Origin of the sequence: Salinicola lusitanus (assembly GCF_003206045.1) — a bacterium.
Taxonomy (GTDB): domain Bacteria; phylum Pseudomonadota; class Gammaproteobacteria; order Pseudomonadales; family Halomonadaceae; genus Salinicola; species Salinicola lusitanus.
On record NZ_PZJM01000002.1, the window covers coordinates 171,007 to 226,703 of the forward strand.

Consider the following 55,697-nt stretch of genomic DNA (forward strand, 5'->3'; position numbering starts at 1 on the left):
ATGATATCAACTTTGACCAAAGCGCGGCATCGTTTGTCGACAATCTTTGGTTTCAAACTGTCAGCAACACGTCACCGCTCACGCCGGCCCGGAAGGCTGCTACAGTCAATGAATCAGACGCAGTGCCAGCCCCTGCCATGGAGACCGACATGCTTCGAAATCTGGTGACCTTCCCCGGTGCCGCCCTGTTGTTGTCGCTTGGCGGTGAGGCCTTCGCCGCGGAGCCGGTACGGAGCGGTCCGCCCAATGCGCCGGAGCAGACCCCGGCCTTCGACGGCCAGACCCGCGCGCCGGCGCTCGACGGCGATGTCACCCTCACGGCAACGCCGGTAGCCGAGGGCCTGGCCCATCCATGGGGCCTGGCATTTGTCGACAACGACATGGCACTGGTGACCGAGCGCGCCGGGCGACTGCGTGCCGTCGACCTGCAGACCGGGACGCTGTCCGCGCCCATCGAGGGCCTGCCGGAGATCGATGCCCGCGGCCAGGGAGGTCTGCTCGACGTGGTGCTCGACCCCGACTTTTCCAGCAACCGGCGAATCTACTTCAGCTACGCCGAACCCAGGGGCGACGGCGAGAACGGCACCTCGGTCGCCCGTGGCGTCCTGAGCCAGGACCACGCCCGGCTGAGCGACGTCGAAGTCATCTTTCGCCAGACACCGGCGTGGAACTCCACCAAGCACTTCGGTGCCACGCTGACCTGGGACGACCAGAACCGACTCTACGTGACCCTGGGCGAGCGCTCGCTACCCGAACCCCGCCAACTGGCCCAGGATCTGGACACGCATCTGGGCAAGGTGGTGCGGATCCACGCCGACGGCTCGATTCCCGACGACAACCCGTTCGCCGGTGGCCAGAACGGAAGTGTCGAAAAAGGCGGCCTGCCCGAGATCTGGTCGTACGGCCATCGCAACGTCCAGGGCGCGGCGCTGAACCCCGCCAGCGGTGAACTCTGGACCATCGAACACGGGCCCAGGGGCGGCGACGAACTCAACGTTCCCGAGGCCGGCCACAACTACGGCTGGCCCGTCATCACCTACGGCGAGGACTACAGCGGTGCGCCGATCGGCGAAGGCGTGACCGCCAGGGAGGGAATGGAACAGCCGATCTACTACTGGGACCCGGTGATCGCGCCCGGCGACATGACGTTCTATCAGGGGGATCGCTTCCCTGGTTGGGAGGGCGATCTGATCATCGCGTCGCTGTCGCCGGGCGGACTGGTGAGGCTGACGCTCGACGGCAAGCGTGTCAGTGGCGAACAGCGTCTGCTGGAGAGACTGGGCCGCGTACGCGATGTCGCGGAGGGCCCCGACGGCGCACTGTGGGTGCTGACGGACTCCAGCAACGGCGCGCTGGTCCGGATCACCCCGGACGGCGAGTGATTTCCAAACTTACAGCGGCAAATGGATGATCGCACTGCGGATGCCGTCGGCGTCGATCCACAGCTTGCCCAGCGTGATCGGCAGGCTGAATCGGCGCTTGCCCGCTGCGCCGGGGTTGAACCATAGCCTCCGCTCGTCGCCCTCTCCCCGCCACTCGTTGCGCGGCTTGTGCGAGTGGCCGTGCAGCACGGCCTCGCACGCCATCCGCTCGTCGACGTCCGCCACATCATGGACCAGCTGCAGGGGCCGGCCGTTGATCACCAGCAGGCGGTGTGACGGCAGTGCCGAACACACCCCCTCCCGGTCGATGTTGCCGCGTACGCTGTAGACCGGCGCCAGCTCGGCCAGACGCTCGAGAATGGCCGGATCGCCGACGTCGCCCAGATGAATCAACGGGCGACAATCCGCCAGCAGCGCCAGGGCTTGGTCCCGCAGCAACCCGTGGGTATCCGAGATGACCCCGACCGGCGACGTCGTCTCGACAATGTCCGCGGTGATGCTCACCGATGATCTCCCGATGAAACGATCGAGGAGTGCAGACACAAACGGCCCCGAGGGGCCGTCTGGAACGTTGCACGAGTCCGCTTCATGATTTGACGCTGGTCGACTTGCCCATGCCCTCGTAGGTCATATTGCCATCGGCATCGATCTGGCAGGTCAGGTTGTATTTCGCATTGCCCTCGCCGAGCAGATCGACCCGCAGCTCGAAGGTGTCTCCCTGCTCGAGCTCATCGGCGTCGTAGTCCTTGGCGTTGTTCTCGTAGATCGAATTGCCTCGGAATTTCTCGCTACCTTCGTCTTTCTGCAGGGCGAGATCGAGACAATCCTTGGCGAGTTTGGGGGCTCCCTCCGCCTGCGTCTCGGTTTCATGGGCCGGCTCCTGCTCGTTGGTCTGCGCCCCCTCCTGCTTGTTCACGTTGGGCTGATCGCTCGTCTTATCCTGCGCCACGGCGCCACCGGCGAACATCGCCGTGCTCAGTACCAGGCCCAGCCCGGCATTCCTCATCCATTGGGTCGCCATTGCACCTCTCCCTGTTGTGCCATTTGCCCTCGCAGTATAGGAGAGCCTCGCGATCTGCAAAGTCATCGACGCCGAGACCGCGATGGGCAGGGCCCACTCACCCCCAGAGACGTCGGCTGGCGATCGCCGCGCCTTCGCTCAGCGCCTTGAGCTTGGCCCAGGCCACGTCCTGGGCGACGAACTCGTAGCTGGCGAAGGTGCCGAAACCACAGTCCGTGCCGGCCACGACACGCTCGCGATCGCCGACGGCATCGACCGAGGCGCAGATGCGATTGGCCACCACTTCGGGGTGTTCGAGATAGTTGGTGGTGACATCGATCACCCCCGGCATCAGCAGCATGTGATCCGGCAGCGGATGGGTCTTGAACGAGACCGTCTCGTGTTCGTGACGCGGATTGCCCAGCGGGATGCTGAGTGCCCCCACCTTGGCGCGGTAGAGGATCGGCAGCAGCTCGGCGACCGGCACGTCATCCTGATGCGGGCCCTGCCAGTTGCCCCAGCAGACGTGCAGGCGCACCTTGTCCGCCGGAATGTTCTCCAGCGCCAGGTTGATCGCCTCGATATGCAGCTCGACGCGCTCGAGGAAGGTCCCCAGATCGGCATCGCCGAACAGGATCACGCGCTCCATGGCCAGATCCGGGGCGTCCAGCTGCAGCACGTGGCCGGCCGCCACGATCGCCTCGTACTCCTGCTTCAGCTCGCGGGCTACCGCCAGCACGTAGTCGCGGTCGGTGGGATAGTCGGGGTTGTCCTGGGCGCGCAGCATGGTGGTGGTGACCACGCCGGGAGAGGCCGCGGTCATGAAAGTCTCCAGCGGTGCGGGCTTGCCGGCAAGCGCCGCCGAAAACGAGGCCAGCTCCGCCTTGACCCCGGCCAGTGTCGGATCGTAATGCACCGCACGCTGGGCCAGCGGCGTGTTCCACACCTTGGCCAGATCCTCGGAGACACCGATCTGGCGCGCCATGTGTTCGGCGTAGCCGGGGAACTTCTGGATATCCAGCGTCGGCTTGCGCCGACCCTCGCCGCCGAAGCCGCTCATGCGCTCGGTCACGTAGGTCGAGAAGCCCACTCGTGGCGCCTCGCCGTTGTTGATGCTGTCGAGCCCGGCATCGAGCTGGGCGCCGATCACGCCATCCAGGCAGCGCGCGACCTCTGCCTCGAACGCCGCACTGTCGACCGGCTTGCCCTGCTCCCGCAGCACCAGCATGCGCGACAGCGCCGGGGTGCGCGGCAGGCTGCCGGTATGAGTGGTGATGATGCGGTCGCGACTGGCTTGCATGGCAATTCCCTGGCGTCATGGAACGGTTCGGCGGTGGCGAGCGGATCGGCTAGCGTGGCGCCACCGAAGAGGCAGGCCGCCAGGATACCCAAGCCAGAGACGCAATAGACGTGCTGTCGCATGAAAGTTGTGCAGCTCGCTCATGAACTGGGCTCATGTTTCGCTTCAGCAGTCGCCTCACGACGAAAAACGCCCCGAGGACGAATCTCGGGGCGTTCATTCAGCGAAGGCGACCGCGTCGACCGCCTGGTGCCGACTCAGTCTTCCAGCGCTTCGGGCAGGTCGGTGACCGCGCCTTTCGATGCGGAACTGACCGTCTTGGCGTACTTGGCCAGCGTCCCGCGGGTGTATCGCGGTGCCGGACGCTGCCAGGCCGCGCGGCGCCGCTCCATCTCGGCATCGTCGATATGCACGGTCATCACGTCGTTCTCGGCGTCGATGGTGATCTCGTCGCCATCCTCGACCAGGCCGATCGGCCCGCCGACGAACGCTTCCGGCGTGATATGGCCGACCACGAAGCCGTGGCTGCCGCCGGAGAAGCGACCGTCGGTGATCAACGCCACCTTGTCGCCCAGGCCGCGGCCCATGATCGCGGAGGTGGGTGTGAGCATCTCGCGCATGCCCGGGCCACCCTTGGGTCCTTCGTAGCGGATGACGACGACATCGCCGGCGACCACGGTCAGGTCGTTGATGCGTGCCTGGGCCTCCTCCTCGGAATTGAAGACCCGCGCCCGACCGGTGAAGCGAGTCCCTTCCTTGCCGGTGATCTTGGCCACGGCCCCTTCCGGCGCCAGGTTGCCGTAGAGAATGCGCAGGTGGCTGCTCGCTTTCACCGGCGCATCCAGCGGCTTGATGATCTGCTGATCGACCGGATACGGCGCCACGTCCGCCAGGTTCTCCGCCAGTGTCTTGCCGGTGACGGTGATGCAATCGCCGTGGAGCATGCCCGCATCCAGCAGTACCTTCATCAGCGGCTGGATGCCGCCGATCGCCACCAGCTCGCTCATCATGTAGTGGCCGCTGGGGCGCACGTCGGCGAGCACCGGCACCCGCTTGCCGATCTCGGTGAAGTCATCCAGCGTGAGCTCGACGCCGACGGTGTTGGCGATCGCCAGCAGGTGCAGCACCGCATTGGTGGAGCCGCCGAGGGCGATGACCACGGTGATGGCGTTCTCGAACGCCTTGCGGGTCATGATGTCGGAAGGCTTGAGGTCCAGCTCGAGCAGCTTGAGCACGGCCTCGCCGGCGGCGCGGCTGTCGTCGTGCTTGGTCTGGGAGACCGCCTCCTGGGCCGAGGAGTTGGGCAGGCTCATGCCCAGCGCCTCGATCGCCGAGGCCATGGTGTTGGCGGTATACATGCCACCGCAGGAGCCCGGCCCCGGAATCGCGGTCTCCTCGATCTGCTTGACCTCGATCAGCGACTTGTTGCCCTGGGAGTAGGCCCCCATCGCCTCGAACACCGAAACGATATCGGTATGGCCCGCGCCGGGCTGGATGGTGCCGCCGTAGACGAAGATGCTGGGCCGATCGAGACGCGCCAGCCCGATCATGCAGCCCGGCATGTTCTTGTCGCAGCCGCCGATGGCGACCACCCCGTCGAAGCCTTCGCAGCCGGAGACGGCTTCGATGGAGTCGGCGATGATCTCCCGCGAGGCCATCGAGTACTTCATGCCCTCGGTGCCGTTGGCGATGCCGTCGGAGATGGTGATGGTATTGAAGATCACGCCCTTGCCGCCGGCGGCGTCGGCACCGTCACTGGCCGCTTCCGCCAGCACGTTGATATGACTGTTGCACGGCGTCACCCGGCTCCAGGTCGAGGCGATGCCCACCTGCGGCTTCTTGAAGTCCTCGTCGGTAAAGCCCACCGCGCGCAGCATGGCGCGACTGGCGGCCTTGCCGGGACCATCGACCACGTTGGCGGAGTGGCGGCGACGGTGGTCGGTATTTTCCGGGTAATCCTGACTCATCAAGCGCTCCTGTTTTCGGCTGTTCGCCTCGAGGGCGGTCTGGCTGCCTCGTCGGGCGAAGGTTGAGCGACGCATGCCGGCTGAAACGATGCCTCGAAAGATGACGGTCGGCAGGCGTCGAGGTGTCACGGTCACATGACAATGCTCGGACGCGATGGCTCTTGTGAAGCGGCTCTCGTGAAGCGAATCGGACGCGCCCGATGCAGAAAGGGTGGCCCATTGTAACGGCACCGAGCGCGCGCGGACATCCGACGATGGCGGAAATCGCGCGTCTCTCGAGGGCGGCCATCCATGCAATACTGGCCGCCATCACGTCTGCCGTCTTCACCGCACGCCGAGCGAGCCCGCCATGTTCGACTTCAAGGAAATCGAAGCCTTCGTCTGGATCGTACGCCTGGGATCGTTCCGCCTTGCCGCACAGCACCTGCACCTGACCCAGCCCTCCATCTCGGATCGTATTGCCCGGCTCGAGGAGTTCGTCGGCGGGCCGCTGCTGGATCGCGCCCAGCGCCCGATCCAGCCCACACCCAAGGGTCGACAGTTCTACCGCCACGCTCAGCACATGCTGGAGACACGCCAGGAAGCGATGGCGATGCTCGAGGCCAACAACCCGTTCCAGGGAGTGCTGCGTCTCGGCGTGGTCGAGACCATCGCCCACAGCTGGTTGCCGGCGTTCATCGCCGAACTCGCCAACCGCTTCCCCGACATGACGCTGCAGCTCGAGGTGGACGGCACGCCGGGACTCGCCAACCGGCTGCTCAATCGCCAGATCGACATGGCCTTCACGCTGGGACCGGTCGACGCCCAGGACATCCTCAGCCGGCCGCTATGCCACTATGCCACGGGCCTGATCGCCACCCCGCAGCTGGGCTTCTCGGCCCGGACGTTCACCCTGGAAGCGCTGGCGCGTACCGGCACGCCCTTGATCACCTTCGCCAGCGACAGCCGCCCCTACCGGGAGCTGCAGTCGCTGTTGCATCAGCAGCGCCTGGAGCGGATCAAGCTGCACTGCTCCGGCTCGGTCTGGACCATCGTGCGCCTGGCACTGGACGGTATCGGCGTCGGCGCCATCCCGCCCCGCATCGTCGAGCAGGAGATCGCCCGCGGCGAGCTCATCACCCTGCCCTGTGATCTGCCCCGGCTCGACTTCGCCGCCTCCTGGCCGCAGCACATCGACAAGGCGCTGGCCGATGGCGTCATCGACCTGGCGATCGAGCTCGGGCAACGGGACCAGCGCGAGCACGCCTGACGCCGAAAGCGGCGTTACCGAGGGGTCCCTTGTCGCAAGGCGTTGCCGATATACCTGACGTCGAAAGGTTTTGTCGAGAACGCTGGGATTGAAAGGTTTTACCGATGAAGAAGAATCATAAAAATCGATTGGATTGATGCGTCGTGAACCCATAGCGTGGGATGTCATAAGGCGGCGCCCGGTTCTGCCGGCCAAGACTGCCACGACAATGACAACCAGGATCGACGACATGACCTCTCTCGACGCCACCGTCTCTCCGGCCGAGGCGCGCGCCGCCATCCGCCGCGGCGACTGGCCCACCACCACCACCGGTATCGCCAACGGTTTCGCCCAGGCCAATCTGGTCATCATCCCCGACACCTACGCCGCCGACTTCCTGCGTTTCTGCATGGCCAATCGCGCCGCCTGTCCGGTGCTCGACGTCAGCGAACCGGGCAGCTTTCATCCGCAGGCCCTGGGAGAGTCGATCGACCTACGCACCGACGTGCCGCGCTATCGCGTCTACGAACATGGCGAACTGGTCGACGAGCCGGCCGACCTCGTCTCCCGCTGGCGCGACGACCTGGTCACCTTCTCGATCGGCTGCTCGTTCTCGTTCGAGGAGTCGCTGCTCGCCGAGGGCGTGCCGGTTCGCCACATGGCCGCGCGGACCATCGTGCCGATGTACCGGACCCGCATTCCGCTGATTCCCGCCGGCCCGTTCCACGGCAGCTACGTCGTGTCGATGCGCGCCATGTCGCCGGCCGATGCCATCCGCGCCGTGCAGATCACCACCGACATGCCCAGCGTTCACGGCGCGCCCCTGCATCTGGCGCGACCGGAGCTGATCGGCATCGACGATATCCACCGGCCGGACTTCGGCGATGCCCCGGTGATGGAAGCCGGCGACATCCCGGTGTTCTGGGCCTGCGGCGTGACACCGCAGATCGCGCTGATGAATGCGAAGCTACCCTTCGCCATGGCCCACGCCCCCGGTCATATGCTGATTACCGACATCCCCAACTATCGTCTGAAGTATCGGTAGCGGCGATATCGCGGCGGTCACGCCGCTCGCGCCTGCCGAAGACTCGTAAAACAACCTCAACAAGCGAGACTCCCATGAAGAAGACACTGTTTGGCCTCACGCTCTCCGCCCTGACTGTCGGCCTTGCCCAGGGCGCCGCCGCCGACACCAGCCTCAACGTCGTCGGTACCTGGAGCGCGGTCTCCCTGCACAAGAACTTCGAGAAGCCGTTCTGGACCGAGACCCTGCCCAAGGCGAGCGATGGCCAGATCCAGGTCCAGATGACGACCTTCGATCAGATGGGTATCGAAGGCAGCGATGTCTTCACCTACCTGAAGAACGGCCTGTTCAATGTCGGCATGACCTTCTCCGACTACGTCGGCGGCGAGGCGCCGGCACTGGAAGGTCTCGACCTGCCGATGATGACCACCGATCCCGAGAAGGCCCGCGAGGTCAGCGAGGCGTTCATGCCGATCGCCGAGAGAACGATGCAGTCTCACTACAATGCGCACGTGCTGGCGATCGCGCCCAACACGCCGCAGGTGGTGTTCTGCAACACGCCGATCAAGGGCCTCGGCGACCTGCAGGGCAAGAAGGTCCGCGCCAGCGGCCGCACCACGGCGGAGTTCCTCTCCGCCATCGGCGCCCAGAGCACGGTCATGGCCTTCAACGAAGTGCCCGGCGCGCTGGAGCGCGGGGTGATCGACTGTGCCGTCACCGGCTCGCTCTCCGGCTACAACTCCGGCTGGCAGGATGTCGCCGACTATTTGCTGCCTCTCCCCATCGGCGGCTGGGATACGGTCATCACGGCGGTCAGTGACGACACCTGGAACTCGCTCGACGACGAGACCAAGCAGACCATCGAGAGCCAGATCGTACCCGGCTTCATCGATCCGGTGTGGAACAACCTGGCCAAGGACGAGCAGCAGGGCATCGCCTGCCTGACCGGCAATGGCGAGTGCGAGCACGGCAAGCCGGGCGACATGACACTGGTCGAGGTGACCGACGCCGACCGCGAGCGCGCCCATCAGGCGCTGGTCAGTGCGGTCCTGCCGAGCTGGGCCTCGCGGATCGATGACGAAACGATCTCGCTGTGGAACGAGAACGTCGCTCCCCTCGTCGCCCTCCCCATCGTCAAGTAAATGGATCGCAGGGCCGGGCACGTCAGTGCTCGGCCCTTGCCCGTCGGCAGGTATCCAACATGCTCGCTCTCGTCTCTCTGTTCGACGCGCTCGTGCGCGTCGTCCGCCTCGTCTCGCGCTGGGCCGCTCGGCTCATCGGCCTGCTGCTGCTGGCCGTCGTCGCGATGGTCATCATGGAAGTGGTCAGCCGCAAACTGCTGGGCCGCTCCTTCGAAGGCGTCCAGGAGTATGCCGGTTATGTCCTCGCCGTTCTCTCGGCCTGGGGGCTCTCGCACACGCTGGTCGAACGTGCCCATATCCGCATCGATGTCGGCTACTCGAAGCTGCCGATCGCCGCCCGTGCGGCGCTCGACCTGCTCTCGATACTCGCCGTCAATCTGGTCGGCTGGATGATCGTCATCCACGCCTGGCCGGTGTTCTCGGGGTCACTCGCCAACCACACCACCGCCAATACGCCGCTGTCGACGCCGCTGTGGATACCGCAGCTGGTGTGGGTGTTGGGCTACACCTGGTTTGCCCTGGCGGCGGCGGTGCTGGCGATTCGCGCCCTGCTGGCGGCGGCCGGCGGCGATAGCGCCACGGTTCGCACGCTGATCGGCATGGGCCACGAGGCCGACCCGTTCGAGTCCAACGAGCTCGAAGCCCGCGCGCACGACAACGCCGCGACAGGAGGAAAACCCTGATGCTCGCCTATCTCTCCATCGGGATTCTGGCGCTGCTGCTGACCGGCATCCCGGTCGCCATCACGCTGTTCCTGCTCGCCTTCGGCGTCGATCAGTTCTTCTCGTTCTTCCCGCTGATGCGGGCGCTCGGCCAGAACCTGTGGTCGGCGGCGGACTCCTTTCTGCTGATCGCGATTCCGCTGTTCGTGCTGATGGGCGAGATCATCGTCCGCGCGGGGATCGCCGAGCGCGCCTATCGCGCCATGGATCACTGGCTCTCCTGGCTGCCCGGCGGCCTGCTGCATGCCAACGTGATGACCTCGATGCTGTTCTCCGCGACCTCGGGCTCCTCCGTGGCCACCGCGGCGACGATCTCCACCGTGGCGCTGCCGCAGGGCGACAAGCTCGGCTATCACCCGCGGCTCTTCTGCGGCAGTATCGCCGCCGGCGGCACGCTGGGCATCCTGATCCCGCCATCGATCAACCTGATCGTCTACGGCTTCCTGACCGAGACCTCGATCCCCAAGCTGTTCGTGGCCGGGCTGCTGCCGGGGCTGCTGCTGACCGGCCTGTTCATGCTGACGGCGATCCTGTTCTGCGCTTTCAAGCCGTCGCTGGGCGGGCCACGCCGTCGCTCGAGCTGGCCTGAGCGTTTGCGTCATCTGAAGTTCCTGCTGCCGCTGCTGATCCTGTTCGTCGCCATCGTCGGCTCGATCTACACCGGCTGGGCGACGCCCACCGAAGCCGCCGCCATCGGCGTGGTGGTCGCGCTGATTCTCGCCGCGTTCAACCGGCGGCTGGACTGGCGCATGCTGACCGAAGCGCTCGACAACACCGTGCGCACCACCTCGATGATCCTGTTCATCATGCTGGCGGCCTCGTTTCTCAACTTCGCGCTCGCCTCGGCGGGCCTCTCCGGCCAGCTGACGCAGCTGCTGACGCAACTGGACCTGTCGCCGATGGCGCTGCTGCTCTGCGTGCTGGCGCTGCTGGTGGTTCTCGGTTTCTTCATCGAGACGCTGTCGATGATGGTGATCACGCTGCCGATCATCGCGCCCCTGCTGTTCGCCGCGGGCTTCGACAAGGTGTGGTTCGGCGTGGTGATGATCCTGTTCGTCGAGATGGCGCTGATCACCCCTCCGGTCGGTCTCAACCTCTACATCGTGCAGGCAGCCCGGCGCGGCAAGCCGTTCTCCGACGTGATCGTCGGCACGCTGCCGTTCATTGCCGCCATGGTGGTGATGGCCGTGCTGCTGATCCTGTTCCCCGGCATCGCCCTGTGGCTGCCGAACTCGCTCTGATCCGCCGCGTCGTCGATGCATTGCGTCATCGATGACTCGCGGCACTCGACGCCGATGTCTGCTCCAACGACAACTCAGGAACCGCTCATGCTGACTTTCGATACCCCCGAGAACACGCTCACCGTCACGCCGCAACGACTGGCGATCGCCGGCTGGGCAGGCCGCGATCAGGCGAACGTGCAACATCACATCGACGAGCTGGCCGCCATCGGCGTCAAGCCGCCCTCCAGCGTACCGCTGTTCTATCGCGCCAGTGCGCAACTGCTGACCCAGGCGGAGAACGTCGAGATGCTCGGCGGCGACGGCTCCGGCGAAGCCGAGGTCTGCCTGGTCAGCGACGAAGATGGCCGACTGTGGGTGACGCTCGCCTCCGATCACACCGATCGTAAACTCGAGGCGGTCGGTGTCGCCGAGTCCAAGCAGCTCTGCGCCAAGCCGGTCGCCCGACAGGCCTGGCCGCTGGCGGCCATCCGCGAGCATTGGGATGCGCTGGAACTGGCCAGTGAGATCGAAGAGAACGGCCAGGTCGTCACCTATCAGCAGGGCACGCTGGCCGAGCTGCTGGACGTCGACACGCTGCTGGCCAAGCTGCCGGCCGCACTCAAGCAGGGCGAATCGCTGGCCCCCAACACGCTGCTGCTGTGCGGCACGGTACCGGCCATCGGCGGTATCCGACCCAGCCCGCGCTTCTCGATGACGCTCACCGACCCCGTGCTGAATCGCCGCCTGAGCCATAGCTATACCGTCATCGAGCTCGAGGTCGCGCAATGAGCTCGCCACAGACGCCACAGGATGCCGCTCGCGCATTCTGGGCGCGGCCTGCCGGCCAACGCCGCCTGCACGACTGGCAGGCGGCCATCGACAGCGGCGACTTCACCTCCGCCCAGGCGCTGGAGGCCCTGGTCGAGCGAGCCCGCTCACAGGCTGCGGTCACCGCTACGGCCTATCTCGAATTCGATGCCGACAAGCTGACGGACCGGTTGGCGCGGGTCGACCCCACCCAACCTCTGGCGGGTGTGCCGATCAGCATCAAGGATCTGTTCGACGTCCAGGGCGAGCTGACCCGGGCCGCCTCCCGCGTGCTGGGTGGCAATCCACCGGCCAGCCACGATGCGCCGGCGGTCCAGCGTCTGCGCCGTGCCGGGGCGCTGCTGACCGGGCGTACCAACATGAGCGAATTCGCATTCTCGGGGCTCGGCCTCAATCGACACTACGGCACGCCCCCCAATCCGTTCGATGACGAACGCATCACCGGCGGTTCGACCTCGGGCGGCGCGGCCTCGGTCGCCTTCGGCCTCGCCGCCGCCACGCTGGGCAGCGATACCGGCGGTTCGCTCAGGATCCCGGCGGCGTTCTGCGGCCTGACCGGCTTCAAGCCGAGCCAGGCCAGCGTGCCCGGTGAAGGGGCTTACCCGCTCGCGCCGAGCCTCGACTGCGTGGGTCCGATCGCGCCCAGCGTCGCGTGCTGCGCCAGCCTCTGGTCGATTCTGGCCGAGCGGCCGCTGCCGGCGCTGGATGCCACGCCGCGGCCGCTACGGTTGGCGATCGCCGAAGGCGGCCTGATGAGCGAGCTCGATGATGCGGTTCGCGACGGCTTCGCGGAGGCCGTCGCTGTCCTCGAAGCCAGTGGGTGTCACGTCGAACGCCTACCGTTCGCGGCCGTCGACGCGGCGCTGGCGATCAACCAGCAGGGTGGTCTGGTGGTGCCGGAAGCGGCCGCGCTGCACCGCGAGCAGCTCGCCCGCGCCGAGGCCGACTACGACCCCTTGATCGCCGAACGCCTGAAGGGCGGCCGGGACATCAGCGCCGCCGATTACCTGCAGCGCCTGTGGCCAAGAGCGGGCTGGCAGCAGCGCTTTGAACAGGAGATGGCCGGCTTCGATGCGGTGCTGCTGCCCACCGTCGCCACGCTGCCCCCGAGACGCGCTGCGCTCGAGAACGACGCCGCCGCCTTCCAGCGCGCCAACCGGCTGGCGCTGCGCAATACCAGCGTCTTCAACTATCTCGACGCGGCCTCGATCTCGCTGCCCTACCTCGCCACCGGCGCCGAGCTCCCCATCGGCCTGATGCTATCGCGCCCCCAGGGCGACGATGACGCTCTGCTGCAGCATGCCTGCGTGGTGGAAGCGATGCTGCAAGGCACCGATCGATCCCGTTGAGGACAGTGCATGAACGTCAGGACGCTGCCGATCGACGCACTCTCGCCGACGTCGTTCGCGCCATATGGCGATGTGATGGGGTGGCCCGCCGATCTTGCCGAAGGCGAGCCGGGATATCGCTCGACAGCCAGCGATTTCGTCCACCAGCTCAGCTTCGACACCGGCATCGATGGCGGCCCCGCTGAAGTGCTCTGGGTGCACTATCGCGATGACTCATCGCGCATCGACAAGCTGGAGATGCATCGGCTGACCCATCAGGCCGTCGTGCCGATCCATGGCGGCGATCTGGTGCAGATCGTCTGTCTCGATCACGACGGCGGTCCGGATATCGATTCGCTGAAGGCCTTTCGGCTGCCTCAGGGCCTGGGCGTATCGATGCATCCCGGCTGCTGGCATGCCACGAGGACACTCGACGGCGAGGTCACGGCGTTGATGCTGACCCGTCACTCCACCACTCGGGAGCTGGTCGCCATGCTGACCGAAGGTGCGGCCGGTAGCGAGAGCCGGTTGACACCGCTGCCGGCCGCGATCGAGCTGGATGTCTCACGGTGATGTGCCACGCGTCGAGATGCATCACGCGCCTGGGCCTCAAGCACCTCATCAGCGTCCCGACCCACGACGCGCGAGACGGCCGATCTTGTCGATCAGTCCCAGTGGCGGCATGGCGGGCAGATAGAAGTGTTGCAGCGGCGTGTCCGGTCGGCTCGATACCGTCGTTTTCGGCGCGGCATCGACCTGTCCCCCGCGGCCGGGCCGGTAGCCGATCAGCATCGTCGCCAATGCGATCGACGCGAAGACGATGAAACAGAAGGCGTAGCCGTGGTTGCCGATCAGATAGCCCGCGAGTGGCGAACCGACGATCTGGCCCGCCGCGATCATCAGGAACGGCAAGCCGAGCCCGATGGCGGGACGGTCACTGTAGAGGCGCACGCCCCAGACCAGATAGATCCCCGTCAGCATGATGTAGCTCGCCCCGAACAGGGCACCTGACCCCAGGGCGGCCGGCAGGCTCGAGGGCATCAGCGCGAGCAGCGACAGCGCAAGTGCCAGCGCGGCCAGCGTTGCCCGGTGCACCCCATTGATACCGAAGCGGTTGACGAGATCCCCGGCAAGGCCACCGACCAGACCGGCGACGCCAATCAGAATCCAGACGCTGTTGGCCAGCGCCTGGGAGAACTGCCCCCGCGTGAGCAGCGCCTCGCTCGAGAAGGTCCAGTAGGCGGCACTGGCAATGCCCATGCCCATCGCGGCCACCATCACGCGCCAGGCCGAGTCCCGTTGCACGCCTCCTCGGTTCGACCTGCCCGCTGCCTCCGAGGCAGTGTCGCCACGTGCTTCGCCTGTCCCGGAACGCGGCACGCTGACGAACAACAGCACGGCGTTGAGCAACGCGGTCACCGCAAAAGCGGCGTAGGCGATGCGCCACTGTCCCGTGGCGATAAACGCCACCGGGCCGGAGATGGCGACGCCGAGGCTGGTGCCGGCATTGATGACGGTATTGGCCCGGCCCTGGCGGTCGGTTGCGATCGAACTCGAGACGGCCTGGGCCATGGGTGGCGATGCCAGCCCGGTGCTGGCTCCCGCCAGCAGGATGGCGCCGGCCAGCCACAGCGCGCTGGTGCTGACGGAGATGACCGCCATTCCCGTCGCGGCGACCAGGGCCGCGGCAACGGCCATGGCTCGAGCGCCGAGCCGCTCCACCAGTAGCGCGCTGATCACGATGGCGAAACAGTAGCCCACGTAGGCACCGCTGCCGATGGCCCCCGCCATTGTCGAATTCAACCCGACATCCTCGCGCATGCTGGGCAGGAACAGGCCGTAGGCGAAGCGTGCCAGACCGTAGCTCACACCGATCAGTAGCGTCCCCGCGACGATCAGTCGACGTTCCTGGTGGGTCATGATGCTCTTCTCCCTGGCTACCGAATCCGGCTCGAGCGACGAGCCCAGACGACAGCCTCGATGTAAAATGATCGTTTTCCCTACACTCGTGACACAGCCGCCGGCATCGAGCCGGAGAGGACAATCTCCTGCGGTCAGACCATAGCGGCCTCGACCAGCCGCCGCGCCGCTCGCAGAGCCACGTCCACGGTCGCGCTACCCCGATAGGTCGCGGCGTGGGTCACACCTTCGACCAGCAGCAGAATCGATTCGGCCAGTTCGTCGTCGCGACGCCCGGTCTCCGCTTCGACGATCTCTTCGATGCGCTGCCGCAGCCGTGCCTTGTGACGCGTCATGGCCTCGACGATTTCCGGCACCTCGCCGCCGGTCTCGGCCCAACTGCGCAGAAACAGACAGCCCCGCGCGCCCTCGTCGGCGAACCACGCGCCCAGCGCCCCGAACAGGTCATCCACGCTGACAGCGCTCGCCAGCGAGCGCATGAAGCGACGATCGCGCTCGTCGAGGACGATCGCCAGCAGGCGGTTCTTGCTGCCGACATGCTTGTAGAGCGTGCGGCTGGAGATGCCGGCGCCGTGGGTCAGCCGGTCCATCCCCGTGGCGGTGAAGCCATGGCGATCGAAGAGCTGCTCGGCGGTGTCGATCAGTCGTGTGCGAATATCCATGGCTCCAATGTAAAACGATCACTTTACTTATGCAAGGCCCGATTCACCGGACTTCGGCCATCTCCGCGGGCCGCCTGTGCCGGGCGCTTCGCGCAAGGTCGGGTCCGCCCCTTGGCAGGAAAATGCTAAGATGCCGCCCCATTTAGCGAAGGCCGTCAACCGTGTCCCGACCCGTTCCCCCTGCTGCTCGATCGCTCCCCGCCTGGCTATGGCTCGTGGCCTTCGGCCTGGCGGCGATCAACTTGCGCGCGCCGATCGTGGTGATCGGGCCGGTGCTCGAACCGATCATGGGGACACTGGCCATCGGTGCCGGCACGGCGAGCCTGTTCACCACCGGAATGATTCTCTGCTTCGGCCTGCTGTCGCCGCTGGCGCCGGGGTTCGCCGACCGTGTCGGGCTCGATCGCGCCATCGCCTGCGCGATCACGCTGATCGCTCTCGGCGGCGTGATGCGCGGCGTCGAGAGCCTGACGGTCATGCTGCTCGGCACGCTGTGCGCGGGGATGGGTATCGCCTTCGGCAATGTGTTCATGCCGAGCCTGGTCAAGCGCGATCGCGGTGATCGCCTGGGCCGTACCATGGGTCTCTACACGGTGATGATGGGCGTTGGCGCCACGATCAGCGCCGGTAGCGCCATTCCGCTGATGAACGCTTCGGGAAGCTGGTCCACCCCGATCTGGCTGTGGGCCGCCTTCGGGATCGGATCCGCCATCGTGTGGTGGCGCATGGCACTCTCGCTGGGGCCCGAGCCACCGGCCGCCGCCCGTCGGCCGCCAATGTCGCGTCTGTTCCGCAGTCCGGTGGCGTGGACCCTGACCCTGTTCATGGGCGCCCAGTCACTGAGCTTCTATACGCTGCAGACCTGGGTGCCGGCGGTGGCGATCCAGGCCGGCGTCCCCGAGGCGACCGCCGGGATCATGCTGTCGCTGATCAACCTCACCAGCATTCCGGGCAGCTACATCGTCGCCCGCCTGGCCTCGCGGCTGACCCATCACAGCCTGCTGGTGCTCGGGCTCTGTTCGCTGGTGGCGTTGGCGCTGTTCGGCCTGCTGCTGGCACCGGCGGCCTCGCCACTACTGTGGGCGGTACTGCTGGGCGCCGGCCAGGGCGGCTGTTTCGCCTTCGCGCTGACCATGATCGTGCTGCGCACGCGCCAACCCCAGCATGCCGCGATGCTCTCGGGGATGTCCCAGAGCATTGGCTACCTGATGGGAGCCAGCGGCCCTCTGCTGTTCGGCGCCCTGCACGGCCTGAGCGGCGACTGGCAGCTGTCGTTGATCTTCCTGATCGTGCTGCTCGCCGGCCAGAGCGTCGCCGGCGTACTGATCGGCCGGCCCAGAATGGTCAAGCTGGGAGACGACTGACCTCCCCGGATGGACAGGCTGTCGGCAAACGCTCACCGCCCTTGTCGGCAATCTCTGATACGCTGGCCGGTCGAATGCGGGCAGACTTCGGGATCGTTCTGCCGCGATCGGTGACGGGAACCAGCCCATCGGGCTTCGATCGCCTATCGCAACCTCCTCTCTTCCATCACCGCGCGTCGGGAACCGATATGGATTGGAACGTGGCTTATGTCTGGCTGGCCGTCGCCCTGCTGCTGGGGTTGGCGGAGCTGGCCTCCGGTGCCCTGGTGCTGCTGGCGCTGGCGATCGCTGCCGCCACCGCGGCACTGCTGGCCTGGCTGGGTGCCTCGATGACCTGGCAGCTGCTCGGGCTGGGGTTTGCGGCCGGCGTGCTGCTGCCGCTGGTCGTCAAGGTGATCCGGCCGAGGTTCTCGCCGCCGGGCGTCGACTACGGCACCACCGGCACCGGCGTCGAGAAGGGCAACGAGTACCGCACCCTCAAGCGCGATTTCGACGGCGCGACCGGCCTCAAGATCAATGGCGACTTCTATCGATTGAGAGTCGCCGATACCGACACCACCGAACTGCCGCTCGGCAGTCCGGTCATCTTTCAGCGGTTCGACGGCACCGAAGCCATCGTCACGCTGAAGCGTCCTACGGAGTAACGCTCATGGATCTTCTCGCCAGCCCGGGCCTGATCATCAGTCTGATCATCGTCGCCATCGGCGTGCTGCTCATCGTCAAGGGACTGGTGATCGTTCGCCAGTCGGAGGTGATGGTGGTGGAGCGACTGGGCTCCTTCAACCGACTGCTCGAGAGCGGGATCAACATCATCATCCCGTTCATCGAACAGCCCCGCGCCATCAGCATGATCCGCTACCGCAAGCAGGGCGAAGAGTACTACCCCATCGCCACCGACGAGATCCGCATCGACCGCCGCGAGACGGTGATGGACTTCCCGGGCCAGCCGGTGGTGACTACCGACAACGTCACCGTCACCATCAACGGCGCGCTCTACTACCAGATCATCGACCCCAAGCGGGCGGTCTATGAAGTCGCCAACATGAGCCAGGCCGTCGAGGTGCTGGCCAAGACCACGCTGCGTTCGGTGGTGGGCAAGATGGAGCTCGACAAGCTGTTCGAATCCCGCGCCGAGGTCAACAACGCGATTCAATCCGCCATGGAAGAGCCCGCGTCCAAATGGGGCGTCAAGATCTCTCGCGTCGAGGTGCAGGACATCGCCATGCCGGAAGAGGTCGAGAGCGCCATGCGCCTGCAGATGGCCGCCGAGCGTAAACGCCGCGCCACGGTGACCGAAGCCGAGGGCGAGAAATCCGCCGCCATCGCCATGGCCCAGGGTCAGCGCGAATCGTCGATTCTCAATGCCGAAGGCGACAAGCAGTCCGCCATCCTGCGCGCCCAGGGCGAGCAGGAGTCGATCAAGCTGGTGCTCAATGCCATCGGCGAGACGGAAGAGAACAAGCGCACCGTGGTGGGTTATCTGCTCGGCCAGAGCTACATCAAGGCGCTGCCGACCATGGCCAAGGATGGCGAGCGCGTGTTCGTGCCTTACGAATCTTCCGCCCTGCTGGGCAGCATGGGGATGTTCCGGGAGATGGCTGGCTCACCGGAAGATGTGGTGAGCCAGCACGTCAGAAACCGCCAGAGTGGCGCCGACCTGCGCAGCGGCATGGTCGGTGGCGCCGCGGGACAAGGCTGAGCGGCCGGCTCACGGCGCCAGTTGAAACGGATAGACGTTGCCGATACCCAGCAGCCGGGTCAGCTCGTCGAGTGCAGTGAGCGTCTCGTCGGCCAACTGCGGGTCGGCAAGGTCGTCCGGGGTCAGGTTGTCGCGGTAGTGGCGCTCGACCCAGGCGACCAGATCCGAATACAGCGCGTCGTTCAACAGCACCCGACCGTTCAGGGCCCGGCGCTCCGCCGCGGAGAGTACCACCCGCAGACGCAGACACGCCGGCCCGCCGCCGTTGCGCATGCTCTGCTTGACGTCCTTGACCGTGACCTCGCCGATCGGGTTGTAGCCCGCCAGCAGCAGATCCTGGATCGTGCGCCACACCGCCTCGTTCTCCTGGCACTCCCCGGGCACCACCAGGGTCATGCTGCCATCCGGATTCGACAGTAGCTGCGAATTGAACAGATAGGTCGAGACCGCATCCTCGAGACTGATCGCCTCGCTCGGTACCCGCACCGGGATCAGCGGCGAGGCCATCCTGGCGCGCAGCGCGTCCAGTGTCCTCTCCTCGTCGAGAAACGCCATCTCGTGGTAGAGCAGCACCGGCCCGTTGCCCACCGCGATCACGTCGTTGTGGAAGACGCCGGCATCGATGGCGTCGGGATGCTGCTGGGCGAAGACCGCCTGGGCATCGCTCAGCCCGTGCTGACGCGCGATCGCCTGGCTCGCCTCGAGGGTCTGACGGGCGGGGTAACGCTGCGGCTCACGCCCGCCGCCGAAGGCCTGACGGCCATAGACGAACAGATGCACACCGGCCTCGCCGTACTCGCCACACAAACGGGTGTGATTGGCCGCCCCCTCGTCGGAGAAGGCGGGCGTCGCCGGCAGCTGGGCGTGGTGCACGAAATGACGCTCGTCGCGGAAGATGGCGGCCAGCACGCGGCCCGTGGTCTCCGGCTCGAGATAGCGATGAAAGCTCGACTGCAGGTTGGCCGGGGTGAAGTGCACCCGACCATCCGGCGCATCGGGACTCGGCGTGATCGTCGCCGCGTTGGCGGTCCACATCGACGAGGCCGAGCAGACCGCCCGCAGGATCTGCGGCGCTTCTCGCCCGGCCCGCGCCAGCACCTCGGCGTTGCTGCCGGCAAAGCCGAGCGAGCGCAGCGCGCCCAGATCCGGGCGCTGCTGGGGCGGCAGTACGCCCTGCGCGTAGCCGGCATCCATCAGCGACTTCATCTTGGCCAGACCCTGCAGTGCCGCCTCGCGGGGGCTGGAGGCGAGCCCGCCATGGCGCATCGAGGCCACGTTGCCGTGAGCCAGCCCGGCGTAGTTGTGGGTCGGTCCGACCAGGCCGTCGAAGTTGACCTCGCGCACGTCGTCCTTCACGCCGTCGCCGCTCATAGCGTGACCCCGGGCGGCAGCTCCGCGGGCATGGCCAGCGTATCCGCTTCCATCGAGGCGACCGGATAGGCGCAGTAATCCGCCGCGTAGTAGGCGCTGGGGCGATGGTTGCCGCTGTCGCCGATGCCGCCGAAGGGCGCGTCGCTGGAGGCCCCGGTGGTCTGGCGATTCCAGTTGACGATGCCGGCGCGAATCCGCAGCAGAAAGTCGTCCCAGTCGGTCTGATCGCCGCCGATCAGACCGGCGGAGAGCCCGTAGCGGGTGTCGTTGGCCAGTTCGATCGCCTCGTCCCAGCCCGTGTAGCGATGGATCTTGAGCAGCGGACCGAAATGCTCCTCGTCGGGCACGTCGCAGCCGGTGACATCCACCAAGCCCGGTGACAATAGGCTGGTCCCCGCCTGCAGCGACTGCATCCGCACCAGCACACGTCCGCCTCGGGCTTCGAGGTCACGCTGCGCTTCGAGCAACCCCTCCGCGGCCTGGGGACTGACCAGTCCGGCGTAGAACGGCGCCGGCTCGCTGAAAGGTTCCGCCACGCGCAGTTCGGCCATGGTTTTTGCCAGCTTTTCGACCAGTCGATCGCCGGCCTCGCCTGCCGGTACGATCAGGCGGCGGGCACAGGTGCAGCGCTGGCCACCGGAGAGGAATGCCGACTGCACGACGGTCAGCACCGCCGCATCGAGATCGCGCACGTCCTTGACCACCAGCGGGTTGTTGCCGCCCAGCTCCAGAGCCAGGATCTTGCCGACCTGGCCGCCGAACTGGCGGTGCAGCAGGCCGCCGACCTTGGCGCTGCCGGTGAACAGCAGGCCGTCGATAGCGGCGCTGCCCGCCAGCGCCTGTCCGACTTCCGCCGCCCCCTGGACCAGATCGATCACGCCGGGGGGCAGCCCCGCCCGCTCCCAGCACTGCAGGGTCAGGTCGGCGGTCATCGGCGTCTGCTCACTGGGCTTGAACACCACGCAGTTGCCCGCCAGCAACGCCGGCACGATATGCCCATTGGGCAGGTGGCCCGGAAAGTTGTAGGGTCCGAAGACCGCCAGCACCCCGTGAGGGCGATGGCGCAGCACGGCCCGCGTGCCACTGGCATCGCGGGCGCGTTCGCCGGTGCGCTCGTGGTAGGCGGTGAGCGAAATCGCGACCTTGCCGATCATTGCGCCCACTTCGGTGCGCGCCTCCCAGATCGGCTTGCCGGTCTCGCAGGCGATGCTCCGGGCCAGCGGTTCACGATTGGCCTCCAGCTCGTCCCGGAAGCGCTCGACGATGGCCTGGCGTTCGGCGAATGGCCGATGCCCCCAGCCGGGGAACGCACGCCGCGCCGCCGCGATCGCTTCATCGACCTGCTCGGGAGACGCCGCCGCGGCCTGCCACAGCAAGTCGCCCGACACGGGGTCACGCTTGTCGAAACACCTGGCGGCGCCGTCGACCCAACGGCCATCGATCAGCAGTTGTTGTTTGGCGTGCATATGTCGCTCCTGATGATTCATGGGTAAGGCGCGAGCCGTAAGCCGTAAGCCGCGAGCCGCGAGCCGCGAAANNCACCCGCAGCGCATCGCCACTGGTCACGCTCAGCCGCTCCGCTTCCGCGGCGGTGAGCGTGATCACCCGGTCCTCGCTGGGTCCGCGCCCGATCCAGCTGCAGCGGAAGTCGCTCATGCCGGTGGTCGCGGCCAGCCAACCGGGGCGTTCGGACTGGGCGAGAGAGTCACCGCCGACTTCCACCGTGACGCAGGAGGAGTGACGAATGGCACGAACGTCGTCGATATAGGCCTCGACCGTGGGGCCGCCGTCGAAGATGTCGATATAGCCTTCCCAGCGCAGCCCCTCCTTCTTGAGCATCTCCAGCGCGGGGCGGGTATGCTCGTGGACCTGGCCGATGCACTCTCGCGCTGCCTGTGGCAGAAACGGCGTGTAGATCGGGTACTTCGGCATCAGTTCGCCGATGAAGCTCTTCTGACCCAGGCCGGTGAGCTGGTCGGCCTGCTTGAACTCCATCGGGAAGAAGTGGCTGCCGAGGCTCTCCCAGAACGGGCTGACGCCGTCGGGGCTGAATACGCCGCGCATTTCCGCCAGCACCTTGGCCGGAAAACATTCTCGGAACTCCGCCATGAACAGCCAGCGCGCCTTGGAGAGCAGCGTGCCGTTGCGATCGCGGCGATAGGCCGGGCGCAGGAACAGCGATGCCACCTCGGCGTCGCCGGTATGATCCGAACTCAGAAACAGCGTGTCGATGGTGCGATGCAGGTCGAGCTGAACCGACGAGTGGGCCAGCTTGCCGACACGGTAGTGATAGAACGGTGTCTCGCGGCCAACCTCGGCCTCGATCGCGCAGCATCCGGCCAGCTCGCCGTTCTGCTCGTCCTCGAGTACGAAGAAATAGAGCCGCTCCGACTCGGGGACACGGCCCTCGAAAGCCGCCACCGCGTTGGCGATCTTGGCGGCCAGGAATTCTCGGCTGTTGGGCAGCGAGGTGAAACCGACCCCGGTCTCCTGGGCCAGTGCCTGCAGCTCGTCGATATCGTGGTGCCCAATGGGTCGCAGGCGCATTACAGTTCTCCCTCGTCCAACGCGTCTTCGACATCGGGTAACGCCAGCGGCGCGACCAGTACCGCACGCCCCTCCTCGACGCCAAGCAGGGCCGCCTGCTCCTCGGACAGCAGCAGTTGGCCGGTCGGGGTGAGCGCGTAGCGGGCCACGGTGCAGCGGAAGTCCGCCAGCTGCTGATTGGCCACCATCGCCGGCTCCGCGTCCGGCAGCGAGGCGGCCGGGCGGATCCGTACCGGGTGCCAGCCGCAGTGGGTCAGCGTATGCAGTCGCTGACGCTCTCCCCTCACCACCGGCCCGGCGTCGAAGATATCGACATGCCGCGACCGCACGAAGCCTTCGGCCAGCATCTCCTGCAACGCCTGCTCGTGGGCCGGGTGCTCGCGGCCGATCGCGGCCCGGGCCTGTGGCGTCAGCAGCGGCAGGTAGAGCGGAAACTGCGGCATCACCTCGGCAATGAAGCTCTTGGAGCGCACCCCCGCCAGCAGGTTGATCTCGTGGTAGCCCTGCTCGAAGAAGTGGCGGCCGACACTGTTCCAGAACGGCGAGCCGCCCTCCTCGTCCAGATAGCCCGGAAAGGCGACGCCCAGGGTTTCCGCGAAGCGTTCGGGGTACTGGGCGATGAACATCAGCCGGGCCCGTCGCAGCAGGGTTGCCGCGCTGGTGCCGCGGTAACGCGCGTCCAGCGACAGCGCACACAGCAGCGACACTTCCGACATCTCGTGGGAGAGCGACAGCGTCTGCACCTCATGGCGCAGGTTGAGCTGCTGCGAGGCGTGGATCAGGGTTTCCTGGCGGTAGGTGTAATAGGCGTCCTGCGCTCCCGCCTGGGCCCGAATGCTGGCGGTACCGACGATCTCGCCCAGATCCCGATCCTCCAGCACAAAGGTGTAGAGCTCGTCGCCGGGAAAATCGACGTTATGGGAGAGTGCGCGGGTCGAGCGGGCGATTCGCTCCTCCAGCCGGTCGCGATGGGCAGGCAGGTTGGTCAGCCTGGGGGTGGAGCCGCCGGCAAGCCGCTCGATCGCGGCCAGATCGCCCGGCCGGGCCGGACGCACCAGCAGGTGGCCGACGCCACGCGACGCGGCCTGCTCCATCGCACCTGAAACCACGTCGGCATCGATCATGACGGCTCGACGAGTTGCCCGATGGCAATCTCGAGACGCGCCATGCCCTCCTGGATATCCGCCTCCGGGATCACCAGCGACGGCGCCATGCGCAGCACGTTGGGGCCGGCGACCAGCACCATCAGGCCCTGTTCGATGGCCAGCGGCAGGATGTCCCGCGCGCGACCCTCGAAGTCGTCGCTCATCTCGGCACCGATCAGCAGCCCCATGCCGCGGATCTCCTTGAATACGCCGTACTTGCGATTGATCACCTCGAGATGCTCGCGGAAGAGCTGATGGCGACGTTCGACGCCAGCCAGCACCTCCGGCGTATCGATGGTGGTCAGCGCCGCCAGACCCACCGCGCAGGCCAGCGCGTTACCGCCGTAGGTGGAACCATGGGTGCCCACAGCCAGCGATGGCGCCACTCGATCGGTGGTCAGCATGGCGCCGATCGGGAAACCGCCGCCCAGCGCCTTGGCCGAGGTCAGGATGTCCGGCGTCACGCCGTAGTGCATGTAGGTGTAGAGCTTGCCGCTGCGGCCGACGCCGGACTGCACCTCGTCGAGGACCAGTAGCGCCTGGTGCTGGTCGCAGAGCTCGCGCAGACCGCGCATGAACTCAGGCGTCGCCGGCGTCACGCCGCCCTCGCCCTGGATCGGCTCGACCACGATGGCGCAGGTATCGTCGTCGATCAGCGCGCGCACGCTGTCGAGATCGTTGAATTCGGCATGCACGATGCCGCCCGGGATCGGACCGAAGCCCTCGGAGTACTTGGGCTGGCCGCCGACGCTGACGGTGAACAGCGTGCGACCGTGGAATGCCTGCTTGAACGAGATGATCTTGTGCTTGCGCTCGCCGAAGTTGTCGAACGCCCAGCGCCGCGCCAGCTTGAACGCCGCTTCGTTGGCTTCACCGCCGGAAGAGCAGAAGTACGCCTTGTCGGCGAAGGTCCGCTCGACCATCTGCCTGGCCAGCGCCAGGGCCGGCTCGTTGGTGTAGACGTTGGAGAGATGCCACAGCTTGTTGGCCTGCTCGGTCAGTGCGCCGACCAGCGCCGGATGGCAATGCCCCAGCGCATTGACCGCGATACCGCCGGCGAAATCGATGTACTCCTTGCCCGCCTGATCCCACAGTCGGCTACCTTCGCCGCGCACCGGAATCGCCTGCTGCGGCGAATAGTTGGGGGTCATGTAGTGGTCGAAATCGTCACGTGTCGGGCTCGCGGCCATGTCTCTCTCCCTGGAGGTTTGGGGCAGCACTGCATAAATGCCTGCGCAGGCGAATCGCTGCGTTGCGCGGTGCTCGGAATCCTCACCTATACCCCATAGGCTCCGGCTCCCGCACTCCGTGCGTCTTGCGCTTCATCCTGCTCGTCGATCTATTCAGCGTTTCCCTAGGGTTGTTTCAGTTGAGTATAAGGAGGCGGCAGCCAGGCGGCTTTCAGCAATGGGACGGCGAATTGCGAAAAGCGTCCTACGCTGAAAGACCCCACGGGGTTGTGTTCGCTGCCAATGCCCCGATCTCGAAGTGTACCCCCGCGACTTTCGTCGGAGCCATCACCCTCGCTCTCGAGACGGCGTGACTCGCGCGAAACGCAGACCACAGCGCAGGACAAAGGAGAGACCTGATGAAAATCGATCTGACAGGCAAGACCGCCATCGTCACCGGCTCTACCGCCGGCATCGGGCTGGCCATCGCCGAGGGGCTGGCCGGCGCCGGTGCGGCCGTCACCATCACCGGGCGAACCCAGGCGCGGGTCGACGACGCCATCGCCCAGCTCGAGCGCAAGCGCCCGGGCGCAACCGTGGACGGGGTCGCGGCGGACCTGGGGACGGCCGAGGGTTGCCGCACACTCATCGACCGGAAGCCCTCCTGCGACATCCTGATCAACAACGTCGGCATCTTCGGACCCAAGGATTTCTTCGAGATCCCGGATGAGGAGTGGCAGCAGTTCTTCGACGTCAACGTGATGAGCGCGGTGCGGCTGTCGCGCCACTACGCCCAGGGAATGAAAGAGCGCGACTGGGGGCGTATCCAGTTCCTGTCGAGCGAATCCGCACTCAACATCCCCGCCGAGATGGTCCACTACGGCATGACCAAGAGCGCGGTGCAGTCGATCTCCAGAGGCCTGGCCAAGGTGCTCGCCGGCACCCAGGTCACCGTCAACGCCGTGCTACCGGGGCCGACCAAATCGGAAGGCGTGGGCAAGATGATCGCCGATATCGCCCGCCAGCAGGGCATCAGCGAGGCCGAGGCGGAAGCCAACTTCGTCAAGGAGAACCGCCCGTCCTCGATCATCCAGCGCGTGGCCGAAGTCGAGGAAGTCGCCAACCTCAGTGTCTACCTCGCCTCGCCCCAGGCCAGCGCCACTACCGGCGCCGCAATGCGAGTGGAAGGCGGCATCGTCGATACCATGGCCTGAGGTTGAGGGTTGCGAAAAGCTTCCCCTGAAACGAACCGGGCCAGTGACTCGATCACTGGCCCGGTTCGTTTCAGGTCGGCGCGGCTGACCGTGACCCCAGGCGTTTTCTCAGATAGCCGGCCAACGGCGCCAGCAAGAAGAGTATCGCCAGGACCATGAAGACGCCGGCGATGGGCCGGGTGAAGAAGATCGTCCAGTCGCCCTCGTTGGCAATGAGCGCGCTGCGTAGATTGACCTCGGCAATCGGCGTCAGGATGAAGCCGATCACGAAGGGGGCGATCGGCAACTTCAAGCCGCGGAAGGCCAGCCCGACGAGCCCGAAAGCGAGCATGACCCAGACGTCGAAGAGCCGATTGTTGACGGCGTAGGTTCCCAGGATGCAGCACACCAGGAGGGTGGGGACGAGAACCGACTTGGGCACCGTCATCAGTCGGGCCAGCCAGCGCAGCGCCACCAGCATGAATACCACCATCACGATATTCGCCAGCAGCAGCGACGACATGAATCCGTAAACGACTTCGGGGTTGGACTGGAACAGCAGTGGTCCCGGACGGATGTCGTGTACCGTGAGCGCGGCGATCAATATGACATCGATGATGGAACCCGGGATGCCCATGGTGATCATCGGAATGATGGCGCCACCGATGGTGGCGTTATTGGCGGACTCCGATGCCAGAACCCCCTCTTCGCTGCCCTTGCCGAACTGTTCGGGTGTCCTGGACATCGAACGAGCGCTGGCGTAAGCCATGATGGAGCCCACCGACCCGCCGACGCCCGGCAGTATGCCGACCCAGGTGCCGATCAGCGACGAGCGCAAAAGATTCCATTTCTGACGCAAGAAATCGCTTATCCGAATGGATCTGGAGCCCTTCGCGAGAGTGATGATCTCGGCCGTTCTCTGAGGGCGCGCATCGCTGATCAGTTGAGACACGGCAAAAATACCGATCAAGACGGCCAGCAGTTCGAAACCTCCTGCCATTTGACCGAAACCGAAGGTCAGCCTTGTCTGGGCCGTCACCTGATCCAGCCCTGGCAACGCCGCAATCATCCCCAGCGCGCCTGCCAGAAGCCCCCGGGTCAAGGAACCGGCGCTCAGGGTGGCGATCAACGCCATCGCCGACAGGACCAGCGCAAAGTACTCGGGTGGCCCGAAACGCAAGGCGAACGTCGCCAGGGGCGGAGATAGAAACACCAGGGCCAGCCACGAGACCAGTCCGCCGAAGAACGAGGCGACGATACCCAGCTGTAACGCCCTGACCGCCTGCCCGCGACGAGCCATCGGCATGGCATCGAGCGTCGTCATCATGTTGGATGGGGAGCCGGGAATGTTGAGCAGCGTCGCCGATATGAGCCCGCCGGCAATCGATCCCACGTACTGGCCGATCAATAGCGCAATGGCGGTCAGCGGATGCCACCCGAACGTCAGTGGCAGGCTCAGCGCCACCAGCATGCCGCCGTTCAGGCCCGGTATGGCACCAAAGACGACGCCGAGCACCGTCCCCAGTACCAACAGTGCCAGCACGCCGGGACTCAGCATCGTACCGAAGGACGAAAGCAGTTCCGCTGTCATTGGATAATCACCATGAACAGTTGCGAGAAGACGATCCAGACCACCACCGTCGTCGCGAAAGCGACGCTCGACGCGATGACGAGCGCCTTCTTGCCAAGCCCTTCGAGCATCAGGATGACGGCAAAGATGAAAATCGCCACGGAGAGGTAGAACGGTATTAGCTGGTAATCGGCGTTGACCAACATCAGCACCAGCAGCAGCAGCAGTGCGCCAGGCTTCCAAGCGCCCCGCAGTCGTGGGGATGCCTCGTGGTCAGGTTCCGCTGGCGGTGCCGTTCGAGGGTCGGTCGCGCGGCGCCCCGCCGTCATCGTCTCCAGCAGAAGCAGGGCCGCCAGCAGGATCAGCACTCCACCGAGCCATTTCGGCAGTAGCCCTGCGCCAAATCCGGTATCCATGAACGAGGGAGGAATGACGTCTCCCGCATGCCAGACCACCACGCCGAGAATCATGAAGGCGACTGCGGCGAGCGCCTCGACTCGCCACTGCCACGACAGCGAGGCCATCACGGGCGCAGCTCCTCGGCCACGCTCTGCATCGTCTGCCAACGCGCGTCCAGATCCTGGCTCAGCGCCTCACCACGCTCGAAATCCGGTTCGATGGAACGATCGAGCATCCGCTGCTGGAACTGCTCGTCCCCGACGATGGCTTCGATGGCATCGGCGACGATGTCGATGCGGTCTGCCGGCGTGCCCTTGGGGGCGTACCAGACATAGTGAATACCGATATCCATCGGGTATCCCTGTTCGCCAGACGTTTCCACATCGGGAAGATCAGCGTGGCGTTGCGGCCCGAAGGTAGCGAGGGCACGAATATTGCCCGCCTCGATCTGGTCTCGGGCCTCCGAGACCACGAAGGTCCCCACATCGATGGTGCCCGACAGCAGCGCCTTCATGGATGGGCCGCCTCCACCGGTAGGGACGAAGGTGACCTCGGGGTCGGCAACGGGCTGCAGTATTCGCATGAAGGCGAAGTGATTGGCAGCGCCGGGACTGACCCCGAGCTTGGGTTTCACCCCACCGGCCGCGGCGGCAGCGTAGAAATCCTGAAGGTTCTGCATCGGGCTATCCTGGCGCACGGCGATGATCTGGCGTTCCAGGCCAACCTGCGCGATCGGTGTGACGCTGTCCGGCCCCATGGTATTGACCCCCATTGCCGAAGAGGTCAGCAGCGCCTCGTGGGTCGACAGCAGGGTATAGCCGTCCGCTCGGCTGCGCGCTGCCTCCTGGGCACCGATCGCCGTACCGCCGCCGGTCACGTTGGCGACTGCGAGACCTTGCCCGAGCCGTTCGGAGAGCGGCTCGACCAGTAGTCGGGTGGTGATATCCGTCGACCCACCGGCGCCATGAGGCACGATCACCTTGATCGGGCGGTCGGGGTAGTCGTCTGCCATCGCCGGCGACACGGTGACGGCGGTCAGAAGCGCAAGCATAAGACTGGTCGTTAATTTCATTCTGCCTCCTTTCGTCGGCTGACTAGCCGCGTTACGAACGTTGATATGCCGTCACGACTCGGTGGCCATGAGAGTCATGCCCAGCCCCGGGCTTTCGGAAGCCCGGGACATGGCATTGTCGAATACCGCCCCAGGAGTCGTGATGCTTTCGAACATCGGTGTTTCGCGCCACTGGATTTCGAGACGCTCATGACCGCCAATGGCGGTCGTGGCATGAACGCTGGCTTGGTGGCAGATCGGCCCGGAAGGGTTGTGAGGCGAAACGGCGACTCCGTGCTGCTCGGCACGCCTGGCGATTTCCAGCATCGAGCGGTAGCCGCCGCAATGCTTGATGTCCGGCATGACCACGTCGTAGCAGCCACCCGACACGAAGGGCTCGAAACGCTCCCATCCACAGAGGTTTTCCAGGCCCGCGAGCCGCATGCCTGCAGTGTTGGCCTGACGACGCAGGCGAGCCAGATCGTCGATGTTCGCGACCGTTTCGGGAAGCGGACACTCGAGCCAACGCACGCCGAGTTCGGCCAGTTCATCGATCAAGCGGGATGCCGCACGCGGCGAAAAACGCCAATGACAGTCGACCTGCAACGCCGTGCGGGGCGAAACGGCATTGGCCACGGCTGCGATACGTTCGATCCCGGCGGCGATCAGCGACTGCCCCTGCTCGGTCTCCGCCAGCTCGGGGGTAAGCGCATCGAACGGCGCCAGTTTCACGGCCTGGAACCCTTCCCTCTCGGCCTCCAGGGCGTTCGCGGCGAACTCTTCCGCCCGTCGGCTTCGCGTCTTGCGGTTGATGTTTGCATAGAGCGCTACGGGGAAAGCCTTCGCCTCGTCCCGTAGCAGAAGGAAACAGGGTTTTTCGGCCTGCTGTCCCCGCAGGTCCGTCAGCGCCTGATCGAGCGCCGAGAAGATGGTCGCATCGGCCATGTCCCCCTGTGTCAGGGAGGCCAACGCAGCCAGGGTCTCCTCATCCGACGTCTTCCCGACAAGCGCCTCTCCAGCACGCGACAGCCGCCTGTTCATGTCGGCCGGCGCAGCATCGAAGGTAGCCTCACCGATGCCCACGAGGCCTTCCCTGGTGGCGACAAGAACATGGCGCCACAGCGTCCGGGCAGTGACCCTGACCTCTCTGATTCGCACTTCGGTAATGATGTTTCCCTTGGTCATCCATGGACTCCGATGGCTTTCCGCAACGCACTCGATAAAAATGATAAACCTTTATCATTTTTTGGCAGGGTCTGTGTCAATACGACGAAAGTGGCTCAATCAGGGTGTGATATTCTCTATCGGTCCAGAACCGACGGCACTCGAAATGGTGAAGAGATGCACAAGCGCAAGCCCCGTATCGACGATGTAGCCAAGGCCGCCGGGGTCTCGTTCATTACTGCATGGCGCGCTCTCAACACCCCCGAAGTGGTGCGCGACGCGACCATCGAGCGTGTCAAGAAAGCGGCAGAGGAGATCGGTTATGTCGCCAACGCCATGGCTCGCAGCCTGGTGTCGAACCGCTCGGGCGTCATTGGCGTCATCGTCCCGACCCTCGAGGACTCGGTCTACTCGGATACCGTGCAGGGCATCTCCGACGAACTCGTCGCTTCGGGACTCGATTTACTGGTGGGATTGTCGAATTACGATCCGATCAGGGAGGAGGAGCTGGTTCGCGCCTTCCTGGGACGCCAGATCGACGGCCTGATCATTCCAGGGCCCATTACCAACCCCAAGACACGCGACCTATTGACGAGAAATCATATTCCCGTCGTGGAGACCTGGGATCTACCCTCCGATCCGCTCGATATGGTGGTCGGCTTCTCCAACCGGGCCATGGCGAAAGCGGCGACCGAGTTTCTGATCGCCAAAGGGAGGCGACACATCCTGTTCCTGTCGCCGCTGGATCGCCCTCGCGCCGAACAGCGGCGCGCCGGAGTCATCGAAACGTTGGCGGCACACCAGTTGCCCCATGCGGACGCTGCCGTACACATCGGTACGACGATGGACGATGGCCGCCACATCATGCCGACCCTGATGGCGCGCGATCCGCGCCCCGATGCGCTCTTCTTCAATGGCGACTCCATGGCACTCGGGGCGTTGACCTGGTGTCTCGAGCATCAGGTCGGCATTCCCGACCAGCTCGCCATCATCGGCTTGCACGATACGCCTATCGCGCGGCACATTCGGCCATCGCTGACCAGTATCCGTGTGCCTCGCTATGAGCTCGGCAAGCGGTCGGCCGTCGCGCTGATGGCACGCTTCGATGATCCCGACTTCACCACCTGCCAAAGCATCGAGTTCGAGATCATCGAGCGCGGTACCACGTAGCGAGACTCGCGATCAGCTCTCATAGCGCTTGAAGATCGCGCTGGCGTTGACCCCACCGAAGCCGAAACCGTTACAGATCGCATGCTCCATCGGCATCTGGCGCGACTCGCCGTGAACCACGTCCAGATCCGCCGCCATCGGATCGGGATCGGTGTAATTGCGGGTCAGCGGCGCCACCTGATCGTGGAGCGCCATCACGGTGAAGATCGCCTCCACCCCGCCGGCAGCACCCAGCAGGTGGCCCGTGGTCGCCTTGGTGGCGCTGATCGCCGGCGAGTGGTCGCCGAACAGCCCATGGATCGCCGCCAACTCCCCACGATCGCCCACCGGGGTCGAGGTGGCATGGGCATTGAGGTGCTGGATATCGCTCGCTTCCAGCCCGGCCTGGCGCAGCGCAATCTTCATCGCCCGTGCCGCGCCGGAGCCGTCCTCCGGACCGGCGGTCATGTGGTAGGCGTCGGACGTGGTGCCGTAGCCGACCAGCTCCGCGATGGGCGTGGCACCACGCGCCAGCGCGTGCTCGAGCGTCTCGATCACGATCAGACCGGCACCCTCGCCCATGACGAAGCCGTCCCGCGCCTGATCGAAGGGGCGGGAAGCCTGCTCCGGAGTGTCGTTAAAATGGCTCGACAGCGCCTTGGCGGCGGCGAAGCCACCGAGGCTGACACGATCGATACAGGCTTCACTGCCGCCGCAGAGAGCGACATCGGCTTCGCCTGCGTGAATCATCCGCGCAGCGTCGCCGATCGCCTGCAGGCCGGCGGCGCAGGCGGTCACCGGGGCCCCGAGCGGGCCCTTGAAGCCATGGCGAATCGACACCTGGCCACAAGCCAGGTTGGCCAGGAACGAGGGAATCGTGAACGGCGACAAGCGGCGTGGGCCGCGACTGTCGGTGGTACGCACGGCATCGGCAATCGCCGGGAAGCCGCCGATGCCCGAGCCGATCAGGGTCGCGGTGCGCTCCTGTTCCGCTTCCGTCTTCGGATACCAGTTGGCCTGGGCCAGTGCCTCTTCCGCCGCCGCGACGGCCATCTGGATGAAGCGGTCCATCTTGCGCCGCTCCTTCGGGTCCATGGTGGCGTCGGGGTCGAACCCCGCGCTGTCCTCGGCGATGGTCGGCACCGGCCCGCCGACGCCGGCCGCCAGCCCCTCGACGACTTCCGCCGGCAGCTTGCGCAGACCGGAAGCGCCCGACAGCAGACGCTGCCATACCGTTTCGACGCCACAACCCAGTGGCGTGAGAAGCCCCATACCGGTCACTACGATACGTCGCATGACGATGTCCTTTCATTCATTGATCGAGTCACTCGCCGCCATGGCGGCCCGGCAGTCGGCGCGCGCCGCCGCTGGCTGCGAGTCGGGAAAATCGCCTCGTTCGAAGGCGTTGCGCATACGTTCGACACGGGCATGGACCGCCGGATTGGCATCGGGCCCCGGGGCCAGACACACGTCCCCGGGGGACAGTGGTCGATCGTGGCATCGGTCGTAGAGGATTGGCTCGACAGGGCCCTGGGTCCGTCGATCGACGAGCCGAAAACCATCGGCTTCGATCGGCAGATGCTGCTCGCCCCAGCGGTAGAGTGTCAGGATGACCGGAGCGAGGTCGTGGCCCTTGGCCGTCAGATGATACTCGTAACGCGGCGGATGCCGCTGATAGCAGCGTTTCTCGAGCAGTTCGTTGGAGACCATGCGCTCCAGCCGTCGCGTCAGCATGCTGGAAGCGATACCCAGGCCGCGCTGGAACTCGTCGAAGCGACGCGCGCCCTGCATGGCGTCGCGCAGGATCAACAGGGTCCAGCTGTCGCCAACGCAGGTCAGCGCGCGGGCTACCGGGCAGAGGGGTGAGCTATCATCGGTCACTTTCATTATGGAAGCGACTCTACCGAATTTTCCGCGGCAAGGGAATCCCGACCGGGGCCGCCATCATGAAAACCCCGCTATTCACCGGACGACTCGGGCGGAAGACGCATTCGCACCCTCGCCAGCCGTTCGCCGCGGCGCTCGACCCACTCCTCGCCGAGGGTCTCCCAGCCGCGCCCGGAGAGCGAAGACGCCAGCATCAGGCTGGCTTCGATCGACACCTCCGCGACGCCCGATTCCCGCACCGCCTCGACGGACAGCGCCAGCAGGCGTGCGCCTACCCCCTGGCGGGCAACCGAGGGCCAGACGTAGAGCGTCTCGATGCGGCCAGCCGTGGCATCGCGCTCGCAAAAGCCGATGCAGTGGCCATCACACTCGGCGACCAGGGTCGGATAGAGGACCTGGCGTGCCGCCCACGCCTCCGCGGTACGCGGCAGCGAGCCGGCCCAGGCCTCGCGCTGGGCCAGCGTGTAGTGCCCCGCGGCCCCCTCCATGATCGCATGGTGAAAGACCTCGGCCTGATCCGAGGCGTCTCTGGGCAGGGCCTGGCGAAAGCGGGTTCGTTCGAGCATGGCGATCTCTCTCCTGCCATCGGGGACGGCATGGCTGCCGTCTCAAGCCGTTACAGCGTCGACCAACTTCTCGAAGCGCGGAAACCGGAGAGCGATATCACTCGCCGTCGCGATCACGTCATGGGACGGGACGTTGCACATCGTCAGCACCAGAAAGTCGGGTTCGGGGCCAATATCCAGCCAGTGCGGCAGCCCTGCCGGCACCGAAATCAGATCGCCCCGGTCGCAGCCGACGACATACACCCGGTGGTCGAGGTGAAAATAGAAGATCGCCTGCCCCCTCAGAAACAGATGCCAGGCCTCCTCATCGCTCGCCGACTCGGTGCACAACAACTCCCGCCTGAGTTCGAGATCGGGGTATTGCGGGCTCATGCCGCGCAGGTCGCAGTGACGGCGACCGCTGAGCTGCTGGATCTCCTCCGCCGCATCGTTGTTCAGCACCATGAGCTGGCGACGATCGACACCGACCGGTAGCTCCGTCAACTCGCGCCGATCGAAATAGACCTCGATGGAGCTGAGTTCGAGAGAGATACGATAGGCATCGTGGCTGCTCAACAGCGGCTGATCACCGTCCGCCTCGTGATATACATGCAAGAAACTCATCCAACACCTCTCCTTGGTATCATGGGAGCCTTAACTCTCGTGTCCGGCGAGCTTGGCGACTGTCGACGTTTCATCCACGGCCACACCACCGGCCAGGATGCGAGACCCGGCAGGCGGCGCCTGGTCTGGTGTGACCAACGGGCAACCCACGATGTTGCGTTGCAAGGTTCCAGATGACGCGGCCCTTGGCACGGCATCACGGGGTGTGACAGGCAACCGCCACCCTCGGCATCTCGCACCTTGCCTGCCACCTTCCGGCGCCGCAACGCGGCTCGTGCCGACACGTCGACAGCCCTGACGTCACTGCAGTATGGCACCAATACCCAATTTCACCTCGAGAAGCGTGATTCGATGACACAACCGCCCCGCCTCGGCCCCCCTTCGCCCGACGACACCTTCACGCTGGAGGCGATCGGTCACGTGGCCAGCGACTACCCCGACAAGTTCGGAGTCCCCCGGCAACCCGGGCTGGCGCCGTCGGCGCGGGCGATTCTCTATCTGGCGCCGCCTTTCGACGACCCGCTTGCCGTCGAGGGCGTCGAGGCGATGAGCCATCTCTGGCTGACGTTCCTGTTCGATCGCAGCCCGCTGACGTGGAAGCCACGGGTTCGGCCGCCGCGCCTGGGCGGCAATCGCCGTGTCGGCGTGTTCGCCAGTCGAAGCACTCACCGCCCCAATCGGCTTGGTCAGTCGCTGGTTGAACTGGTCGAGGTGGAGTGCAGCCCGCGCCCTTCGCGGGCTCGCGCGCCGATCGCCGGTTCGCGGCTTGCCGGGCACGAGAGCCGGGTCAAGCTGCACCTGCGCGGGCACGATCTATGCGACGCCACCCCGATCCTCGACATCAAGCCGTATCTCCCTTGGGCGGAGTCCCGCCCCGACGCCGACGCCGGTTTCGCGCCCGCCTCGCCGCCCCGCTGCCGCGTCGTCTTCGATGCTGCTGCCGGCGAAGCACTTCGTCGGCACGCCGACGGCGAGTCGCTGGCTCGGCTGATCGAGGAGGTACTGGCGCAGGATCCGCGCCCCGCCTACCACGGCAGCGCCACGGCCCGACAGGGCGCCTCGAAGCCCTATGGCGTCCTGCTGCGCGACGTCAACGTTCGCTTTCTGGTCGACGAGCGCGACGGCGACATCGAAATTCGGGTAGCGGCGATCGAGCCGCGCTGACTGGCTCAGCGCAGCAGTCGCTCGAGCACCAGGCTCGCCGGCTCGCCCGGCGTGTCTTCCAGCGTGCCGACGTCGCGGAAGCCCAGCTTGTGCAGGACCCGAACCGACTTCGCGTGTTGCGGACGAACCAGGCCGTGCACCCTGTCCGCCGCCAGTCGCTCGGCCGCGTAGTCGACCGCGCCCTGGCCCATCTCGGTGGCATACCCCTTGCCCCACGCGGCGGGGGAGAAGCGATATCCCAGGTTCAGCATCCAGCCCCAGCCCGCCTCTTTCGTCCAGCCCAGACCGCCAAAGCCGATGACGCCGCCCGGATTCGCCTTCTCCTCGATGGCCCATATCCCGAAGCCGTGGCGCTGCCAGTGGTCGAGCCACCCGCTCAGCACCGCCATCGATACCGCGGCGTCGGTATGGGGGCCGGCCGGATTGAAGCGGTGGGTCTCGGGATCGCCGTAGATCGCGAACAGCCGCGGTCCATCGGCGCTATCCGGCTTCCTCAGGACCAGTCGGTCGGTCTCAAGGCGTGTCATGTTTCACCTCGTCATTGGCCCGTTGGCGGTGTGGACGCCCCGGCCGGCGCTGGCAAGCCCGCCCGGATGCCGCTAGGCTGGCGAGCTTCGATGAAAGACTGGAGTGCCTTCGATGCGAAAGTCGCTGATCCCGCTGTGCCTGTCCGCCCTGACCCTGTTCTCGCTGCCGGCGCTCGCCGATGCCGACCATCCCCACGTGCGCCTGGAGACGAGCCAGGGCCCCATCGAGGTGGAGCTCGACGCCAAGGCAGCGCCCAAGACGGTGGAGAACTTCCTGCGCTACGTCGATGAGGACTTCTACGCCGGCACGGTCTTTCACCGTGTCATGCAGGATTTCATGATCCAGGGCGGCGGCATGACGGCAGACCTCGAGCCCAAGCAGACTCACCCGCCGATCCCGCTGGAGAAGAGCGGTCTCGACAACACCCGCGGCACCATCGCCATGGCGCGCACCGCCAATCCGGATTCCGCCACCAGCCAGTTCTTCATCAACCTGGTCGACAACAGTGCGCTGAATTATCGCGACCTCTACAACCCGGGCTACACGGTGTTCGGTCATGTCGTGTCGGGCATGGACGTGGTCGACAAGATCGCCGAAACGCCTACCGGACGCCAGGGACCGCACGCCGACGTGCCCAGGACCCCGATCACGATCACCGGCGCCGAGCGCCTGGACTGATCCCGGCGACGCCCCCCGAGACGCCGCTTTCCTGCCACGGCCCACCGGCATCTCGGGCCCGACACGAAGAAGCCCCGGCNNGCCGGGGCTTCTTCGCTCAAACGGCAGGCGAAGGCTCAATCGAAGGTCATGCCCAGACGGCGCCCCACCTCTTCGTAGGCCTCGATCACACCGCCAAGGCCCTGGCGGAAGCGATCCTTGTCCAGCTTCTCGCGCGTCTCGGCATCCCACAGTCGGCAACCGTCCGGCGAGAACTCGTCGCCCAGCACGATCTCGCCCTCGAAGAGACCGAACTCGAGCTTGTAGTCCACCAGCAGCATGCCACCGTCGAGAAACAGCTGTTTGAGCACATCGTTGACCCGGAACGTCAGCGACTTCATGGTCGCCAGCTGCTCGGGCGTCGCCCAGCCGAACGTCTCCGCCAGCGACTCGTTGATCATCGGATCGCCCTTCTCGTCGTTCTTGAGGAACAGCTCGAAGGTCGGCGGGTTCAGGGCGATACCCTCCTCGACGCCGAGACGGCGCACCAGACCGCCGGCGGCCAGGTTACGCACCACGCACTCCACCGGGATCATCTCCATCTTCTTGACCACGCACTCGGTGTCCGACAGCAGCTGCTCGAAATGCGTGGGGATGCCGGCCGCCTGGAGTTTCTCCATGATGAACGCGTTGAACTTGTTGTTGACCATTCCCTTGCGCTCGAGCGCCTCTTTCTTCTTGCCGTCGAAGGCGCTGGTATCGTCGCGGAAGTGCAGGACGAGCCGCTGCGGGTCGTCGCTCAGGTAGACCGACTTGGCCTTGCCGGCGTAGAGAAGATCGCGTTTTTGCATGGAGCTGTCTCCGTCGCGGCCCCGTAGGGCAGCAGGTTCATGAAGAGGGTGTGTAGCGTGATGTGGCGACGGGGTGGGCGGGAGCCAAGGTCACGCCACCTGCTGCCAGTCGATACCCCGATCCTGGGTCGAGACCAGCAGACGCGATTCATCGCCGTCGAGCAATGGCACCAGCGCCTCCAGTACCCGCTCGGGGTGGTTATTTTGCGCCGACAGGTGCGAGCAGACAATCCGCTGCAGCCGGTCGAGTCCCAGCCGCCGCAGCAGGTCCGACGCCTGAGCGTTGGCCAGATGCCCCCAGCGACCGGCGACCCGTCGCTTGAGATGCGGCGGGTAAGGCCCCTCGGCCAGCATCCGCGGATCGTGGTTGCACTCCAGGAACAGCGCATCGCAGCCGCTGAAGGCGTCGACCACGTGGGATGTCGGATGGCCGAGATCGGTCAGCACGCCGAGACGGCGACCGTGGGCGCGGAAGCAGAACTGGATCGGCTCGCGAGCATCGTGGGGCACGGTGACCGGGTCGATCTCCAGCCCGCCGATGGCGAAGCGCGCCTGCGGCACCAGAAGCTGATGGCGGGGTACGTCGCCGAGCTTGCCGGAGAGCCAGCTGCCGGCACTGAGATAGACCGGCAGCTGATGGCGACGCGCCAACGCGCCGACCCCGGTGATATGGTCGCTGTGCTCGTGCGTGACCAGTATGGCGGCCAGCTGGCGCGGGTGGACGCCGCAACGGGCGAGGCGTTTCTCCGCCTCGCGCACGCCGAATCCGCAGTCCACCAGTACCAGGGTCTCGCCGTCGCTGACCAGGGTCGCGTTGCCCTTGCTACCGCTGCCCAGCGAGGCGAAGCTGAGCCCCGGCTCGGAGCGCGCCCCGGGTAGAGCGCGCTGAGCGGGCATCGACGGCAGTGACATCACCGCAGCGTGGACGCGATGGCATCCAGCAGCTCCCGGGCCGCGGCGGGCTCGACCGGCTGTCCATCGGCACCGGCCACCGTCACCACGCTGTTGCCGGCGTTCGAGTCGAGCTGGAGACGATAGTGGCCGGGCTGGGGATCGCTGCGGAACCAGCTGAACCAGCCACCGTCATCGGCATCCTGCGGCAGGTAGTCGATGAAGAACTGGCCTGCGCTTCGGTTCTGGTCGGTCACCGTCAGGCGGTTGCTGTCGAAGCCATTCTGCAACTGATAGTAGAGTTCGGACCAGGCGCGCTCGCCATCCAGCGCCAGGTCGAGCTCCCAGTTGCCGCCGCGATTGCGCAGCTTCACGCGCTCGCTCTGATCGAGCGGCTGGGCGGCCAGCGAGACACCACTATCCGCGGTGTGGTTGCTGTCCAGATAGGCCTTGATCGAGCTCAGGCACTGGGCGCTGCCGCCGATGTCGCAGCGGACTTCACTGGTGCCGCTACGCAGGCCCTGGCGCAGACTCACACTACCCTGCGCCGTCTCGATGCGACCGCCAGCGGCATTGATCGCCGTCGGGTTGACGCCGTGATCGACGGCGAAGCCCTGCAGCCGTGGCCATACGCTGGCCGGCGCGGCATCGACCAGAAGCCAATGCTCGCTACCGGCCTGGCGCAGCTCGGCATAGGGCTGCTCGTCGCTCTGTCCCGATGCCAGCGGCTGCGGGCGAGGCGCATCGTCGACGGCGTCCGACGTGGAGAAGTCGCTGTCGGCCTGGGGCACGGGCATCGAATCCTGGTAACGCACCTGATTGCGCGAAGCCGGCAGCTCCAGCGGCTTGGCCATCTCCGCCGTCTGATACTCGGCATTGCGGTCGTAATAGTAACCGTCCTGGAAAAGTCCGCAGCCGGACAGGGCCAGCGACGAGCACAACATCAGAGGCATCCATTTGAGGATGGGCTTCATGCATCCACCTTTGTTTGAAGCAATGGGCTGGTTGGCGATTCGAACCACGTCGGCAGATTTCACGTCGTTTCGATATTGGCGAGTTGCAGCGCTTCGCCGACGTTGCCGTGATAGCGCTCGGAAAGCCAGGTCAGCGGCAGCCGGATGCCGGTCTCGGCATATCCCATGCGATTGAGTGCCCACTTGACCGGAATCGGATTGGATTCGATCCCCAGCGCCGTGTGCAGCGGCGCCAGGCGCGCATTGATCTGGTGCGCCTTTTCGCGCTGGCCGCTGGTCGCCGCGACGCAGAGATCGTGCATCGACTTCGGCGCGACGTTGGCGGTGACCGAAATATCGCCATGGCCGCCCATCAGCATGAAATCGCAGGCGGTGGCGTCGTCGCCGGAGTAGAGAGCGAAGCCGCTGCCCTCGAGGCGGTCGATCAACTCCTCGGCACGCTCCAGGTTGCCGGTGGCATCCTTCAGCCCGATGATCCGCTCGAGCTCCGCCAGCCGGAAAACCGTCTCGTTGTAGATATCCGAGCAGGTCCGTCCGGGAACGTTGTAGAGAATGATCGGCAGCTCGCTCGCCTCGGCGACCGCCTTGAAGTGCTGATACAAGCCTTCCTGGGTCGGCTTGTTGTAGTAGGGTGCCACCGAAAGACAGCAGTCGGCGCCCACTTCACTCGCGTAGCGGGCCAGCTCGACCGCCTCCGCGGTGTTGTTGGCTCCCGTGCCGGCGATGACGGGGATCCGGCCGTTGACCTCTTCGACCACCGTGCGGATGACGTCGAAATGCTCGGCAAACGACATCGTGGTCGGCTCGCCGGTGGTACCGGCGGCGACGATGGCGTCCGTGCCGTGTTCGAGATGGAAATTGACCAGGCGGCGCAGCGCCTCCCAATCGATCTCGCCACCGGCTTTCATCGGCGTCGCCATGGCAACGATACTGCCTGTGATCATCTTGCAGCTCTCTCTACTGTGACCGGATGGGCGGCCGGCCGCCTTGTCCAATCGATATCGAACGGCCGGAAACCGGATTGCCGGCCGGATGCACACCGACACCGGAATCGCTGGCGGGCCCGGTGAAGGCCGGGCCAACGCGTTCAGGTCTCGGGCTCCAGCACGTCAGACATGAAGTCGATGCGGTCGTGGCGCCTGCCCAGGCGCGATTTCACGCCCCCCAGATGGTACTCAGGCAGCCCCAGCGTGTACAGCCGCCAGGCCGGCTGTCGCCGCGATCGGCGCGACTGCCGGAGATCTGCGAGGCCTCGGCTTCCGAGCATTGACCGCCAGGATCGGCTATCGTTCGCCATTCACTTCCCGGTTTCGGAGCGCCTCATGACTCTCAGCGTTGGACAACCCGTAGAAGATTTCTCCGCCGAAGCGACCGGCGACACGCCTTTTCGGCTTGGCGACTATCGTGGCAAACAGGTGGTGATCTACTTCTATCCCAAGGACAGCACGCCCGGATGCACCACGGAGGGCGGCGACTTCCGCGACAGGATCGGCGAGTTCGAGGCCGCCAACACGGTCGTCTTCGGCGTCTCCCGCGACGGTCTCAAGTCCCACGAGAACTTCAAGGCCAAGCAGGGTTTCCCGTTCGAGCTGATCTCGGATCGCGACGAGGCGGTCTGCCGCCAGTTCGACGTGATCAAGCTCAAGAAGATGTACGGCAAGGAGCACCTGGGCGTCGAGCGCAGCACCTTCCTGATCGACGCCGACGGCAAGCTCGCCCGCGAGTGGCGCGGCGTCAAGGTCCCGGGCCACGTCGACGAGGTGCTGGAGGCGGCGCGGGAGCTGAACGGCTGAACACGCCCATGACGGCGGTCAGCTCTCCTCCGTGATCACGGCCTGGTCCGACTCCCCGCGCGGCCAGGCCTGGACCAGCGCCTTGATCAGGGTCGCCAGGGGGATGGCGAAGAAGATGCCCCAGAAGCCCCACAGCCCGCCGAAGAAGAGCACCGCCAGGATGATCGAGACCGGGTGCAGGTCGACCGCTTCCGAGAACAGGATCGGCACCAGCACGTTGCCGTCCAGCGCCTGCAGGATGGCGTAGGCCAGCAGTACGTAGAAGAACTGCTCGCCCATGCCGAAGTGAAAGCCCGCTACCGCGGCGACCGGCAGCGTGGCCACCGCGGCGCCGATGTAGGGCACCAGCACCGACAGCCCCACCATCAGCCCGAGCAGCGCCGCGTAGGGCAGCCCGAAGGCCCAGAAGGTGATGAAGGCGACGCTGCCGACGATGATGATCTCGATGGTCTTGCCGCGCACGTAGTTGGCGATCTGGTCGTCCATCTCCTGCCACACCCGGGTCATCAGGGTGCGCTGGCGCGGCAGCAGCGAGAGCAGGAAGGCGACCAGACGTTCGCGATCCTTGAGCATGAAGAAGATCAGGATCGGCACCAGCACCAGATAGATGATCAGCGCCATCAGGCTGCCCAGCGAGGCGAGCGAGAGGGTCAGCGCGCGCTGGCCCAGGGTAGACGCCTGGCGCCCGGCGGAGGCGATCCAGCCCTGGATCTGATCCGGCGTCACCACCGTGGGGTAGCGCGCCTGCAGCTCATCGAGCCAGAGCTGGCTGCTGGCGAACATGCGCGGCGCTTCCTGCACCAGCTCCACCAACTGATTCCACACCAGCGGCAGCACGATCAGCGCCAGCGCCAGCAGCGCGCCGAGGAACAGCAGAAAGACCAGCCCCACCGCCAGCAGCCGCGGCAGCCCGCGGCGTTCGAGCCAGGCCACCACGCCCTGCAGCAGGAAGGCGATCACCAGCGCGGTAAAGAACGGGGCCAGCGCGCCGCCGAACCAGATGACGATGGCGAAACCGCCGATCAGCAGCGCCAGCAGGACGATGGCCTCTTCGTCGGACAGATATCGCTCGAACCAGTTACGCAGGATGCCCTTCAAACTCATGCTCGCGCCTCTCCGTCGGCTTTACGCAGCCAGTAGTGGTACACACCCGAATTCTCTTCGCGCCCGACCAACGTATGTCGGCTATGCTCGACGAAACTTTCGAAATCCCGCCACGAACCGGCATCCGTCGCGATCACTTCGAGCAATTGCCCGGCCTGCATGTCCGCCAGCGCCTGCTTGGCTTTCAGCAACGGCAACGGGCAGTTCAGACCGGTGGCATCCAGTCGACGATCCGGCTGTTGAGACATGACATACCCCAGGTTGGTTGGAAAGAGGCCCGCTCGCGCGACAGACCCGCCATGACGGCTGTTGCAACGCCCGGATTTTCTAGGCAACGTCTGCCACAAGCCGCGGTCGAACGCATGATAGCGCAGACCACCATCGACCACCCCGGCTTCAGCCTGAATGAGGAACGAGATCGTCAGCATGAACCGTCAACGACTGACATCATTCCAGCGGCGCCTGCTGGCCGTTCCGCTGCTCGCCGCGGGGCTGGCCGGCACCATGCCGCCCGCGCACGCCCAGCAAGGCTATCAGCTCCCCGATCTCGGCAGTACCAGCGCCGCCGTCACGTCCAACGACGAATATCGTCTGGGTCGGGCCTGGCTGCGTCAATTTCGCGCCCAGACCGACCCGTGGCAGGACCCGATCACGCAGACCTACGTGCGATCGATGCTGGCCAAGCTGGTGCCCTACAGCGGGGTCAACGAGAATCTCGTCGTAACGATGGTCGACAGCCGCCTGCTGAACGCCTTCGCCGTGCCGGGCGGCGTGGTCGGGGTCAATGCCGGTCTGTTCGCCACCGCGCCCGACGAGGATGAGTTCGCCTCGGTGCTGGCGCACGAACTGGGCCACCTGGCCCAGCGCCACTACGCCCGGCGCATGGAGCGGGTCAAGGAGACGCAGTTGCCGACCATGGCGGCCATGCTGGCCGGGATGATCTTCGCGGCTGGCGGCGGTGGTGGCGCGGGTATCGCCGCGATGATGGGCTCTCAGGCGGCGTTCATGCAGGATCAGCTCGCCTACTCCCGCCGGTTCGAACAGGAGGCCGATCGCGTCGGCCTCAGCGCCATGGCCAAGGCCGGATACGACCCGCAGGCGATGCCGGAGATGTTCCGCACGCTGCAGAAACTCGCTGCGCTCCAGGGCGGCAATCCCCCCGAATTCCTGCTGACCCACCCGGTCACCGAATCGCGGATCAGCGACACCCAGGCCCGTGCCGACCAGTTGCCCTCTCCGCCCCACCGGGACGACCCGACCTACGCCATGATCCGCGGGCGAGCCCTGCTGATGCTCAACCGGGATAACCCGACCCAGGCAATGACGATACTCGAGCAGGACGATCCGCCAGCGGCTGCCGTACGTTACCTGCAAGCGCTCACCGATGCGCAGCAGACGCGCCCCGACGCGGCGCTGAAGACGCTCGACGAGCTTGCCCAAGATTATCCCGACCTTTCGATGATCCCCGCCACCGCCGCCCAGGTTGCCTACGACGCCGGGCGCCACCAGGACGCGCTGGCGCGAGCAAGACGTATCCTGCGGCTCTCTCCCGGCTATTACCCGGCGCAGTGGGTGCAGGCGGAGGCACTGGTACAGACGGCGCCGGCGCAGGCGTTCGACGTGCTGCGAGACATGAGCGAGCAGTATCCGGAAGACCCCAACGTGTTCGGCCTGCTGTCCGAAGCGGCCGGCCGCACCGGCCGTGATGCCTGGGGCCAGCTGGCTCGCGCCGAACAGCTCCAGCTCGAGGGTCGCATCGATACCGCCATCCGTCAGATCGACTCCGCCGAGGATGTCGCCAAACGGAGTGGCGACTACGCCATGGCCAGCCGCATCGAGCAACGACGCAAGGATTTCCTCGGCTACCGGGAGACGATGCAGAGTTTCTGACCGCGTGGTCTCAGGCTGGCGCGCCGGCCTGCCCCTCGAGATGTGCCGCGACCGCATCGCAGAACACCATCGGGTCGATCACCAATCTGCCGAGCGGTTTCGGCGCGGCGGCGTTCTGTGCGATCACGATGTCACGCGTTGGATTGACGTAGATGAACTGGCCGTGAATGCCCTTCGCGGCGAAGGCGCGATCCCGGCGCGACGATGGCGTCCACGCGGTCCACCACATGTAGCCGTATTCCAGCGAATCGCCGCCGGCGAGTGTCGTGGGGCGTGTGGCGGCGTCGATCCAGCCGTCGGGTAGCAGCGATCGACCCTCGACCCGGCCACCATCGAGCATGAATTGACCGAAACGCGCGTAGTCGCGCAGGGTCGCCGCGATGCCACTGCCGCCGATCTCGACGCCATCGGCGGACTCCAGCCACCAGCTCGCGTCGCTCTCCATGCCGTAGGGCTGCCACAGTTTCAACGCCAGGTATTCGGCCAGCGGTCGGCTCACGGCCCGCCGAACCAGCTCGGCAAGAATCTGCGTCTCGCCGGTACTGTAGTTATGGCGCGCGCCCGGTTTGGCGGCGCGGGGCAGTGCCGCCATCACCTTCATCGCCCCGCCCGGCCGCTGGGCGATCTGCGCCCTCAGCAGCGCGCGACGATCGGACCGGGGGTCGGTATAGGTCTCGTTCCAGGCGACGCCGGACGCCATCATCAGCAGGTCGCGCAGGCTGACGCCCTGGTAGGCGCTTCCCGCCAGCGCCGGTACGTAGTCGGTCACCTGTGCGGCCAGGCCCTCGCGGATCAGCCCGTCCCGGATGGCCATGCCGGCCAGCGTCGAACAGACGGACTTGGCCACCGACATCGACATCCAGCGGGTATCGCGATGATTGCCGCGCTGGTAGGTCTCATGGACGATGTCGCCGTGTCGTAGCACCAGCAAACCGGTGACACTGTTCAATGCCAGGTAGTCGTAGAGATCGTAGGCCTCGCCGTTGACGCTGGCGACCACCCCATCGAGGCACGTCGGCGCCTGCCCGAGCGGACGCGGGGAAGCGCCAGCGGCGATGATCCGCGAGGGAAACAAGCGGTCGATATTGCGGAAGGTATTCACCGCCAGATCGGGTGTCAGGCGGCCGCTGTAGGCCTGCTCGATGTCACCGATCGGCTCGTCGGCATGACGGTAGATGGCGCTCGAACGGGAGGGTTCGCGGCGAGACGTATCGGCAGCGAGATCTGGCTGGGGCGAACAGGACGTCATGAGGGGCCTCCTGAGGGAATCCTCAATCAGTAACACAGCCACGCGAAGAGGTGCATCGATTTGTCGGCAAAGCGGGAGACCATCGAAATGGTGGGTCGTGTAGGATTCGAACCTACGACCAATTGGTTAAAAGCCAACTGCTCTACCAACTGAGCTAACGACCCGAGACGTGCCACTGACAGCGGGCGCTGTGCAGAGCTGCCGAAACGGCGGGGAAGTGATCGATGGTGGGTCGTGTAGGATTCGAACCTACGACCAATTGGTTAAAAGCCAACTGCTCTACCAACTGAGCTAACGACCCATCGTGCGACCCGTCGGAAAGTGGTGGGTCGTGTAGGATTCGAACCTACGACCAATTGGTTAAAAGCCAACTGCTCTACCAACTGAGCTAACGACCCCTTCCGACTGGGCGCACATATTACTCATAAGCCTCGGAGCAGGCAAGCGTTTTTTCCCGCCCCGAGGCCGATGGCTCAACGCCGGAATCAGGAGTCCTGACGGCGCGGGCGACGCGGTTTCTTCATCGCCGTCACCGGGCGCCGCTTGTTCTTGTCGCGGCTCCAGCGGTTCTTCTCGTCCGGCGTCAGCTCGGGCACCTTGCGCGGTTCGAGGCCTGCCAGGTTCGACAGCTCGTCGATCTCGTCCTGGGTCATCTCGGTCCACTCGCCGGCCTTGGCCCGCTTGTCGAGGAAGATGTTGCCGTAGCGAACCCGCTTCAGCCGGCTCACGGTCAGCCCCTGGGACTCCCACAGCCGCCGAACTTCCCGGTTGCGGCCCTCCAGGATCACCACGTGGAACCAGGTGTTGATGCCCTCGCCGCCGAACTCCTGGACATCGGAGAAGCGCGCCGGGCCATCCTCGAGCATCACGCCCTCGACCATGGCGACCACGTGTTCACGCTTCACTTCACCCATGACCCGAACGGCATATTCGCGTTCGATCTGGTGCGAGGGGTGCATCAGCCGGTTGGCCAGCTCCCCGTCGGTGGTGAACAGCAGCAGCCCGCTGGTGTTGATGTCGAGACGGCCGATCGCGATCCAGCGCTCGCCCTTCAGTCGCGGCAGGCGTTCGAACACGGTCCGCCGCCCCTCCGGATCCTTGCGCGTGCACAGCTCGCCTTCCGGCTTGTTGTACATGATGACCCGGCGGGGTACCTCCTCGACGGCGCGCAGGTTGATGGCCCGGTCGTCCAGCGCCACGCGGTCGCGCGAGCCAACGCGATCGCCCAGCTTGGCGACCTGGCCATTGACCTTGATCCGACCGGCGCTGATCGCGGTCTCCATTTCGCGGCGCGAGCCATATCCGGCGCGCGCCAGCACTTTCTGCAGTTTCTCGGTGTTGGTATCCGTCATGATGCTTCATTGCCTCATCGGCTAGTCGCCAGCTTCCGCCCGCGCTATCGGCAGCCCGGTTCGAGGTGGCGACTGTCAGGTGTCCGTGTCTCTTCCATCGGGGTCCGAATCGGTGCCGCTAGCCGGCACCTCCGGTTCATCTCGACGTTGGCGAGCACGTTCGGCCAGTCGCGCCTCGAGCTCGGCAAAACTCAGCGACTCGCCGGGGGACGCCATCTCGGCGTGTTCGTCATTGTCGGAAGCAGGTTCCGGCGTTGCCGATGAATCTTCCCTGCCGGCCGGGGTGTCGTCGAACGATGCGGTGTCGTCGACGCCGGCTTCGTCATCGCTCTCGCCCGTCTCGTCGGCGCCGGGTCCGGCATCGGGGGCGACGCCGTCGGGCAGATCGGCGAACGGCTGGTGCATGGCCGTTTCGAACGTCTCGAAGGACTTGAGTTCATGCATCGGCGGCAACGAATCCAGCGTCTGCAGCCCCAGGTCATCCAGAAATGCCCGGGTGGTCGCGTAGACCGCCGGTCGTCCCGGCACGTCGCGATGACCGACGACCCGGATCCAGCCGCGCTCGACCAGGGTGCGCATGATCGAGCTAGACACCGCCACGCCGCGCACCTCTTCGATGTCGCCGCGGGTCACCGGTTGACGATAGGCGATCAACGCCAGGGTCTCCAGCAGCGCCCGCGAGTACCGCTGCGGTTTCTCGTCCCACAGTCGCGACACCCACGGCGAGTAGCGCTGACGGATCCTGACCTGATAACCCGAGGCGGACTCCTGCAGCTCCAGCGCCCCGCCCGCCATCAGCCGCTCGCCGAGCTTGTTCAGCGACTCGCGGATGGCCGCGCGGGACGGCGGCTGCCCCGCACCGAGCGGGCCGTCGCCGAACAGCCCCTCGATCCGCTCCAGCGAGAGCGGCTCACCGGCGGCCAGCAGCACCGCTTCCAGAATCTCGTCCAGCGCCGGGGTCACGTAAGGGTCGGTCAGGCGGTTCATGCCCGGATCTCGCCGTCGCCGTTATCGGATGCCTCGATCCCGCTCGCCGAGGCGGACGTCCCGCTCTCGAAAGCCGGCTCGCCCGGGATATCGCCATCGTCGCCTGCGGCGCCGTCCTCGATCGCCAGCCTGGCCCGCAGGTGTATCGGCGAGAGCGGCGCATTCTGCACGATTTCGATCATCGACTCACGCGCTAATTCGAGAATCGCCATGAAGGTGACGATGACCCCGGCGCGGCCCTCGGAAAGGTCGAACAGCGCCTCGAACGGCGTGAAGCGATCCGCATTCAGCCTGGCCATGATCGACAGCATCCGCTCGCGAGTCGAGAGGACCTCGCGACTGATCCGGTGGGTCTGGCGCAGATCGGCCCGTTTGAGCATGCCGCCGAGGGCCCCGAGCAGGTCGTTCAGCGAGACGTCGGGATGGACCACCCGCGGCTCGAGTTCCGGCAGCGCCGCCTGGGCCGGATACCAGTCCCGCCCCATGCGTGGCAGCGTGTCGAGCTCCTCGGCGGAGAGCTTGAGCTGTTCGTACTCCTGCAGCCGGCGAATCAGTTCGGCGCGGGGGTCGGCTTCCTCGTCGTCTTCGTCACCCTTGGGCGGCCGAGGCAGCAGCGTACGCGACTTGATCTCCGCCAGCATCGCGGCCATGACGAGGTACTCTCCGGCCAGGTCGATCTCCATCGCCTGCATCAGATCCACGTACTCGACATACTGGTGGGTAATGGCGGCGACGTCGATGGCCAGGATGTCGAGGTTCTGGCGCCGGATCAGATAGAGCAGCAGGTCGAGCGGTCCCTCGAAGGTCTCGAGGAAGACCTTGAGCGCTTCCGGCGGGATATAGAGATCCTGCGGCAGCTCGGTCAGGCGCTCGCCGTTGACCCGGACCACGAAGTCGAGTGGCAACTGCCCTGACGGCGACGCCTCGGCGGCATCGGGCTGTTCGGATTCGATCACGCTCACGCCGCCTCCCGGATCACTGATGGATAGTGAACGCAGTCTAACAAGGCAGGCGACGCTGGCCTATCGGCACGAAGTCGACGGCGCGGCGATGGCCCTAGCGCCCGGCCGGATATCAAGCGGACTGACGCGAAAATCGCCGGTAGGTGAAGTCGTCGTCACGCTTCGAATCGACGATCGCCAGCGTCTGGACCTCGTCGTGATAGGGCGAACGCTCGCACACCGGGTCCATCTGGCTGGCCTCCCCGGTGAGCGCGAGCGCCTGGCAGCGACAGCCGCCCCAGTCGATCTCGCGCCGCTCGCAGCTCTGGCAGGTATCCGGCATCCACGCCGTGCCGCGATAGGCATTGAAGGCCGGGCTGTCGTACCAGATCTCGCCGAGACCGTGCTCACGCACGTTCAAGAAAGTGAGCCCTGGGATCGTCTCCGCCGCATGGCACGGCAGCACGCGGCCCGCGGGGGTGACGTTGAGCGACTGCCGCCCCCAGCCGTTCATGCACGGCTTGGGCAGGCGCGCATAGTAGTCCGGCACCACGGCATCGATCACCAGCTTGCCCTCGAGCCGCTCACGCGCCGCTTCGACCAGCGCGAGCGCCTCCATCACCTGCTCCCGCGGCGGCATCAGCGCGGCGCGGTTCTCCAGCGCCCACCCATAGTACTGGGCGTGGGCGATCTCCAGGCGCCGTGCGCCCAGCGTCAGCGCCAGTTCGACCAGATCGGGTATCTGATGCAGGTTGGCGCGATGGATCACGCTGTTGAGCGTCAACGGCAGCCCGACGTCGGTCACCTCCCGGGCAAAGGCAAGCTTCTTGTCGAAGGCACCGGGAAGGTTGGCGAGATGGTCGTTGATCGGGGCGGTCGCGCCCTGCACCGAGAGCTGGACATGATCCAGCCCCGCCTCCGCCAGGGCCTCGAGACGCGCGCGATCGATATTGACGCCGGCGGTGATCAGATTGGTGTAGAGACCCTGTTCGGCACAGCTCGCCACCAGCGCTTCGAGATCCGGCCGTGCCGCCGGCTCGCCGCCGGAGAGATGCACCTGCAGCACGCCCAGTTCGGCGGCTTCGGCGAAGACACGCTGCCAGGTCGCCGTGTCGAGTTCGTCGCGCTTGCGCGTCAGTTCGAGCGGATTGGAGCAGTAGGGACACTGCAGCGGGCAGCGGTGGGTCAGCTCCGCCAGCATGCCGAGCGGCGGCGCGGGGCGGGCCGGGTCATCGAGATGGCTCATACCACTTCCAGCACTTGCTTGAGGATCAGATCGGCGAGCATGGCGCGCACGTCGCCGAGAATGCGTTCGCGCGGGGCCGCGAAGGCGGCGGCCAGATCATCGACGATGGCGCCGATATCGCGCTCGCCGTCGACCCGTGCGAGCACTTCACGGGCCACCGGGTCGAGCTGGAACACACGCTCCGGGGCGAGCAGCACCCAGCCGCCGCGGGCCTTGTCTTCCCGCAGTCTCACGCCGCGCGGCAGACGTACGATCGCGTCCTCCGCGAGCGCTGGCGCTGATGGATTCATGTCGGCTGCCCTCTCATTTCCGGCTCGCCGTTCCAGGCCCCTGGCGGGACTTGACCTGGCGTCACGTAGGCGTGCTGGAGCGCATCGAGCATGGCCCACAGCACGCTGCACTTGAAGCGCAGCGCATCGATCACCGCCTGCTGCTGGTCGGCCCGCTGGGCATGGCGTTTGACGTAATCCAGCGCCATCTCGGCATCCCGCGGGGCCTGGGTCAGGCGCGGCTCGAAGTAGGCCAGGGTCTCGGCCGAGACGAAATCGTAGTGCGCCAGCATGCCGCGCACCCGCTGGCCGATCACCATCGGCGAGAACAGCTCGGTGAGCGAAGAGGCCACCGCTTCCAGCAGTGTCCGGTCGCGCACGAAGTGGGTGTAGGCCTTCACCGCGAAGCGCGTGGCCGGCAGGATGCCGCGGGTCGAGACCACTAGTTCACGCCCCAGTCCCAGGCCATCGGTCAGCTTCAGCCAGCGTTCGATGCCGCCCTCGCCCGGCGCCTCGCCGTCATGGTCGACCAGCCGGGCGCGCCAGGTTCGACGCAGCTCGGGATCGTCGAGACGCGCGATCAAGGAGGCATCCTTGATCGGAATCATCGCCTGGTAGTAGTAGCGGTTGAGCGCCCAGGCCTGCACCTGGCGCTTGTCCAGCTCGCCGTTCTGCAGCATCAGCTGGAACGGATGACGATGGTGATAGCGGGTCTCGCCCACCTCGCGCAGGCGCGCTTCCAGCGCTGCCATGCCCAGTGGCTCGACCAGATCCGGATGGTTCTCGACTTTCAGCTGCGACACGCAAGCTCCATGCCGTCGTAGGCGATTTCCCAACCCGCGCGCTCGGCCTGGGCGCGCTCTGGCGAGCCCTCGATCAGCACCGGGTTGGTGTTGTTGATATGGACGAAGACGCGCCGGCTCACCGCCAATTCGGCGAAGGCGGCGATACTGCCCGCGTCGCCCGACATCGACATGTGGCCCATGCGCGCCCCGGTCTTGACCCCGACGCCGGCGGCGATCATCTCGTCGTCGCGCCACAGAGTGCCATCGAACAGCACCAGATCGGCGCCCTGCAGACGCGCGGCGAGGCGCGGCGTCATCGTTGCGCAGCCGGGAATGTAGTAGACCCGCGAGCCGGCGCCGATGAACTCCACGCCGACGGTGTCCTCGCCCTCGACGCCGATCTCGACCGTATCGCCTTCCAGGTAGAGCGCGGTCTTGCCCGGCACCGCGAAGAGTTTTGCGCTGACGCCGTCGAGCAGCTCGAAGGCGGTTTCGAGCGCCACCGGCTCGCGCGTCACGCACTCGGCGTTGAGCACCTCGAAGATCGAATTGGCCTTGAGCACCGCCTGGATCGACGGCGTGGCCAGCAGCCGGAACGGCGAACGCTCGCGCAGGTTGAGCAATCCACCGATATGGTCGACGTCGGCGTTGGTCAGCAGCACGCTGCGAATCGGGGTATGGCGGTCACCGTGCTGCGGCTGCAGCACCGGGTTTTGTCTAATCTGGGCGAGAATCTCGGGCGCGCAGTTGATCAGCGCCCACTGCTCGCCGTCGCGACTGATGGCAATCGAGGATTGCGTGCGCGGGGTGATGCGCGGGTCGCCGGCCCAGGCCAGGCGGCACACCTCGCAACGACAGTTCCACTGCGGGGAGCCGCCACCGGCGGCCGCCCCCAGCACGCGAAGCCGCAGACCCGCGGCTTCGCCTGCACCTGCTGCCGGGCTCAAAACTCGGCGGGCATGTAGTCGTTGATTTCCATACCGACGCAGATTTCCTTCACTTCCGGGGTCGTCCAGCTCATGGCGAGCTCCTTGAATCGAGTGGCGTGGCGCTCCAACGAGCGCCCGTGCATTCTAGCCAATCCGGTTGAAATCCGTGCAACAATTAGCCGGTAAACTATCGTCGTAGGATCCGCCGCCCGCCGCCTCGGCGGTGCGATAGCGCCCAGCGTAGTCGAATAGCTTCTCGCCCAGACGCCAGTAGCGGCCGCTCTTGCGCGCGATGACGAAGTCCGGCGCCCGCAGGCGATGCGCCTCGGCGGCGGCCTCCTCGGCCGAGGCGGGCTGCCAGCCGCTGCCCGGTGCACGCAGATGCCGGCGCAGAAAGACGCGTTCGAACACATGCCGCTGCGCCGGTGTCTCGAGGCCGAACCACTCGTCCAGCGTCTCGCCATCCTCGTCGTGATAGGTCACCTTGAGCCGTGGCACGCCGCGGCCGTTGGTGGTCGCCTGCAGCTGCATGCCGCTGACCCTCAGCACCTTGGCGTGCTTGAGCTTGAGCGCATCGCGCAGCTTGTCGTCGGGGTCGACCAGGCGCTCGCCGCAGTGGCCGCAGGCGCGGGCGGCGATGTCGTTCTCGCCACCGCACTGGTCGCACACCTTGAAGCGGAAGCGAAAGGTGCACTGCACCTTATTACTGGCGCCCGAAGCCGCGCCCTTGGCTTTATTGGCGCCCGCAGCCGCGCCCTTCCCTTTATTGGCGCCCGAAGCCGCGCCCTTGCCTTCATGAGCGCCCGAAGCCGCGCTCCGGCTTTCATTGGCGCCCGCCCCCACGCCGGCACTGGCTGACGTTTCCGGGTTCGATCTGTCGTCTTGCGCGCCGGGTTGGGCGCGATCGATAGCGTCGCGTGTGGATAGCAGCCCCTGGCAGCGGCGGCCGTGGTGTTCGATCACCAGATCACCGTCGCGCTTGCCCCAGAAGGTGTTGGCGAAGCCGCACTCGGGGCACTCGACCTGCACCGGCTCGCTGTCGCTGTCCGGGCGCGCCTGGTCGATCTCGGGGGCGTAGAGATCCCACGGGTTGCCGGCATAGTCGAGCACCAGACAGTCGCGCTTGCCGGGCGATAGCCGCAAACCGCGGCCGACGATCTGCTGATAGAGCCCCACCGACTCGGTCGGGCGCAGAATGGCGATCACGTCCACGTGCGGCGCATCGAAGCCGGTGGTGAGTACCGCCACGTTGACCAGATACTTGAGCTCGCGCGCCTTGAAGGCGGCGATCAGACGCTCGCGCTCCGGCCCCGGCGTCGCCCCAGTGACCAGCGCGCTGGCCTCCGCCGGCAGCAGCCTCAGCACCTCCTCGGCGTGGGCCACGGTGGCGGCGAAGATCATCACGCCCTCGCGGTCGCGGGCGCGCTCGATGACATCGGCGACGATCTGCGGCGTGGCGCGGTTGCCCTGCACCACCCCGTTCAGGTCGCGCTCGGCGAACTGGCCATTACGCTGTGCGGTGAGATGCGAGAAGTCGTAGAACGCCAGGGCGGCGTCGAGGCGCCGCGGCTCGGCCAGATAGCCCTGGCGCACCATCACCCGCAGCGGCTGCTCGAACACACAGTCGCGGAAGAAGGCGTCCTCCGGCCCCTTCACCATGCCGTGGTAGTGGCGATAGTAAAGAAAGCCCTCGCCCAGCCGGTAGGGGGTGGCGGTCAGCCCCAGAATCTTGAGATTGGGCCGCGCCTGGCGCAACCGGGCGATCACCTGGGCATAGCTCGAGGAGGCCCGCGCCCGCTCCGCAGCACTCGTCTGTGTCTCGCTCTCTGCCCCGCCGTGGCGCAGCGCGACCCGGTGGCACTCGTCGATCACCAGCAGGGTGAAGTCGCCGGCGGCGAACGCCTCGAGACCGTTGACCACCGACTGTACCGAGCCGAACACCACCTGGCGCGCGCTCTCCTTGCGCTTGAGGCCGGCGCTGAAGATATCCGCCTCCAGTCCGTAGGCGAGATACTTGGCGTGATTCTGCTCGACCAGCTCACGCACGTGCGCCAGCACCAGTACGCGCCCCCGCGCACGCCGCGCCAGCTCGGCGATCACCAGCGACTTGCCGCTCCCCGTGGGCAGCACCACCACCGCCGGCTCGTCACTGCCGCGAAAGTGGGCGATGACGTTGTCGACGGCCTGGGTCTGATAGGGGCGGAGTCGGGGGGCGGCGCTGGTGGCGGAGGATCTGGGCATGAGCGGCATGGTACTCAGGTCGCACGGCCGAGGAAACGGTCCGATCAAGGCGAGGCCACCATGCTTTGAACGCAGCGCTCAACGGCATTCGTGCCGACCCACTACATCTTTAGTTGAATTGCCAATAATGATCGTTTCGATCAAATTAACTACCGCTTCAATCACCTAATGCCCTGCATAACTCGACGAGTGGCGTAAAGCACGCCGCGTCGGGGGCTCAGAAACCGGAGCCCAAGCGGTACAGGCGAGAATTCCGTCCGGGCTGGCGTGCCAGCACCGCACAACGAAGCGACCTGCCGCCCAGGCATTTATGCAGCGTTTCCCTAGCGAATCACTCGCCACGCACGGCGCACGGGAGTCAACCCCATGAAACTGCTCGCCACGATCCAGAAGGTCCCCGGAGGCCTGATGGTGGTCCCCCTCATCTTCGGCGCCGCGCTCAATACCATCGATCAGCTCCACCTGCCCTGGATCACCGCGATCCTGCAGTGGCTGGGGGCGGGGCAGACCGACAGCGGTCAGTACGAATTCCTGCGTATCGGCGGTTTTTCCCAGGAGCTGTTCAAGGATGGCGCACTGGTACTGATCGCGCTGTTCCTGTTCTGCTCGGGCAGCCAGATGAACCTGCGCGTGGGGGGCAAGGCGCTCAAGAAAGGTGCCCTGCTGGTCACCGCCAAATATCTGACCGGGCTGGCGGTGGGTGTGGGCCTGGGCCTGATGTTCGATCCGATCGACGGCCTGCTGGGCCTCTCGACGGTGGCGATCATCGCCGCCATGACCAACGGCAACGGCGGCATGTATGCGGCCCTGACCAGCCAGTACGGCAACCGCTCCGACACCGGCGCGGTGGCGATCCTGTCGCTCAACGATGGCCCGTTCTTCACCCTGATGTCGCTGGGCCTGCTGGGCTCCCAGTTCCCGGTGATCGCCTTCATCGCCGTGCTGCTGCCGATCGCGCTGGGGATGCTGCTGGGCAATCTCGACCGCGACATTCGCACCTTTCTCAAGCCCGGCGAGATCCTGCCGGTCCCGTTCTTTGCGTTTGCCCTGGGCGCCAACATGAACCTGGCGGCCTTCTTCAATCCCGAGGTCGTGGGGGCCGGCCTGCTGCTGGGCGTCATGACCACGATACTGACCGGTGGCGTCGGTATCCTGGTCTTCCGGCTGTTCCGCGAGCCCAGTGTCATTGCGCCGGTGTCGGAAGCGACCACGGCCGGCAACGCTGCTGGAACGCCGGCGGCCA

At 66.0% G+C, this 55,697-nt stretch carries 54 protein-coding genes, 3 tRNA genes and 1 pseudogene (1 of these 58 running past the window's edge); 19 read left to right on the top strand and 39 right to left on the bottom strand.

What is annotated here, in order from left to right; translation table 11 throughout:
* Window positions 1-149: 149 nt before the first annotated feature.
* Window positions 150-1,382, top strand: a complete 1,233-nt coding sequence (locus tag DOM45_RS02600) for a PQQ-dependent sugar dehydrogenase (RefSeq protein ID WP_110598189.1) — start codon at window positions 150-152, stop codon at window positions 1,380-1,382.
* A 9-nt stretch (window positions 1,383-1,391) separates the two neighbouring features.
* On the opposite strand, the gene DOM45_RS02605 is transcribed toward DOM45_RS02600, so the two are convergent.
* The 4 genes from DOM45_RS02605 to ilvD all read right to left on the bottom strand — a co-directional run bounded on the left by DOM45_RS02605 (window position 1,392) and on the right by ilvD (window position 5,649).
* Complete coding sequence (locus DOM45_RS02605; protein WP_342588708.1) at window positions 1,392-1,886, bottom strand: metallophosphoesterase family protein; 495 nt, start codon at window positions 1,884-1,886, stop codon at window positions 1,392-1,394.
* An 82-nt stretch (window positions 1,887-1,968) separates the two neighbouring features.
* On the bottom strand, window positions 1,969-2,403 hold the full coding sequence (locus tag DOM45_RS02610; protein WP_110597964.1) for a hypothetical protein: 435 nt from the start codon (window positions 2,401-2,403) through the stop codon (window positions 1,969-1,971).
* Window positions 2,404-2,500: 97 nt separating this feature from the next.
* Complete coding sequence (locus DOM45_RS02615; protein WP_110597965.1) at window positions 2,501-3,682, bottom strand: cobalamin-independent methionine synthase II family protein; 1,182 nt, start codon at window positions 3,680-3,682, stop codon at window positions 2,501-2,503.
* A gap of 257 nt (window positions 3,683-3,939) precedes the next feature.
* Window positions 3,940-5,649, bottom strand: a complete 1,710-nt coding sequence (gene ilvD / locus DOM45_RS02620; protein ID WP_110597966.1) for a dihydroxy-acid dehydratase — start codon at window positions 5,647-5,649, stop codon at window positions 3,940-3,942.
* A gap of 349 nt (window positions 5,650-5,998) precedes the next feature.
* Here ilvD and DOM45_RS02625 point away from each other — a divergent pair, with 349 nt between their 5' ends.
* The 8 genes from DOM45_RS02625 (at window position 5,999) to DOM45_RS02660 (ending at window position 13,717) form a co-directional block, all read left to right on the top strand.
* Window positions 5,999-6,898, top strand: coding sequence for a LysR family transcriptional regulator (locus tag DOM45_RS02625; RefSeq protein ID WP_110597967.1), 900 nt, complete (start codon window positions 5,999-6,001; stop codon window positions 6,896-6,898).
* A gap of 229 nt (window positions 6,899-7,127) precedes the next feature.
* Window positions 7,128-7,922 carry a putative hydro-lyase gene (locus DOM45_RS02630; RefSeq protein ID WP_110597968.1) on the top strand — a complete coding sequence of 265 codons (795 nt, stop codon included), beginning with the start codon at window positions 7,128-7,130 and terminating at the stop codon, window positions 7,920-7,922.
* Window positions 7,923-7,996: 74 nt separating this feature from the next.
* Window positions 7,997-9,043 carry a TRAP transporter substrate-binding protein gene (locus tag DOM45_RS02635; protein ID WP_110597969.1) on the top strand — a complete coding sequence of 349 codons (1,047 nt, stop codon included), beginning with the start codon at window positions 7,997-7,999 and terminating at the stop codon, window positions 9,041-9,043.
* A 59-nt stretch (window positions 9,044-9,102) separates the two neighbouring features.
* A complete protein-coding gene (locus DOM45_RS02640; RefSeq protein ID WP_110597970.1) occupies window positions 9,103-9,726 on the top strand; it encodes a TRAP transporter small permease subunit in 624 nt (207 codons plus the stop codon).
* Window positions 9,726-11,006: a TRAP transporter large permease gene (locus tag DOM45_RS02645; RefSeq protein ID WP_110597971.1), complete on the top strand. Its 1,281-nt coding sequence runs from the start codon at window positions 9,726-9,728 to the stop codon at window positions 11,004-11,006. The genes DOM45_RS02640 and DOM45_RS02645 overlap by 1 nt, the downstream gene beginning before the upstream one ends.
* An 87-nt stretch (window positions 11,007-11,093) precedes the next feature.
* Entirely contained in the window at window positions 11,094-11,777 is a 684-nt protein-coding gene (locus DOM45_RS02650) for a DUF2848 domain-containing protein (RefSeq protein ID WP_110597972.1), read from the top strand.
* Entirely contained in the window at window positions 11,774-13,165 is a 1,392-nt protein-coding gene (locus tag DOM45_RS02655) for an amidase (protein WP_110597973.1), read from the top strand. Before DOM45_RS02650 ends, DOM45_RS02655 begins: the two co-directional genes overlap by 4 nt.
* Window positions 13,166-13,174: 9 nt before the next feature.
* Window positions 13,175-13,717, top strand: a complete 543-nt coding sequence (locus tag DOM45_RS02660) for an ureidoglycolate lyase (protein ID WP_110597974.1) — start codon at window positions 13,175-13,177, stop codon at window positions 13,715-13,717.
* Window positions 13,718-13,765: 48 nt separating this feature from the next.
* On the opposite strand, the gene DOM45_RS02665 is transcribed toward DOM45_RS02660, so the two are convergent.
* Complete coding sequence (locus DOM45_RS02665; protein ID WP_110597975.1) at window positions 13,766-15,064, bottom strand: MFS transporter; 1,299 nt, start codon at window positions 15,062-15,064, stop codon at window positions 13,766-13,768.
* Between the two features lie 134 nt (window positions 15,065-15,198).
* Complete coding sequence (locus DOM45_RS02670; protein ID WP_110597976.1) at window positions 15,199-15,726, bottom strand: TetR/AcrR family transcriptional regulator; 528 nt, start codon at window positions 15,724-15,726, stop codon at window positions 15,199-15,201.
* Window positions 15,727-15,887: 161 nt separating this feature from the next.
* On the opposite strand from DOM45_RS02670, the gene DOM45_RS02675 reads away from it, so the two are divergent.
* The 3 genes from DOM45_RS02675 to DOM45_RS02685 all read left to right on the top strand — a co-directional run bounded on the left by DOM45_RS02675 (window position 15,888) and on the right by DOM45_RS02685 (window position 18,789).
* Entirely contained in the window at window positions 15,888-17,090 is a 1,203-nt protein-coding gene (locus DOM45_RS02675) for a CynX/NimT family MFS transporter (protein WP_110597977.1), read from the top strand.
* Window positions 17,091-17,278: 188 nt separating this feature from the next.
* Entirely contained in the window at window positions 17,279-17,734 is a 456-nt protein-coding gene (locus DOM45_RS02680; RefSeq protein WP_110597978.1) for a nodulation efficiency, NfeD-like protein, read from the top strand.
* Between the two features lie 5 nt (window positions 17,735-17,739).
* Window positions 17,740-18,789: an SPFH domain-containing protein gene (locus DOM45_RS02685; RefSeq protein ID WP_110597979.1), complete on the top strand. Its 1,050-nt coding sequence runs from the start codon at window positions 17,740-17,742 to the stop codon at window positions 18,787-18,789.
* Between the two features lie 9 nt (window positions 18,790-18,798).
* Here DOM45_RS02685 and astB read toward each other — a convergent pair whose 3' ends face one another.
* The 5 genes and pseudogenes from astB to DOM45_RS02710 all read right to left on the bottom strand — a co-directional run bounded on the left by astB (window position 18,799) and on the right by DOM45_RS02710 (window position 25,042).
* A complete protein-coding gene (gene astB, locus DOM45_RS02690) occupies window positions 18,799-20,160 on the bottom strand; it encodes an N-succinylarginine dihydrolase (RefSeq protein ID WP_110597980.1) in 1,362 nt (453 codons plus the stop codon).
* Window positions 20,157-21,626: a succinylglutamate-semialdehyde dehydrogenase gene (gene astD, locus DOM45_RS02695; RefSeq protein ID WP_110597981.1), complete on the bottom strand. Its 1,470-nt coding sequence runs from the start codon at window positions 21,624-21,626 to the stop codon at window positions 20,157-20,159. Before astD ends, astB begins: the two co-directional genes overlap by 4 nt.
* A gap of 73 nt (window positions 21,627-21,699) precedes the next feature.
* A pseudogene (astA, locus tag DOM45_RS02700) lies at window positions 21,700-22,707 on the bottom strand (arginine N-succinyltransferase); the annotation flags it as partial.
* A complete protein-coding gene (locus DOM45_RS02705) occupies window positions 22,707-23,801 on the bottom strand; it encodes an arginine N-succinyltransferase (protein ID WP_110598191.1) in 1,095 nt (364 codons plus the stop codon). The pseudogene astA and the gene DOM45_RS02705, both read right to left, overlap by 1 nt.
* Window positions 23,802-23,827: 26 nt before the next feature.
* A complete protein-coding gene (locus DOM45_RS02710) occupies window positions 23,828-25,042 on the bottom strand; it encodes an aspartate aminotransferase family protein (RefSeq protein WP_110597983.1) in 1,215 nt (404 codons plus the stop codon).
* A 398-nt stretch (window positions 25,043-25,440) separates the two neighbouring features.
* On the opposite strand from DOM45_RS02710, the gene DOM45_RS02715 reads away from it, so the two are divergent.
* A complete protein-coding gene (locus DOM45_RS02715; protein ID WP_110597984.1) occupies window positions 25,441-26,235 on the top strand; it encodes an SDR family NAD(P)-dependent oxidoreductase in 795 nt (264 codons plus the stop codon).
* A gap of 70 nt (window positions 26,236-26,305) precedes the next feature.
* Here the strand turns inward: DOM45_RS02715 and DOM45_RS02720 are convergent, their stop codons facing one another.
* The 4 genes from DOM45_RS02720 to DOM45_RS02735 are packed head-to-tail and all read right to left on the bottom strand — an operon-like array spanning window position 26,306 to window position 30,419.
* A complete protein-coding gene (locus DOM45_RS02720; protein WP_110597985.1) occupies window positions 26,306-27,805 on the bottom strand; it encodes a tripartite tricarboxylate transporter permease in 1,500 nt (499 codons plus the stop codon).
* Window positions 27,802-28,308, bottom strand: a complete 507-nt coding sequence (locus DOM45_RS02725; RefSeq protein WP_110597986.1) for a tripartite tricarboxylate transporter TctB family protein — start codon at window positions 28,306-28,308, stop codon at window positions 27,802-27,804. Before DOM45_RS02725 ends, DOM45_RS02720 begins: the two co-directional genes overlap by 4 nt.
* Window positions 28,308-29,255: a Bug family tripartite tricarboxylate transporter substrate binding protein gene (locus DOM45_RS02730; RefSeq protein WP_110597987.1), complete on the bottom strand. Its 948-nt coding sequence runs from the start codon at window positions 29,253-29,255 to the stop codon at window positions 28,308-28,310. The genes DOM45_RS02725 and DOM45_RS02730 overlap by 1 nt, the downstream gene beginning before the upstream one ends.
* A 51-nt stretch (window positions 29,256-29,306) precedes the next feature.
* Window positions 29,307-30,419, bottom strand: a complete 1,113-nt coding sequence (locus DOM45_RS02735; protein WP_110597988.1) for a mandelate racemase/muconate lactonizing enzyme family protein — start codon at window positions 30,417-30,419, stop codon at window positions 29,307-29,309.
* Window positions 30,420-30,431: 12 nt separating this feature from the next.
* On the opposite strand from DOM45_RS02735, the gene DOM45_RS02740 reads away from it, so the two are divergent.
* Window positions 30,432-31,568 (top strand): LacI family DNA-binding transcriptional regulator, encoded by a 1,137-nt coding sequence (locus DOM45_RS02740; RefSeq protein WP_162302590.1) that lies wholly within the window; start codon window positions 30,432-30,434, stop codon window positions 31,566-31,568.
* A 12-nt stretch (window positions 31,569-31,580) separates the two neighbouring features.
* On the opposite strand, the gene fabF is transcribed toward DOM45_RS02740, so the two are convergent.
* The 4 genes from fabF to DOM45_RS02760 form a co-directional block, all read right to left on the bottom strand.
* Entirely contained in the window at window positions 31,581-32,843 is a 1,263-nt protein-coding gene (gene fabF / locus DOM45_RS02745; protein WP_110597990.1) for a beta-ketoacyl-ACP synthase II, read from the bottom strand.
* A gap of 12 nt (window positions 32,844-32,855) precedes the next feature.
* On the bottom strand, window positions 32,856-33,434 hold the full coding sequence (locus DOM45_RS02750) for a winged helix-turn-helix transcriptional regulator (protein ID WP_110597991.1): 579 nt from the start codon (window positions 33,432-33,434) through the stop codon (window positions 32,856-32,858).
* Window positions 33,435-33,505: 71 nt separating this feature from the next.
* Window positions 33,506-34,000 carry a GNAT family N-acetyltransferase gene (locus tag DOM45_RS02755; protein WP_110597992.1) on the bottom strand — a complete coding sequence of 165 codons (495 nt, stop codon included), beginning with the start codon at window positions 33,998-34,000 and terminating at the stop codon, window positions 33,506-33,508.
* 42 nt (window positions 34,001-34,042) lie between these two features.
* Window positions 34,043-34,603, bottom strand: a complete 561-nt coding sequence (locus tag DOM45_RS02760) for a cupin (protein ID WP_110597993.1) — start codon at window positions 34,601-34,603, stop codon at window positions 34,043-34,045.
* Window positions 34,604-34,954: 351 nt separating this feature from the next.
* Here DOM45_RS02760 and tsaA point away from each other — a divergent pair, with 351 nt between their 5' ends.
* Entirely contained in the window at window positions 34,955-35,767 is an 813-nt protein-coding gene (gene tsaA / locus DOM45_RS02765; RefSeq protein ID WP_110597994.1) for a tRNA (N6-threonylcarbamoyladenosine(37)-N6)-methyltransferase TrmO, read from the top strand.
* A gap of 5 nt (window positions 35,768-35,772) precedes the next feature.
* On the opposite strand, the gene DOM45_RS02770 is transcribed toward tsaA, so the two are convergent.
* On the bottom strand, window positions 35,773-36,294 hold the full coding sequence (locus DOM45_RS02770; protein WP_110597995.1) for a GNAT family N-acetyltransferase: 522 nt from the start codon (window positions 36,292-36,294) through the stop codon (window positions 35,773-35,775).
* A 112-nt stretch (window positions 36,295-36,406) separates the two neighbouring features.
* Between DOM45_RS02770 and DOM45_RS02775 the strand changes: the two genes are divergently transcribed.
* The gene (locus DOM45_RS02775; RefSeq protein WP_110597996.1) at window positions 36,407-36,973 is read left to right on the top strand and encodes a peptidylprolyl isomerase; all 567 of its coding nucleotides are present in this window, start codon (window positions 36,407-36,409) and stop codon (window positions 36,971-36,973) included.
* Window positions 36,974-37,089: 116 nt separating this feature from the next.
* Here the strand turns inward: DOM45_RS02775 and purC are convergent, their stop codons facing one another.
* The 4 genes from purC to dapA form a co-directional block, all read right to left on the bottom strand.
* Window positions 37,090-37,803: a phosphoribosylaminoimidazolesuccinocarboxamide synthase gene (gene purC / locus DOM45_RS02780; RefSeq protein ID WP_110597997.1), complete on the bottom strand. Its 714-nt coding sequence runs from the start codon at window positions 37,801-37,803 to the stop codon at window positions 37,090-37,092.
* Window positions 37,804-37,893: 90 nt separating this feature from the next.
* Entirely contained in the window at window positions 37,894-38,715 is an 822-nt protein-coding gene (locus DOM45_RS02785) for an MBL fold metallo-hydrolase (RefSeq protein ID WP_240612268.1), read from the bottom strand.
* Entirely contained in the window at window positions 38,715-39,668 is a 954-nt protein-coding gene (gene bamC, locus DOM45_RS02790; RefSeq protein WP_110597998.1) for an outer membrane protein assembly factor BamC, read from the bottom strand. The genes DOM45_RS02785 and bamC overlap by 1 nt, the downstream gene beginning before the upstream one ends.
* A 59-nt stretch (window positions 39,669-39,727) precedes the next feature.
* Window positions 39,728-40,612, bottom strand: a complete 885-nt coding sequence (dapA, locus tag DOM45_RS02795; protein WP_110597999.1) for a 4-hydroxy-tetrahydrodipicolinate synthase — start codon at window positions 40,610-40,612, stop codon at window positions 39,728-39,730.
* A 378-nt stretch (window positions 40,613-40,990) separates the two neighbouring features.
* Here dapA and DOM45_RS02805 point away from each other — a divergent pair, with 378 nt between their 5' ends.
* Entirely contained in the window at window positions 40,991-41,461 is a 471-nt protein-coding gene (locus tag DOM45_RS02805; RefSeq protein ID WP_110598001.1) for a peroxiredoxin, read from the top strand.
* An 18-nt stretch (window positions 41,462-41,479) separates the two neighbouring features.
* Here DOM45_RS02805 and DOM45_RS02810 read toward each other — a convergent pair whose 3' ends face one another.
* Together DOM45_RS02810 and DOM45_RS20435 are read right to left on the bottom strand one after the other, a co-directional pair.
* Window positions 41,480-42,565: an AI-2E family transporter gene (locus tag DOM45_RS02810; protein ID WP_110598002.1), complete on the bottom strand. Its 1,086-nt coding sequence runs from the start codon at window positions 42,563-42,565 to the stop codon at window positions 41,480-41,482.
* Window positions 42,562-42,993: a sulfurtransferase TusA family protein gene (locus tag DOM45_RS20435; protein WP_342588709.1), complete on the bottom strand. Its 432-nt coding sequence runs from the start codon at window positions 42,991-42,993 to the stop codon at window positions 42,562-42,564. The genes DOM45_RS02810 and DOM45_RS20435 overlap by 4 nt, the downstream gene beginning before the upstream one ends.
* Between DOM45_RS20435 and DOM45_RS02820 the strand changes: the two genes are divergently transcribed.
* Window positions 42,992-44,455 (top strand): M48 family metalloprotease, encoded by a 1,464-nt coding sequence (locus DOM45_RS02820; RefSeq protein WP_110598003.1) that lies wholly within the window; start codon window positions 42,992-42,994, stop codon window positions 44,453-44,455. The two genes, DOM45_RS20435 and DOM45_RS02820, sit on opposite strands and share 2 nt — an antisense overlap.
* Window positions 44,456-44,465: 10 nt before the next feature.
* On the opposite strand, the gene DOM45_RS02825 is transcribed toward DOM45_RS02820, so the two are convergent.
* From DOM45_RS02825 to DOM45_RS02885, 13 genes are all read right to left on the bottom strand, one after another.
* Complete coding sequence (locus DOM45_RS02825; RefSeq protein ID WP_110598004.1) at window positions 44,466-45,704, bottom strand: serine hydrolase domain-containing protein; 1,239 nt, start codon at window positions 45,702-45,704, stop codon at window positions 44,466-44,468.
* A gap of 88 nt (window positions 45,705-45,792) precedes the next feature.
* A tRNA-Lys gene (locus DOM45_RS02830) sits at window positions 45,793-45,868 on the bottom strand.
* 61 nt (window positions 45,869-45,929) lie between these two features.
* A tRNA-Lys gene (locus DOM45_RS02835) sits at window positions 45,930-46,005 on the bottom strand.
* A gap of 21 nt (window positions 46,006-46,026) precedes the next feature.
* Window positions 46,027-46,102 (bottom strand) — tRNA-Lys (locus DOM45_RS02840).
* Between the two features lie 87 nt (window positions 46,103-46,189).
* Entirely contained in the window at window positions 46,190-47,056 is an 867-nt protein-coding gene (rluB, locus tag DOM45_RS02845; RefSeq protein ID WP_110598005.1) for a 23S rRNA pseudouridine(2605) synthase RluB, read from the bottom strand.
* Between the two features lie 75 nt (window positions 47,057-47,131).
* A complete protein-coding gene (gene scpB, locus DOM45_RS02850; RefSeq protein WP_110598006.1) occupies window positions 47,132-48,043 on the bottom strand; it encodes an SMC-Scp complex subunit ScpB in 912 nt (303 codons plus the stop codon).
* The gene (locus DOM45_RS02855) at window positions 48,040-48,948 is read right to left on the bottom strand and encodes a segregation and condensation protein A (protein ID WP_240612283.1); all 909 of its coding nucleotides are present in this window, start codon (window positions 48,946-48,948) and stop codon (window positions 48,040-48,042) included. The genes scpB and DOM45_RS02855 overlap by 4 nt, the downstream gene beginning before the upstream one ends.
* A 169-nt stretch (window positions 48,949-49,117) precedes the next feature.
* Entirely contained in the window at window positions 49,118-50,230 is a 1,113-nt protein-coding gene (gene pqqE, locus DOM45_RS02860; RefSeq protein WP_110598008.1) for a pyrroloquinoline quinone biosynthesis protein PqqE, read from the bottom strand.
* Complete coding sequence (gene pqqD, locus DOM45_RS02865; RefSeq protein ID WP_110598009.1) at window positions 50,227-50,520, bottom strand: pyrroloquinoline quinone biosynthesis peptide chaperone PqqD; 294 nt, start codon at window positions 50,518-50,520, stop codon at window positions 50,227-50,229. Before pqqD ends, pqqE begins: the two co-directional genes overlap by 4 nt.
* Window positions 50,517-51,302, bottom strand: a complete 786-nt coding sequence (gene pqqC / locus DOM45_RS02870; RefSeq protein WP_240612269.1) for a pyrroloquinoline-quinone synthase PqqC — start codon at window positions 51,300-51,302, stop codon at window positions 50,517-50,519. Before pqqC ends, pqqD begins: the two co-directional genes overlap by 4 nt.
* Complete coding sequence (gene pqqB, locus DOM45_RS02875; RefSeq protein ID WP_240612270.1) at window positions 51,290-52,231, bottom strand: pyrroloquinoline quinone biosynthesis protein PqqB; 942 nt, start codon at window positions 52,229-52,231, stop codon at window positions 51,290-51,292. The genes pqqC and pqqB overlap by 13 nt, the downstream gene beginning before the upstream one ends.
* Window positions 52,228-52,356, bottom strand: a complete 129-nt coding sequence (gene pqqA / locus DOM45_RS02880) for a pyrroloquinoline quinone precursor peptide PqqA (protein ID WP_110598010.1) — start codon at window positions 52,354-52,356, stop codon at window positions 52,228-52,230. The genes pqqB and pqqA overlap by 4 nt, the downstream gene beginning before the upstream one ends.
* 1 nt (window position 52,357) lies before the next feature.
* A complete protein-coding gene (locus tag DOM45_RS02885) occupies window positions 52,358-54,463 on the bottom strand; it encodes a DEAD/DEAH box helicase family protein (protein WP_425353323.1) in 2,106 nt (701 codons plus the stop codon).
* A 357-nt stretch (window positions 54,464-54,820) separates the two neighbouring features.
* On the opposite strand from DOM45_RS02885, the gene DOM45_RS02890 reads away from it, so the two are divergent.
* On the top strand, window positions 54,821-55,697 hold the 5' portion of the coding sequence (locus tag DOM45_RS02890; RefSeq protein WP_110598011.1) for a 2-keto-3-deoxygluconate permease. 248 nt of this gene lie beyond the right edge of the window; the window shows 877 of its 1,125 coding nt (coding positions 1-877); the start codon lies at window positions 54,821-54,823; its stop codon lies off the right edge, out of view.

Bases quoted from the DNA above. Each gene is read 5' to 3' on its own strand.
- DOM45_RS02615 (WP_110597965.1), bottom strand. From the start codon at position 3,682: ATGCAAGCCAGTCGCGACCGCATCATCACCACTCATACCGGCAGCCTG.
- DOM45_RS02670 (WP_110597976.1), bottom strand. From the start codon at position 15,726: ATGGATATTCGCACACGACTGATCGACACCGCCGAGCAGCTCTTCGAT.
- purC (WP_110597997.1), bottom strand. From the start codon at position 37,803: ATGCAAAAACGCGATCTTCTCTACGCCGGCAAGGCCAAGTCGGTCTAC.
- tsaA (WP_110597994.1), top strand. From the start codon at position 34,955: ATGACACAACCGCCCCGCCTCGGCCCCCCTTCGCCCGACGACACCTTC.
- bamC (WP_110597998.1), bottom strand. From the start codon at position 39,668: ATGAAGCCCATCCTCAAATGGATGCCTCTGATGTTGTGCTCGTCGCTG.
- DOM45_RS02680 (WP_110597978.1), top strand. From the start codon at position 17,279: ATGGATTGGAACGTGGCTTATGTCTGGCTGGCCGTCGCCCTGCTGCTG.
- dapA (WP_110597999.1), bottom strand. From the start codon at position 40,612: ATGATCACAGGCAGTATCGTTGCCATGGCGACGCCGATGAAAGCCGGT.
- DOM45_RS02655 (WP_110597973.1), top strand. From the start codon at position 11,774: ATGAGCTCGCCACAGACGCCACAGGATGCCGCTCGCGCATTCTGGGCG.
- DOM45_RS02705 (WP_110598191.1), bottom strand. From the start codon at position 23,801: ATGGAGCAGGCCGCGTCGCGTGGCGTCGGCCACCTGCTGGTGCGTCCG.
- scpB (WP_110598006.1), bottom strand. From the start codon at position 48,043: ATGAACCGCCTGACCGACCCTTACGTGACCCCGGCGCTGGACGAGATT.
- DOM45_RS02820 (WP_110598003.1), top strand. From the start codon at position 42,992: ATGAACCGTCAACGACTGACATCATTCCAGCGGCGCCTGCTGGCCGTT.
- DOM45_RS02610 (WP_110597964.1), bottom strand. From the start codon at position 2,403: ATGGCGACCCAATGGATGAGGAATGCCGGGCTGGGCCTGGTACTGAGC.
- DOM45_RS02685 (WP_110597979.1), top strand. From the start codon at position 17,740: ATGGATCTTCTCGCCAGCCCGGGCCTGATCATCAGTCTGATCATCGTC.
- DOM45_RS02625 (WP_110597967.1), top strand. From the start codon at position 5,999: ATGTTCGACTTCAAGGAAATCGAAGCCTTCGTCTGGATCGTACGCCTG.
- fabF (WP_110597990.1), bottom strand. From the start codon at position 32,843: ATGCGACGTATCGTAGTGACCGGTATGGGGCTTCTCACGCCACTGGGT.
- DOM45_RS02810 (WP_110598002.1), bottom strand. From the start codon at position 42,565: ATGAGTTTGAAGGGCATCCTGCGTAACTGGTTCGAGCGATATCTGTCC.
- DOM45_RS02720 (WP_110597985.1), bottom strand. From the start codon at position 27,805: ATGACAGCGGAACTGCTTTCGTCCTTCGGTACGATGCTGAGTCCCGGC.
- DOM45_RS20435 (WP_342588709.1), bottom strand. From the start codon at position 42,993: ATGCTGACGATCTCGTTCCTCATTCAGGCTGAAGCCGGGGTGGTCGAT.
- DOM45_RS02775 (WP_110597996.1), top strand. From the start codon at position 36,407: ATGCGAAAGTCGCTGATCCCGCTGTGCCTGTCCGCCCTGACCCTGTTC.
- DOM45_RS02755 (WP_110597992.1), bottom strand. From the start codon at position 34,000: ATGCTCGAACGAACCCGCTTTCGCCAGGCCCTGCCCAGAGACGCCTCG.
- DOM45_RS02760 (WP_110597993.1), bottom strand. From the start codon at position 34,603: ATGAGTTTCTTGCATGTATATCACGAGGCGGACGGTGATCAGCCGCTG.
- pqqE (WP_110598008.1), bottom strand. From the start codon at position 50,230: ATGAGCCATCTCGATGACCCGGCCCGCCCCGCGCCGCCGCTCGGCATG.
- DOM45_RS02725 (WP_110597986.1), bottom strand. From the start codon at position 28,308: ATGGCCTCGCTGTCGTGGCAGTGGCGAGTCGAGGCGCTCGCCGCAGTC.
- DOM45_RS02825 (WP_110598004.1), bottom strand. From the start codon at position 45,704: ATGACGTCCTGTTCGCCCCAGCCAGATCTCGCTGCCGATACGTCTCGC.
- DOM45_RS02885 (WP_425353323.1), bottom strand. From the start codon at position 54,463: ATGCCGCTCATGCCCAGATCCTCCGCCACCAGCGCCGCCCCCCGACTC.
- DOM45_RS02730 (WP_110597987.1), bottom strand. From the start codon at position 29,255: ATGAAATTAACGACCAGTCTTATGCTTGCGCTTCTGACCGCCGTCACC.
- DOM45_RS02645 (WP_110597971.1), top strand. From the start codon at position 9,726: ATGCTCGCCTATCTCTCCATCGGGATTCTGGCGCTGCTGCTGACCGGC.
- DOM45_RS02770 (WP_110597995.1), bottom strand. From the start codon at position 36,294: ATGACACGCCTTGAGACCGACCGACTGGTCCTGAGGAAGCCGGATAGC.
- DOM45_RS02660 (WP_110597974.1), top strand. From the start codon at position 13,175: ATGAACGTCAGGACGCTGCCGATCGACGCACTCTCGCCGACGTCGTTC.
- astD (WP_110597981.1), bottom strand. From the start codon at position 21,626: ATGCACGCCAAACAACAACTGCTGATCGATGGCCGTTGGGTCGACGGC.
- DOM45_RS02600 (WP_110598189.1), top strand. From the start codon at position 150: ATGCTTCGAAATCTGGTGACCTTCCCCGGTGCCGCCCTGTTGTTGTCG.
- DOM45_RS02630 (WP_110597968.1), top strand. From the start codon at position 7,128: ATGACCTCTCTCGACGCCACCGTCTCTCCGGCCGAGGCGCGCGCCGCC.
- DOM45_RS02785 (WP_240612268.1), bottom strand. From the start codon at position 38,715: ATGTCACTGCCGTCGATGCCCGCTCAGCGCGCTCTACCCGGGGCGCGC.
- DOM45_RS02750 (WP_110597991.1), bottom strand. From the start codon at position 33,434: ATGAAAGTGACCGATGATAGCTCACCCCTCTGCCCGGTAGCCCGCGCG.
- DOM45_RS02665 (WP_110597975.1), bottom strand. From the start codon at position 15,064: ATGACCCACCAGGAACGTCGACTGATCGTCGCGGGGACGCTACTGATC.
- DOM45_RS02650 (WP_110597972.1), top strand. From the start codon at position 11,094: ATGCTGACTTTCGATACCCCCGAGAACACGCTCACCGTCACGCCGCAA.
- DOM45_RS02805 (WP_110598001.1), top strand. From the start codon at position 40,991: ATGACTCTCAGCGTTGGACAACCCGTAGAAGATTTCTCCGCCGAAGCG.
- astB (WP_110597980.1), bottom strand. From the start codon at position 20,160: ATGAGCGGCGACGGCGTGAAGGACGACGTGCGCGAGGTCAACTTCGAC.
- DOM45_RS02715 (WP_110597984.1), top strand. From the start codon at position 25,441: ATGAAAATCGATCTGACAGGCAAGACCGCCATCGTCACCGGCTCTACC.
- DOM45_RS02710 (WP_110597983.1), bottom strand. From the start codon at position 25,042: ATGGCCGCGAGCCCGACACGTGACGATTTCGACCACTACATGACCCCC.
- DOM45_RS02640 (WP_110597970.1), top strand. From the start codon at position 9,103: ATGCTCGCTCTCGTCTCTCTGTTCGACGCGCTCGTGCGCGTCGTCCGC.
- rluB (WP_110598005.1), bottom strand. From the start codon at position 47,056: ATGACGGATACCAACACCGAGAAACTGCAGAAAGTGCTGGCGCGCGCC.
- pqqA (WP_110598010.1), bottom strand. From the start codon at position 52,356: ATGCACGGGCGCTCGTTGGAGCGCCACGCCACTCGATTCAAGGAGCTC.
- DOM45_RS02740 (WP_162302590.1), top strand. From the start codon at position 30,432: ATGGCTTTCCGCAACGCACTCGATAAAAATGATAAACCTTTATCATTT.
- ilvD (WP_110597966.1), bottom strand. From the start codon at position 5,649: ATGAGTCAGGATTACCCGGAAAATACCGACCACCGTCGCCGCCACTCC.
- pqqD (WP_110598009.1), bottom strand. From the start codon at position 50,520: ATGAATCCATCAGCGCCAGCGCTCGCGGAGGACGCGATCGTACGTCTG.
- DOM45_RS02635 (WP_110597969.1), top strand. From the start codon at position 7,997: ATGAAGAAGACACTGTTTGGCCTCACGCTCTCCGCCCTGACTGTCGGC.
- DOM45_RS02735 (WP_110597988.1), bottom strand. From the start codon at position 30,419: ATGACCAAGGGAAACATCATTACCGAAGTGCGAATCAGAGAGGTCAGG.